Consider the following 57,671-nt stretch of genomic DNA (forward strand, 5'->3'; position numbering starts at 1 on the left):
GTTTGTATTTAAAACATGTAAAATGGGATGAATTAAGAGGTAAATTTTCAAACGAACAGCTCGATGAAATATGTATAAAGGCTATAAGAAAATCACCAATGGTCTTGCAATATATAGAAAATCAAACAGAGGAAATGTGTTTAATAGCAGTAAAAAAAGATGGATTAGCACTTAAGGATGTAGATAACCAAACAGAAAAAATATGCTTAGAAGCTATGAATGAAAATCCATTGTCTTTCTATTCAATAAGACGAAAAGAAGTTAAATTTACGAAAAAAAATTTACTTAAAATGTATATTAAGCTAATAAAGTATAAACTATTTTAAAATTTATATTAAATAGGAAGCAATATCTCATGAACTTTTTGGTTCATGAGATATTCTATTTTATAATGGTTTGTGATATAATAAAAGCAAGAAGAACTACAATCTATTTTAATCTGGAGTGAAGTTCTTTATAAGCCATAGTTTATTTTTTGGATTTAAATATAAATTTAAATTCAACTAAAAAGCCAGTCTTTGTGCGAGACTGGCTTTTTACTTTTTTGTAAGATTGATTAGAGTATTTAAATATATCTAATATTAAAAACTATTGTATAAAATAAAAATATTTATTATAAAGATAGTTTAAGCAAAAAATCTTCTTTTGTTATTTCATTGTTAATGTATTGTTTTCTTAGTTTTTGTGCAACTTTAGACCATTTCATAAATTCTTCCTTTGATTCTCCTATGTAATTTTCTTTTAATTCATCTCTTTTCATTTTTGCATATTTTGCATTATATATCCGTTCATACTCTTTTAAAGTAGGATTGTTGGATATTTTTAGTTTATATGTTTTTTTAATGCCGATTTGGTTACAAGTAAGATTATTTTCATAAATTCTATTACAGTAATAAGCATTATGTTTACTTTTAAGTATAAAAAATTCACCACATAGCTGACATTTTTTTATTTTCAATTCTAATTTGCACATCTCTGCAAACTCATAGAATAAAAATTCTTCTAACTCTTCTAAAATTAAATACTTTATTGGATTTACTTCTTCAAATTGTTTATATGTAAGAGGAGGATGTTTTGTTTTATAATTGGTATTGTTATAATTTATGTCATTTATCTTATATAAATCTGATTCACAATTTTTCACAAGAGTTAAAGAATGAGGTGTTTTAAAAGAAAAATTTTCATATTGAGGGTGTTTATCTAAAAATAGAATAAATCGTTCACTTTGTGTTAATTTCGTTAAAGATTCTGTGTTAAGACAAATCTCAGCACCTTCTTTAAAAATCTCTTGCAATCTAATTATTTCTTCTAAAGCTCTAAAAGCAAGATGTAGTTGGTTTAAAATATTCTTCTCACTTAGAAATACAAATTCTATTTTGCTAACTAAATAAGAATAAGCAATATCATGTTTATTTTTTATAAGTTCTGCTATATGGTATATAATATTGTGGAGATTATCATAATTATTTTCTATATCTTCAATAATTATTTTATTATTTATAAAGTATTGGTTTAGTTGATTTTTATATTCAGCTAAATCCATTAGTAAGAACTCTATTAAATCCTCTCCAGGATAATCTATTTTTTTATCTTTAATTTGCTTTGAATTAATATAGTGTATTTTGTTTTTATTGTCTATTATTACTTTTATATTAAACATGTCTTTTATTAATGCCAGAGATTAAAAGTTTTAGTAATAATCCCAGCTACTCCTTTTTCTTTATAATATATTATAATATCATAAAGAATTAAATTTTGTAAAATATGGGTTTTTTCGATTCCTTATTTTAAAATTCAACAAACAATGATATTATAATCCATAAGAATAAGTAAAAAATTTATGTACAACAATGAAGATATTAGAATTTATAAAGGGCCCTATATATCTTTTTTTGTTAAAAATGAGGGGGGTTATTTCTTATGTTTTATTATAATGTAAACGCTATCATAGAAAAATTAGAGCAGGATGTGTTTTTAAGATCAAATGAATTATCTCAAAGTGAATTTGACTTTCTCCAAAATTTTATAGATTTCTTTAATTCACATAATAAAAATGAATATATAGAAATAAGTGCTTCTAAATTTCTTAATATAAAAAGAGAGTTTGAAAATGATTATAAGGAACATTGTAAATTTATTAAAAATGGAAATGGCCTTAACAATATAAAAAAAATATTCGAAGATATAAGTTATAATTTATCAATGGGAGAAAATATACTTTTTAATTGGGAATAATCATTAATTCTTATAAATAAAATATAGTTGATAATTTCTATTGTAGGATAGGAAAATTAGTTTTTTAGTATTTTTAGTGTTTTTAAAAAAATAAACTTGACAAAAACTATTTTTTAGTATATTAATATAGGTTATTGTTCTGAGTAGTTATGAATATTCTGAAAATTATTTGTTTTATTTTTTATAAACAATATTAATGTTGAAATATTAGTAAAGAAGTGTTAAAATACTATTAATGGATAAAGATTTGTATTAATAACAAAGCAGAGATGGCTATAGTATTAATCAAATAATAAGATAATATGGGTAGAATAGCTGGAGGACATGTAAACTTATTTGAGTATACATGTGAAATTCAATGCGACAAATCTGATTATGCCATAAAATTAGACTCTGAATTGTTGTTAAAAAAAATATATTAATAAAATAGACTAATGAGTTACCTAAATTTAGGTAACTCATTTTTATATAAAGTTTTAGTTATAAATAGCATTTAAATGTATATAATAAAAAAAATTAAATATAAAGAGGTGAAATTGTAATAAAATGAATAAATTTAATAAATTAGGAGATTCTCTTTTAGACTGCAAAAGAGAACTGTTAAAGGATTACCCAGAGATAATAACTAATAGTTTAATATTTTTTGCTAAAGATATGTTAGAAAAACAAATTATAGACGAAGATGTATTTGAATTATTAAAAAACAAAAATATAAATTTTAATGATTTTAGGAATACAATCATTTTTAATAGTAATTGTATAAAAACACAAGAAGAATTATTGGAAGAATATGAAGCTATAATCCAAAAAATAAGTGAATTTTTAGATTTTGAGAGCTTGGACATAAAAGTATCTGAAGATATTGAAAAAGAGATAATCTCTTTGAGTAAAGCTTTTATAATTCCTATTTCTTTTATCAAAAATTATTTTGATATTGATTCAGAAGAAAGTTTTAGAGAAATTACAAAGCAACAAGGATTTATGCATAAATTTGCAGTATTAAGAATGCCTAAAATAATAGCACCTTTTATAAAAGAAGGAGAATTTTTTGATGTTATAAACTCAGATGTATTTTTTCAAAAAGAAGAAGAGTCCTATGGGATTTTTCTATCTTTCAATATAAAATTAGCAGGATTTGAAAATAATAAAATTTTAGAAGATACAATAGGGGAGATTTCAAACATATTAGAATCTGTCCAGGTTGCCTTTAAGAATGGATTATCCTGTTAAACAAAAAAGAAAACCTTAAGGTTTTCTTTTTATTTGATTTATTTCAAATCAATCTCAAGTCTCCTCTTAAAGAATCTATACTTTAAGATAAGCTTATTATTACTTATATTTATTATAGCAAATAAAAAATCCTTACTATAATAAGGAGGGATCTTATCAATATCATATTTTAGATCTAAAATATGCAATACAAATTTAGCATTAAAATAAAGACAACATGATAGTGCAATCCATATAGTATAGAATACTATTAACAAATACTTAATCTGTATATGAGAAGATCTTAGTATAACTAATATCAAAGGAGCCAAATTAACTATAAATAATAGTATTTTATATAACTGGGATTTAAAAAAGATATTGTCTTTGGTAGTAGTATTTTTTAACAAATATAATATTATTTTATCAGTAAATATTATATTCACTGAACTTATTAATATATATATAAAACAAATTAGAAATATAAATAACATAGTATTAAACACCTTTCTTTAGTAATATTCTATAAGTTATTCTATTTCCAAAAAAAAATCTTATAACAAATTTAAGGCTATATAAACAAAAAGAAAGAGGTATTTAATAAATACCTCTTTCCCCTTAAGATTTAAATTTTTTAAATTGACTTAGATTAAAAATAACTTTTCCTTCAATATCTTTTTGATCAATTAGACCAACTATGGAGCTTCTGCTGTCTATGCTATTATTTCTATTATCTCCCATAACAAAGATTTTATCTTTAGGTATTTTTATCTCTAAGTCGCTTGTTTGCATTTTTTCATTTATATAATTTTCTTCAATTAATTTATCATTTATATATAATTTATTATTTACTATTTTTAAAGTATCCCCTTCAACAGCGATAACTCTTTTTATTATATATTTGACGTTTAGATCACTTCTTTTAATTACAACCACATCTTTATATTTTGGGTCTTCTTTATTATAAGCTATTTTACTTATTATTAGTTTTTCTCTGTCATATAAAGTTTGGTCCATTGAATGTCCCATTACTGTAGTTAAACGAATAACAGAAGAAATTAATAAAAAAGCTATTACACTTAATATTGCTGTTACGATTATATCTTTAAAAGTAAACTTTTCATTTACTTGTTTTTTACTCATTTTCAGTCCTCCTAAATTAACTATAAATATAGCTAATTAATCTTATTTATATATATATATATGAATATATGAAATGTAATGATTGCATTTTATATAAAAAATGTAAATATATATTTAATTTATATAATAAAGTAATAAATATCAAAAGTCAATTAAAAACACTATATATAGTTTCGCATTTATAAATTAATCAATATATAGTAGGTTAAACTAATTTTTTAAAATTAAAGAAAGTCATTAGCTTATCTAAAAAAATAGTTTTTAAAACATCGACATTTGCTATGTTTTTATATTCTTCTTCTAATAATACTTTATATGTAATGATTTCTTCAGCTAATCTATTTATATTATTAGAATTTGAAACCATTTCTTTATGTATTTCATTTAGATACTTTTTTGTTCTTAATCTAATATCAACCATTTTTAAAATATTATCATTAGATAATAGTTGAGGGGATTGGGAAATAGAGTATAGATAAAGTTCATACTCTTTTAATTTATTAAGTTCTATTTTTTTTTCAGAAATACAGTTATTCATGTTTAATATATACTCATATTCTTTTTCTTTAATTGTTTTTAAATAAGGGTCCAAAGTCAATAAATTGTATTCTTTATTATTTTCTGTAAAGATAACATCTAAAAAATAAATTTTCTGATTTGTATTTATACTGAAGTAGATATTATCCTGGTTAATTTTATTATTAATTGTATCAATTATACTTTTTAAATAAAATTCCTGGAAAGTATTTAACTCTTCAGCATTAAAGATGTTTTCAAAAGTATTAAAAAAATAAGATAAGTCTTCAATGTCTAAAAATAAATCTTCAGTTAATAATTTATATTTATTTTCCTTACTATTATTAAAAAGATCCAGAATATGTTTAAATTTATTTATAATATCATTGGATATATCAATACCTTTATCTAAAGGTATTGACTTGTTTATATTTTTCATAGAATTTACAACTCCTTTATTATTAATATTTATTATTATATGATTTTATTTAATATAAATAACAAAAATTGAACGATTACGTTTTTTATAAAAAATTTTTTTGCTAAAAAAGTTGACACAAAAATAAAAAAATGATATATTTAGAATATAAAATTACAGAAAAAGGAAAAATGCCAAAGCTTCTCAAATAGGAGAGAACTATTAATAGTCAGTTCAAATCTGAGCTTTGGAACCATTATTAAGTAATTTTTATCAAACAAAGGTGAAGCACCTCATCTGAAATGATAAAATTAGTGGGGATAGAATATCCCTCAAAATTTATGAATGGTTGCTTATACAATAAAAACAGTTTTGCTATAAATTTGTTGATAATGTATTCCCCCTTTTAAAAAATATAATTGCAACCATTTTTAAAATTTTAAAACTGAGGTTTATTACTATTAAATATAGAGTAAATCTCAGTCATATTTTCGGGATATAGCCAAGTGGGAAGGCGGGGCATTTGGGATGCTCAGGTCATAGGTTCGAATCCTATTATTCCGACTAAAAAAGGAGGCATCAAATGAAAATTAGAGATATGTTAAAAAAAGATATAATAAATGAATTATATGAAATTAGTAAAAAAAATGAAAAAAGTAAACCTAAAAAAGATGTCTACAAAAACAGAAAAATAAAAAATTGATAAGTTGGAGAGTAGAGATTCTATTTATATAAGATAAAGGAACGAATTCTCTCTTACTGTTATAGAAGGAAGAGAAGTATCTTAAGCATAAATTCATATGAGGATACTGGGAGTATATTTTAGCTGGTGGGGGCTATTAAATTTAATTAGGAAGAAAGAGGTGATTCCACCAAAGTTTTAAAGGAATTATTGAAACACAAACTTCTACCGAATTGATTTTATATTTTCCTATTTTAGTATTAAAACACTAAGTAAAAAAAAGTAGAAAAGTCATACTTTTTAAATGGGTTTTTAAGACACATCTTGACTTCTCTGGATGTAAAAGGAAGAGAATAACAACTAAAAAATGCCCTATAGGATAAAAACTCCCCTTGGAGCTTAAAACAAAAGTAGATTAAAATATTCGTTTGGAGTTTTGGCGATTTATTGAGATTTGCTTGAGATAGATTGTTTGTTGTTTTTGCTATTTAATAAGGAACCTACTAAGCTTAATCATAGCTCAAATAAGTAGGACATTCTCATATAATTATATGAAACAAATATGTTATTGACGAGTGCGATAACGGTATAAGATAAATCTTGCTATTAGTTTAACTATATAGTGGGAGTATTGCTATTGGATAAGCCCTTTGGCCAAGGCACAATAGCATTATAGCAGGATAATGCAAATGGTAGCAAATTTGGCTCATTACCAAAAAGTTGAGGGTTCGAATCCCTCTCCTGCAATGAAGAAGATAGCTTCTTCTACCTATGTAAATTTAATAATGTAAATAAAAACTACAAATATTTCTCACAAAAATCCGAGTAGAAATGAATTACATCTTTAAAGTACATTAAATCCAAATATATTTGGAAAAGGAATAAATCCTTAATCGTGCAAAAAGAATATTAACAAAAAATATTTTTTACTGTAGGAGCTCCAAGAGAAAACTTGTAAAAAAACTTGCTATGGTAGAAGCTCGATACCATGTCTGGATTAACAGAATAACCAAATATAAAAATTAGTGTATGAAAGGGTGACTTATTTTTGGATAGAATACTTACTATAGTCGTTAGGTTTTTGATGAAAAGACTTAGCTCATATAATAAAAATGAGGAAGATAAAAAAGTTTTGCTTGAAATTAATGATTCCATATATCTAACCAGTGTTGATGATATAAAGAGTCAGAATACTGAAGAATATTTTCCAATAAAAACAAGCTCTCTAAGTGTAGCAGAGTCTATATTAAGTGAGATCATTCTTAAAGAAGCGATAAATGTAGAGCTTCCAATAGTACACAGATGTACAATTTGTAGTAATGTTATATATGGAGATAAAGTAAACAAAGGTATATATGGAGATATATGTGAAAAATGTAATGAAAGCTTTAATAATATATAAAATTTTATATGGCAGGTTGAAGGTGTCTATTTATAACTTTCCTTTTGGAATACTTAAGGGTTCGAGTCCCTTGGAAATTTTACTACTAAAAGCTTTTAACCAGGGGAGTTGTATATATAAGGGTTCAAATCCCTTGCTTGCCATCAATAGGAGGTAAATTTAATGAAATTAAATTTAAATGAATTAAGATTACTTATAAGCGATAAAGAAAATGATTTATATAATAAGCGAAGAGAACTTTTAGATAATAGTATTGTAATTGAACATTCTACATTTGTTCAAGGGAGAAATGAGTTAACTCAAATGACTCCAAAATATTCATTCGATGAAGAGCTGAGTAACTTTGATAAAATGACAGAGAATATTATTAAATATAGAAATTTACTGCAAAATACTAATAATAAAACAAAAATAAGTGATGAAGATACTATATCAAGTGCCTTAACAAAAATAAGAGAATATAGAAACTATTTAAATGTTCTTGATAAATTATCTTCATTGGATAAAGAGAAAAAACATAGAAAAGTAGATACTCAATATGCATCTTCTTTTTATATGGAAATAAAGACTTTAAATTTTGATAGAGATGTTATGATAGAGAAGAAAAATGAATTAAGAAAAAAAATTAATACACTTGAGTCTTTAATAAGTAAGATGAATAGTGATACCTATTTAGAAATTTAATAGCTATATCACATTAATAATTAATTATTGATGTTTTATATATAAAAATAATCTATCTTGTTTTTATTATTTGTGTAATTTACTGCTTTTGAATTCAGAGTATATAAAGACTCTAACCAAATAAAAAACATAAATTACATTTTACACATTACAAGTAACTATTTATTAAATTATAACTATTAACAATTTACAAATTAAATTTAATGCCAGTTAAAAAGAACAATGAAAGTTCATAAAATATATAAATTTATTAAAAACGATGATAGATTATTTATAAAAGAAGGGGAATTTCCCCTTCTTTTATTTTTATGTAAAAACAATCCATTTAAGTATTATAAGAATTGCTCCTAAAATCTAATATATATTATTAGAAAAAGTATTTATATATAAAATATAAAAAAGGGGACGATAAACTATGGATTTAGAAAAATATAAAAATGGGGATTCTATTAAGGTAACTGGTATCTGTGGAAATAATATTTTTTTTATTGAAGATACTTCCTTTGGGATTTACAATTTTGAAACGAATGACGATGTTAAGGTAACAATAAAAGGTACCTTTAATAAAAAATTAGTAGAAGGACAGACTTATGAGTTAAAAGGTACAATAGTTCTATATAAAAGAGAGAAACAGATAAAAGTAAATGAATTTAGAGTATGCAAGCCAAATACAAAGAAAGGGATAATAGCCTATCTTAAAACATTATATGGGTTAAAAAGTAGAGCAGAAAATATATATAATATATTTGGAGATGAATCCATACAAGTATTGCTTAATAATCCATTAGAAGTAGTTAATAAAGTTAGAGGGATTGGAAAGAAGTCAGTTTTAAAATGGCAAAAAGAATTAAAAGAAATTGAAGATAATCAATATATATTTATTGAATTATTAAACTATGGAATAAATTATAAAAATGCAAGAAAGTTACATGAAAAATATAAAGATGAAATACTTAAGTTAATAGAAGAGAATCCATATATGCTAATAAAAGAAATAAGAGGGTATGGCTTTTTAAAATGCGATAAAATTGCATTAGATTTAGGAGTAGAATTAGATAATATTAATAGATTAAAAGCTGGAGTAAAATTTTTACTACAAGAAGCTTTACTTAGTGGACACTGTTATCTTCCTCTTGAATTAATAATTGAAGATGCAATTAACTTGCTAAATCTTTCTTTAAGTTATAAAGAAATGTGTTCTTGTAGTAAAAGTTCTTCTGATGAGATTGTTAAGTTCGACAAAACATATAAATTAGACAAAGATCTATTGGCTGAAAAAATTTGTTTATATGAGAAAAATAAGAAGACAAAAAACAACTATATCTTATTTAGCATCAAGGAAAAGCTGATTTTAGAAGCAATTGAAGAATTAATAAATGAAAATGAAATAATAAATGAGGATGATTGCATTTATTTAAAGTATCTATACTTATCTGAAAAATTGCTTGCTGAAAGGTTAAAGTTGTTTACTAATTATAACCAAGTATATAAAAAAATTGAAGTAGAGAAAGTTCTTGATGAAGTATGTTCTGAAAAAGGATATATATTAGAAACTAAACAAAGAGAGGCGTGTATAGAATTTAATTTATATGATAATGGGCTATTTGTATTAAATGGACCTGCTGGGACAGGAAAGACATTTACTCTTAATTTAATCTTAGAAGTAGCAAAGCGACTAAGTAAAAGAAAATTAAAAATAGAAGCTGTTGCACCAACAGGAAAGGCTTCTAAAGTGGTTAGAAACGCTACTTACATGGATTGTTCAACAATTCATAGATCTCTTGGATACGTGCCTTATACGGGCTTTACCATGAATGAGTTTAATCAATTTAATAAAGACATAATTGTTTGTGATGAAGGGACTATGATAGATGTTGAATTAGGATGGAATTTTATAAAAGCCATAAAAACTACTTCTAAGTTAATTATTATGGGGGATGTACACCAATTACCTTCAGTTGGACCTGGTACAGTACTAAAAGATATTATAGAGAGCCAGATTGTAAAAGTAATAACTTTAGATGTTTTAAAGAGACAAGACTTATTATCTGGAATAGCTAAAAATGCAAATGGAGTTGTTGAATCAAAAATGGTTTGTCCAAATGAAGATGATAAAGATTTTTATGTTTTAGAAAGAGATTCAGTAAGAAAAGTAAGATTAGCTGTAATTAGTAGCATAAGAAGACTCATAGATAAATATGGGCTTGAAGAAATACAAGTTCTTCTACCTCAAAGGACAGGTTCATTGGGGACTAATGTGTTTAATTATATAATACAAAAAGAGTTTAACCCATATGCTAATTCTGAAAAAAAGATTTTAAAAACAAAGTTTGAAGCTCAAATTGCAGAAGTTGGGGCATCTGAAGAAGTAAGTCTTTTTATTGCAAAGAATGATAAAGTAATACATGTTAAAAATAATTATAATATGGCTCTATATGAATTAAAAGATGGTTCTTTTAAGAAAATTAACAATACAGATGTTACAAATGGAGAATGTGGAGTAGTTTATGATATTGTCCCTTTAGAAAAAGGTGGTTTAAGAGTAATCGTAAAATATGATGAATTTTTTGCATTTTACGATGATGGTGTAGATGAATTAGAACTATCTTATGCAATTACAATACACAAAAGCCAAGGTAGTGCATGGAGAGCAATATTACTTCCAATTGTACCACAGCATATTTATATGTTATACAATAATCTAATTTATACAGGGATGACAAGAGCAAGAGATTTTTTAGCAATGATAGGAAGCATAAAAACAATACAACAGGGAATAAAAAGAGATATTGCAATTAAGAGAAATACAAAATTGAAGGAGAGAATGTTAGTAGCATAAGGAGGGAAAAATGGATTTATTTGGGGAGAGATTTAAAGGGCTAAGAAAGGAAATGGGTTTAACACAGGAAGAGCTTGTAGAAAGATTTAATAAATTAAATAATACACGTTTTAATAAATCGACGATATCGCAGTATGAAAATAATAAAAGAAAACCCGAACTGCCAATATTATATAAATGGGCAAATTTCTATGGAGTTTCTTTAGATTTTATTCTTGGAAGAAGCGAGATTAAATCACTTGAGCTTGAAGAAGACATGAAGGCTATTAAAATAGCTTATGAAAAAATGTCTCTTAAAGATAGAACAAAAATGATGTTCCTGTTAAAAGAAATATTTGATATAAATTTAAAATAATTATTTTAAAGAGCATATTTTTAATAGAATATGCTCTTTACGTTTTATATAATCAATAAATATGATATAATTAAGTTATAAATATAAAAAAGGAGCAGGTATATTGAATTTATTAATTGGAATATATGTAATTCAATTAAGTTTAGTTTTCTTATTTTTACAAAGAGTTTTTATACAAGAAAAAACCAGGGATAAAAATAATTCATTAAACATTCTAAAACAAAATCAGGAAGAATTAGGTTTTGTAAATCAAAGTGAATTTTTTACATTAGAAGATTATTTATTTATTTTTATACCTATATTTGGCTTACTTATAATGTTTATTCAATCAGATGTCTATAAGATTTATCAAGAAAACTTTGAGTCAATAACCCACCTCTAAAGAGGTAGGCTTGAAGTTATCTACAAGTCATATTGACCAGATTAAGTTTTAAACTACATTATTAAGGTCATAACACCTACAAATGCTTCTCCAGTTTGTAGCTTCTGTTGCATATTATTAAACAGTTTGTGGGTACAAACAGTGTAATATGCTATCAAGCCTTAATAATATTATCGAGGAGAGCAGTTTCTAACTGTGTTACCTATGAAGTTATGTAAATTAACTTCTGATGTAGTAGTCTCTACTGGAGGAGTAACTAAGCATAATAGAGTAAAAGCTAACTTGCCTAAAACTCATTACTATGATGCTTTGTGTGTTAAGGAAACGCCTAAAATCAAAATACACAAAGGGTTGAAGGAGTTATATATAAAATCAATAGGAAGAGGTACAAGAAGCAGAACATTATTAAATAAATATGGTTTTCCAAGAGCATATTTACCAAGACAAAAACAGTTCTTTGGCTATCAATCAGGAGATATGGTAAAAGCTAATATACCAAAAGGAAAATATATAGGTCAATATGTATCAAATGTAAGTTGTAGAAGCACAGGTACCTTTGCAATCTATTCAAAGAAACATGGCAAACAGATAGATGTAAACCATAAATATTTAAAACTAATACAAAAGGGCGATGGTTATAGATATGAGTTGAAGACTCTTGCTTAACACAAAGAGGGCAAATTCCTCACATCACTAAAGTAGCGTGTTCCCTTTTGCCTTTTTTATGGAAGTATTATAACTACTTATTATATAGTCTAAAAGCTATAGTAGAAAATGAAAAATATGAAAATGAATTTAATATTATTGAGGTAATTTTGTCTAATGACAAAAGTCCTTATTTTAAAATAGTTGCAGAAAATATGATTATATTTGGCTCACTCATAAATGAATTCAATAGTATAAAGAGCTATATTGAAGATGAACAAGAAATTATTGATATAAGAGATGAAATAAAATTATCTCTGATTGATTTTTTAAAGTTTATTGACTTTATAGTCAATGATTCTAAGAAAGAGATAGGATTATATTGGCTAAATAAAGTTTAGAAAGGGAAAATATATAATGAGTATATTAATAGATGAAATAATTGAAATGTATATGATTCAAGCAGTCTCAGGAGTCTTTTTATTCTTAATAAGTTTTTTTATAAAAAAAAATAAGTATAAAAATAAGTCCTTGAATTTTATAGAACAAAGTGACAATCCTATAAAATTTTTGTCTTCTGTAGCAGGTCTCATAGTATTACTTATACCTATTTTTGGATTAATAGTTTTTATATCTGGGATGAAGGAAATATTCTATAATCTAATAAGAGGAAATATTGAGAAAGAACATTCTCAATATTTATTAGATGTCATCAGAGTTATGTTTGATAAAGAATATGATATTAAGAGCCAATATAACAAAGAGTTTAGGCTTACAGAAAATATTTTATCTGATAGTGAAAGTCCTCATCATGAAATAGTTGTAAAATATGCAATTGCTTTTGAGTCATTGGCACATGAATATAATAATATGAAAGAATATATTGAAGATGAAGAAGAAATTATTGATATAAGAGATGAAATAAAATTATCTCTGATTGATTTTTTAAAGCTTATTGACTCTATAGTTAATGATTCTGAGAAAGAGAAAAGATTAAAAGAAAAGGAGATGTTATTAGAAAACATTAAAAGATATAGGAATATATTGACTAAATAAAATTTAGAAAGGAAAAATATATAATGAGTATATTAATAGATTTAATTATTGCTATATGTAAGATCCAAGCAGTTACAGGGGGGTTACTATTCTTGATAGCTTTTGTTCTTAAAAAAATTAAGTATAAAAATAAGTCCTTAAATTTTATAGAACAAAGAGATAATCCTATAAATTTTTTGTCTTCTGTATCAGGTCTCATAGTATTACTTATACCTATTTTGGGGTTCATAGTTTTTTTGTTTGGGGTGATGGAAATATTCTCTCTAATAAGCGGGGACTTTGAGAAAGAACATTCTCGATATTTATTAGATGTCATTAGAGTTATGTTTAATAAAGAATATGATATTAAGAGCCAATATAACAAAGAGTTTAGGCTTACAGAAAATATTTTATCTGATAGTGAAAGCCCTCATCATGAAATAGTTGTAAAATATGCAATTGCTTTTGAGTCATTGGCACATGAATATAATAACATAAAAGAATATATTGAAGATGAAAAAGCGATTAGAGATATGAGAGATGAAATGAAATTGGCCTTAATTAATTTATTGAAGACAGTTTATTCTATAGTTAATGACCCCAAAAGAGAAGTAGCATTGAAAGAAAAAGATATATTATTAGAAAATATGAAAAAATATAATAATATATTATCTAAGTGAAAAATGAACAAAACAATGCAAATAAAATATAGAATTTGTTATTTAAATTAAACTTAATAGTAGTTTGGATATGTTATATAAGGAGGATATTATGAAGGAAATAATTAGAACTATATATGATGAACATTCGGAAAAAAGTAAGTTTGAAAAAGCAAAGAAAATAAATATAGAAAATTATGAACATGATTTTCTGTATGATATTAAAACTGAACGATATTTTGAGGAAATAGATATTTTAAAAGAATATTATGAAAATGAAGAAATGGACTTGCCTAATTATGTTTATGGTTGTATACCAATAAAGTTTAAATTAAATATGTATGAAATAGTAAAAGATGAGTTGGAGGATAATCATTATGAGGATGCTATTAATCATGTAGATAAGGATAGCTTAAAATCTTTACAAGAGGTGGTTGACAAATGGACTGAATCACAAGGAATAGTTAGCTATGTACAAGATGATGATACCATAATATTATTAAATGAATAAGAAAAAGAATGAAGTGAGTTAATAAAAATTTGAAGTTATATATAATAACAAGTTAACATTATGATTTATTCAATTATAGGCGAAATACTTCATCTTCAACGTAAGTAGGGTGGAGTATTTCAAAGTTGTTAAATCTAAAAAGAGTCAAAATTTAAAATGATAAAGTTATATTTTTATATACATAAAGTATAAGATAGATTAGAAAATATAACTTTATTTTAATGGGAGGATTTCTTTTATGGAAAGTATAGCTAAAGTATGTTTATTTAAACATATTGATATGGATGGGGAAAGTTCAGAGATTGTTTTAGAGTTAAATAATATTAATGTTTTAAAATCAGTTGGATGTGATTATAGTAATGTAGATAAGCTTGTATTAGATTTTATTAATAAAAAAGAATATTTAAATTTTGATATGACTTATATAGTTGATATAAGTGTATCAAATGAAGTTGCTAAAAAGATAGATGAAGTTGTAAAAGAAGGAGCAAAGTTTAAACTTATAGATCATCATAAGACGGCTTTAGATTTAAATAAGTATTTTTGGGCAAAAGTAATACTATTTGATAGAAAAGGAAAACCCACTTGTGGCACAAAGCTTCTTTTTGAAGATGTATTTGGACCTTCAGATTTATATTTTAAAGAACTAAGATATTTTGTTGAATTAGTTCAGGAGTGGGATACTTTTTCATGGACAAAAACTAACAATCTTGAAGCTGTAAGACTAAATGATTTGTTTGAAGAAATGGGATCTATTGATTTTATAAAATCAATTATCGAAAAGATAACTAATAATAAGGAATTGTTTAGTGAAGAAGAAAATATTAAGATAGATTTAAAAACAAAAAGTAGAATAGATTATTTTGATGAAATTGGAGCGAAGTTAGTACAACGAAAAATGAATTTGTTAAAAGATGAAAAACAACAAGAGTTTAATGTTGGGATAGTAAGTGTTGATGATAGGAGAGAAATAAGTCTTTTAGGTCATTTCTTATATACTAAATTTGACAAGTTAGATTTTATAGCTATATTGAATAAATTAAATAATAATGTTAGCTTAAGAACGAATAAAAATATTGATTTAAGTGAAATAGCTAAACTAAACTTTAATGGAGGAGGGCATCCTTCTTCCGCTGGGTGTGATTTGGATATCTTCATGGATAAACTGAATATAAGCTTTAGAAAAGGAAGGGAGGACGTTTCTGTAACAGTATTTGCACCTTTTGATTGTATAAATAATTGTGAGTTTTGTACATCAAAAAAAGAATACAAAAAAGGTTTACCAAACATTGAAAATATTAAAAAGTCTATAAGCATGTTAAATAAAAAAGGATTTAAAAGCTTTGTTTTTACAGGAGGAGAACCTTTTGCAGATTTAGAGATATTAAAAGATTTAATTAATTTAATAGATAAAGATAAAATTGTTTATATAAACACCACTCTACCAAAACATAAAATATTAGATACCATTAACTATATTAATACAGAAAATAGAATTAAAGGAATAAGTTTAAGTAGGCATGATGGAGTAATTTTAGATGATTTAGCAGAAGATTATTATCTAAATGATATAAAGAAAGATATAAGAATAAATAGTGTTTTAACTAATAGTACAAACATAACAAATATTATAGAAAGATTTAGTCGTTTTAAAAATGTCCTTATAAATTTTAGAGCTGATTATAGATATATGGCAGATTCTAATTTAAAAATCTTGGATGGGATAGGTCTTGATTTATTTAACAATAGTTGTTATAAAATGATTTATTCTGGAGGAAGTGATATTTGTCAAGATTTTGAATTTATTAGACTAACAGATGGGCTTAAAGTACGATACCATAAAGGGCTTGAATCTTCTTCTTTTGAGGTAGGAAATACTATAATATACTATGACTTAATAATTAAACCCAATGGGGAAGTATATTATGATTGGGATGACAAAGATCTTGGGATAAAAAGCTTATTAAGATAATTATTTACTTTTTAATAAAAAAACGTTCTGAAAATAATCAGAACGTTTTTTAAATTAAGATAATAAATAACTATTAGTATCTGTTTTAAAATATTTATAATAATGAGATAAACAATAATCTTCAACGCTATTTTCAGAATTATCTTCAGCTTTATACAATCTCTTAGGTAGAAGAAAGTTTATAAATAAAGTGTGCCTTAGTTCATGTATAATGGTTGTCCATAAGCAATCATTTATTTCTTCTTTTAGATTTATATTGCCTTCTTTTAGTACAATACTTCTAATTAATTTGAAATTTATGATGCATAATCCATTCTCTACCCATGTTATTCCAAGGTGTTTTTCTAAATCTATGACTTCAAGGGAATACTGATCTCCAGTAAAGTCATATAGCTCCTCTAAATCTTTTTCATTTTCAATTATCCATAATCCGTTAAAAGTAATAAAGGTGTTAATATCTATATCTTTCAAAATCTTATTTATTAAATTATTTTTGTTTATACTATATTTAATAGGGATATATTTACTTATATATATATTATTTCTCAGCTTTTCTTCAGAAAAGTGTTCTAAAAAATTTAATGTTATCTCTTTTTTATAATCATAAATATTGATAAATTCATTACATTCATATAACTTATCAAGCTCCCCCTTGTTAATTAATCTATTTACCTTTTTTAATATCTCTTTTTTACTCATTTTGTATTCCAATTTTATCCTCTCCATTCATTTTAATTTATTAAAAAAAAGCTTTTAAATAAAATATCTATTATATATATGCAAATAAAGAATATTTTATATTATAAATTTTATATACTATATAAAATCACAATAAGGAGAATAAATATATGAGAAAGAGAGTAATTATATTTTTTATATTAAGTATTATTATTGGTGTGGCTGTAGGATGTATAGTAAAGGATTATACAGGTAATAAGTCTAATAAAAGTGTAAAGGTAGTAGAAGATAATTTATCTAAACAATTTCAAAAAGTATTAAACAGTGAAATCAAAAAGGTTAAAGATGAATATGAAGTAAAATTAAATGAAGAAAGAAAGAAAGATAAGAGTGATAGTTCATCAGTTGTTTTTAATAAACAGATGATTAAATTAAGACAATTGGTTAGTAAATATTATAAAAATAATGATAAGGAAGCTTTATATTTAGCAGTAGATGGAACTGGGAATATAAATAAATTGTCACTAACCTATAATAAAGAGCACAATATTTGTATCGAAGATAATAAGCAAGATATCGAAAATACTTATAGTATAGAGCATACTCAAAAAATAGATATAAATAATGAAAATAATATATCTGATTCAATTACTTTTAAAATATTAAATAGAGGTGAAGATACATTTAATATTAATAACCACCAGTTGTTTATTGACTATATTCAAATTTTGATGAATAAAGATTTAAGCAATAAAGATAAAAGTGCTTTAAATGTACAAGTCAATATGAATTTATCAGAATTATCTTCTGTAGAAGATTTAAACACATATTTATATAATAAAGATTCTTTGAAGATAAATAATTTTATATTTTCAGTTAAAAAAATAGAAGATAAAGAATTTGATTTAAAAGGAATTGAGTATTCTATAAATTCTAATACAGAAAAATAATAAATAAATTTTATATAAACAATAAAAATGTACAAATTTTATTGGAATTATATTATAATATAGATATATAAATATTATAAAGAGGTGATAATGTTTGAAAGAAATCTACAAAGTTGGTGATGTAGTTGACTATAATTACATTAAAGATAATAGTGTTAAAGCTATTGTAAAAAAAATAGAAGAAGAAGGAGTATTAATTGAAATATTAATATGTAATAAGAAGTCAGAGAAAATATTACAAGAGGATAGAATAGTTTCTTACAAAGAGATAACTCCAGTAAAAAAGAGTATATAGCTTAGTATTAGAAATTATCTAAGAAGAAAGTAGGATCGTATGAAAAAGAATAAAAAGGTAAGATTATTGATTGCTTTTTTAGTAGGACTAATTATTGCTGTGATAGTATTCTTTATTCAAAAAGATAATATAAAGTCACTTTTAGATATAAAGGAAATATCATATAAAAAGTTTGAACAGATGGTAGAGAAAAAAGAAGTAAAAGAGATTTCTTTAGATATAATTGATGGGAAATATGTTAGAGTTAAAGATAAAAAAGATAATTCTTACATAACTTTAAATCCTAAATATAATAACTTTAAAAAAGAGATGTTAGAAAAGAATATATATGTTAAAGAGAGAAAAGTAATTAAGCTTAAATTATCAACAATAGTTTTAATTTTATTTTTAGTATTAATGTTTAAAAGTAGTTCATTATTAAAAAATAAATTTGATACTATTGCTGAAACACCTGAAGTTAAGTTTAAGGATGTAGCTGGACTTGATGGGGCAAAAGAAGATTTAAAGTTATTGGTAGATTTTATGAAAAAGCCTAAAGAATTTACTTCTAAAGGAGCTATTTTACCAAAAGGGGCTATACTTTATGGTACTCCAGGCACAGGGAAGACTTTAATTGCTAAGGCTGTGGCTGGAGAAGCAGGAGTACCCTTTTTTTCTATAAATGGTTCTGACTTTATAGAATTATATGTTGGGTTAGGAGCAAAAAGAGTTAGAGAATTATTTGAAGAAGCTAAGAAAAAGGCTCCAGCTATACTATTTATTGATGAGATTGATTCAATAGGTGGAAAAAGAGGATGCTCAGGAGAAAACAGTGAACAAAGACAAACCATAAATGCTTTGTTAGCTGAAATAGATGGGTTTGATGGCTCTGAGGGAGTTTTTATATTATGTGCAACTAATAGGATAGAAGATTTAGATGGAGCTCTTATAAGACCAGGACGATTTGATAAGCATATAAGTATACCTCTTCCTGAAACGTCTGAAGACCGTTTAAATATAATTAAAATGTATTTAAATAAAAAAGATAGAAAGTATTCAAATGATTTAGACTTAAAAAGTATAGCTAATGAGACAATCGGATTTAGTCCAGCAGATATTAGTTCTCTAATAAATGAATCTATTTTAATTTCTATACAATTAAAAAAAGATAAGATTGATAAAGAGTGTTTAGATAAAGCGTTATACAAGATGCTTTTAAAAGGACATGAAAAAAAGAACAGGTCTAACAATTTAGATGAACTTAAATTAATATCACACCATGAAGCTGGCCATGCATTAGTTGCTAAATTAATGGGATTAGAAGTAAATAAAGTGACTATTATACCATCTACTTCTGGAGCTGGAGGAGCTACATTCATAACTCCTAAAAAAATAAATCTACATTCTAAAAAAGAAATTGTTGAAATGATAAAAGTTGATTATGCTGGTAGAATAGCAGAAATTTTGTTATTTAATGATGAAGAATGTGTAACAACAGGATGTACATCTGATATAAAAAATGCAACCCAAAGGATTTATGGGATGATTGCAGAATTTGGAATGAGTGATACTTATGGCATGATAAATCTAAATTGTTTAAAAATTAAAAGTGATATAGTATTGGAAGCTGTTAAAAAAGAAGCATTAAGAATAAAAGAAGAAACAACAACATTGTTGTCTAATAACAAGTACTTATTAGAAAAAATAGCAGATACACTTTTTGAAAAAGAAACAATTTCTGGAGAAGAGCTTGAATCTATATTAAAAGAAAACTCTGATTATATAAAAATGTAGCCCATGTTTAAACATGGGCTATTTATTTATAAAGTTATACTGAGTATAAGTTAGGATATTCTTTTAAATCTTTCTTAATGCTATCTGTTAATTGTAAGAAAGAGCTCTCTTTAGAGAAAATGAGAGGTTTAGTCCTTCTTTGTGAAGATAATTGGTTAATATTATAGAAAGCTTCTATTAGTTCATTACTTAATGTGTAATCATTTTCTGATAAGCATATAGATGCAAGTAACAACCATTCTTCAAATAGAGAAGAAATAATTTTTTCATTCATGCAATCTTCAAAATTCATACTATATGCTAATTTTAATACTTCTATTGTATTTTTATCTTTGTATAAAAGTCTATTGCTTGATGACATAAGATATAATATTATTTTTCTATTATTTGAAATATAAGTATTTAAATTAAAAAAAATATTTAAGATGTCTTTTTCTAAATATATTAATCCAAATTCTTTTAGAATAAATGTGATTATACAATTCTTTTTAGTTAAAAATTTTGATAATTTGTCTAATTTTCTAAGTTCAGTTAAATATACATTATATGTTTTACCCATTTTAAATATTGAAGAATTTATTTCTAAGGCTTCTTTTAATATGAGAATAGAATTAAAATTTTCTTCTTTTATGTTTTTATAGTCTCTTATAACTAAAACTTTAATAATAGATAAAATTAGTAGCATTATTAATACCAAAGGGACTTGGATTATCAAAATAAATATAGAAAAAAACGACAATGGCATAAAGAAAAATAAGCATATATATAATAAGATTAAAATAGGAGTTACTCTCTTAAAATATTTTTTCAATAATTCTGTTTTATATTCTTTTAATAATTCTTTGATTGTATTCCTGTAATATATAAACAATTTATACCTCCTTTAGTATATTTATAATAAATCGCTTGTTATAGACTCTGTTAATTTAAGAAAATAACTATCTTCATTTTGAGTTTTGGAATCTTTTCTATTTAAACTTACTGATAAATTTTCAATATTATCAAATGCTTTTATTAAATCATTACTTAACTTAAAATTATTTTTTGAGAGGTAATCTAATGAAATTAATAGCCATTCATCGAGTAAATCTGGTATCATACCTACAAGCTCTTCTGAATGTGATATTGCATACGCTCTTTTAAAAATATCTCTTGTATCATTATCATATAAGTTTGTATTATCTGACATACAATATAATATAAGACTTCTTAATGTTAAAAGAAAATCTTCTAATTTAAAATAATTACCTAATAACGGAGGTTCCAGCCTTATAACATAAGCATCATGTAAAATTAATGTTATTATTTTGTATTTTCCTTCAAGGAATTGTGTGAATTTACTCATTTTATTTATCTCATCATTCCTAAGTTTATATAAATAAGGCTCAATGTTAAAGAGTTTTTGACCATTTTTCATAATATCATTAAATACTAAAATTTTATAAAAGAATTTATCGTCTATTTCTTTATATTTTTTTTCCTTAAGAATTTTAAGTGTGGAAAATATAATATTCAATTGGGTTAAAGGTAAAGTAATTGATACACTTATTATTATACTTATTATCATATTAAGATTTAACATTTCGTAAAGCATATTAAATATACCAAAACCAATTGAAAGAAGAGCAATATAAATGCAAATAGAGAGTTCTTTTACCCCAGCCACATATGGCTCGAACCGATATTCTTTTAATAGTTTTTTTATAACTTTTATTTTCATATAAATTATTTCCTTTCGTTATTATTTAATATAATTATATATTTTTTATTGACTATAAACAATAAAAATTGTAAAAATAGTAAAATATAAATACTAATCACATCGCTATAGTTCAAAATATGTTAAATTCTTGAGCTTTAAAGTTATAAACATATATAAAAATGTGTAATATATTTGGTAAACAAAAAGTTTTTAAAGATAAAAAACAATTTAGGGGGAACATGATATGAATAAGGTTAAAGAAGAAATAATGTATTTAAGGGAAGAAATAATTAAGCATGATTTATCATATGCAAAAGGTAATCCTGTAATATCAGATACCGAATATGATAAGTTGTATTTAAAATTAGTTGAATTAGAAGAAAAACATCCAGAATATAGTGATGAAAATTCACCAACAAAAAGAATAATCGACATAAAAGTAGAAGGATTAGAAAGAGTAGATCATACTATACCAATGTTGTCTCAAAAGAAAATAAACGACTTAGATGAATTAGATAAGTTTATAAAACAAATGGATGATGAACTTATAGTTGAAGATAAGTTAGATGGATTGACAATTGTATTAAAATATAAAGATGGCTTTCTTTATGAAGGAGTAACAAGAGGAGATGGGATTGTTGGAGATAATATTACCCATGTGATTCTCAATACTCCTAATGTGCCTAAAGTCATACAATTCAAAGGTTATTTAGAAGTGAGATGTGAAGGAATTATCCCAAATGAAGAATTTGAAAGGGTAAATAGTCTTTTAGGAGAAGAAGATAAATACAAATCTTCAAGGAATTTAGCTTCAGGGACAGTTAGAAGTTTAAATGGAGGAGTAGCTAAAGAAAGAGGACTTAAACTAATAGCATTTGATCTTGTTAAGGCAAACAATACTTATTTTGAAAAAGATTATGAACAGTTAGAATTTCTGAAAGAATTGGGATTTGATGTTGTCAATTATGAATTATTTAAAAAAACTGAAGAAGATCTGTTGAAATTAAAAGATTATGTTTCTAATTTTAATAAAAATGTAAGAACTTTCTTATCTTATAAGGTTGATGGTTTAGTTATTAAAGCAAACTCCTTAGTATTAAGAGAACGATTGGGTAATACAAATAAATATCCAAGATGGAGTAGTGCTTTTAAATTCGAGAATGAAGAAGCTATAACTAAACTAAAAGATTGTGTAATTGAAATTGGCAAGAGTGGACAATTAACACCAGTAGCCATCTTTGAGCCAGTACAAATAGATGGTATAACAATATCAAAAGCTACATTGTCTAATTTTAAAAATGTCAAAGATAAAGATATTAAAATAGGTGATAGAGTAGTAGTAGCAAGAGCTAATGATGTTATCCCTAAAATAGAACGTTCTATTAAAGAAGATAGGACTGGAGAAGAAAAAGAAATAGAAATCCCTAAACTTTGCCCTGTTTGTAATGAACCAATAGTAAAAGAAAATGTTCATTATTTTTGTGTAAATGATGATTGTCCAGCACAAATAGAAGGGAAAATAATTCATTTTGTAAGTAAAAAAAGCTTAGATATAGATGGATTAGGAGAAGAATCTATAAAATTATTCTTAGATAATGGTTTAATATCTTCAATAATAGATATATTTTATTTAAAAGATAAGAAGGATAATTTATTGAAACTTGATAAATATGCTGATAAAAAAGTTAATAACTTATTAGAAAATATAGAAGCTTCCAAACAGGCTTCTTTATCTAAAATATTACATGGACTTTCAATTAAATTAATTGGAGGAAGAGCTTCAAAAGAATTAGCTGATAAATTCATAAGTATGGAAAATATATTAAATATATCCAAAAATGTGGAAGAATTTAAGCAAAGTATATTGTCTATAAACAATTTTGGAGAAGAAATGTCAAATAATTTAGTATTATTTTTTAAGGATGAAAGAAATATAGAATTAATAAATAAATTAATGGAGGTAGGATTTAAAATGGAAGAACAAATAGTTAAAGTCAATGAAGAGGAAAATATGTTAACAGGTAAAACAGTAGTTATAACAGGTAAATTTACTAATTTTACAAGAGAAGAATTGACGGAAAAAATTGAGAATAAATTTGGAGGTAAATGCTCTAAATCTGTGTCTAAAAAAACAGATTTCTTGATTTATGGAGATAAAGCAGGGAGTAAGTATAATAAAGCATTAGAATTAGGTGTAAAACTAATTACAGAAAAGGAACTTCTTGATATAATATAAATAAGAATTAATAAAAACAATATTTAAATTTAAATATTGTTTTTTTATTAAGGAAGAAGGTGTTATTAGTGGTAAAATCAATAAATTACTATGAAACAGAAAATAAAAAGCGTATTTATGTTAAGATAGTTGACCGAAAAACAGATGCCTATTTTGATGTTATAAAAAATGAGTGGGCTCCTAAAAAAATAAAAGAAATAGAAGAAGAGGTATTTAAGTTTGCTGGCGTTGACAACATAGATGAATTTAAGAAAATAAAGAATAACATTTATACTTCAAAAGATAAAGACCAAGTTTTTATAAGTAAATTTAATAAGATTAAAAATTATACAATGACTGATAAATATTTTAAGGAAATAAAAGAAATCATTAAAGAAATTGATAATAGTAAAATAGAAAAAGAAATTATTAATATTGAGAAAAATAGAAAAGAGTACTTAAAAGAAAGAATCTATAAGACACTATCATATATGAATAAAAACAATAGAAAAGAGAAATATGAGGATATAAGTACAGATATAATTAAATTAGAGAAACTTAACTATAATACTAAAGATATAAAACAAGAGCTTGAAGATAAATATAGTAAGTTAACAGTACAATACTATATAGGCAAATTTGAATATAATCTTAACTGTATAAGGGAGTATAAAAGAATAAGTGATAATAAAATTAAACTATGTAAATCTTCAATTAAAAAATTGAACGAGCTTGGAGAAAATACAAGTGCTTTAGAAAATAAATTAGAAGAAACTATAAATGAGAAAAAAGAACAAATAGAAATTGAAAGATTGAAAAGTATTGAGAAACTAAGAAAAAATACAATATATCTAAGTTATTTAAAGGATGGAACTTTTAGATTAGAGAACAAGGATTATACTAACTACGATGAAATTAAAAAATTAATAAAGGAATTAGAAATAGGAGAATTTGATGGGTTACATTCAATTATAGTTAATATTAAAAAATTAGATGATAATGAAATTAACTATGAAATAGTCAATAAAAAGGTTACAAAAATACCAACTCTTACTGAACTAAAGGAGATGCCTTCTGTATTTCGTTTAAGAGGTTGTACTTTTAAAGAAAATGCAAATAAAGGTTGTTATGTAGCAGTTTGCGATGAACTTGGTACAGTTATTTATTTTCTAACAAGTATTGAGAAGGTTAATAAATCTGGGACGATGATAACTTACGACTTTCCTCATTTCGAATTTGAAAGTGATTCTTATTATGCCGTAAGATATGGAAAACTATATGATATAAGAAAGAGAGTCTACAAATTTGTTAATGAAAGATGGTATGAAGTAAGTTATACTTATAATGTAGAATATAAATAATTGGAGGAGTATATATGGCAGTTTCTGATATGAAAAGAATAGCAGTAGGAGAAAAATTTCCAGGTGAACTACATGGTGGGATAGGTATTACTCTTGGAGAAGCTGGATTTACAGCTATATTTAAATTAAAGGATTTGGATAAAGAAGAAATATTAAACTTCCACACAGGTGATTTAAGAATAGATATATCTTTTTTAGAAAAAATAATATTCTTTGTATTTGATAATCCAAAAGGCATAGGAAGTGCAGATATTCCTTTTACAGTGCATTTGGCAGATGTTAAAGAGTTGCAAGAAATTAAAGAAAATGAAGGTTATAGAATGGACCTTATATTAGTAGAAGGTAAGAATAATATTGTAAAAGGCCTTAGAATGATTAGTTTTAACAATAGAACCTCTAAATATATAAAAAAATATATAGATGCACAATTATTAGAAACAGATTTTAATAAAGAAAATTATAAGGAAAAAATAATTACTTTACAAAAAAAATATAAATTTAAAGATATTAAAGGGATGTCAAGAGCATATACCAGTTTTAAAAGATAATATAATAAAGATGGTTATATAACCATCTTTATTATATTTGTATGCTATTTATTTCTTCTAATAATTCTCTTTTACTTAATTGCATATAGATATCTGTAGTCGAAAGAGAATGTCCAAGGAGTTGTTTTATTGCAGAATAGCTAACTCCTTTTTTATCTAAATTTTTAGTAAACAAATGCCTAAAAGCATGAGGATAAACTGAATCTTCATTTATATTGGTCAATAAAGCATACTTCTTTAATATTCTAAAAACTTCGCTTCTTGATAAAGCTCCTCTTTGACCAGAAAATAAAAATTGAGTATTATCAACTCTTTCATTATCAACATATTCTTGAAATACATTATTAAGTACCGAAGGGATGAGGATTTTTCTATATTTACTACCTTTACCTTTTATCATGATTTCATCTTTTTGTATTGATTTTACTTTAAATTGCAGTAGTTCGCTAACTCTTGCTCCAGTATAAAATAAACCTAACATTATAGCCTTAGCTCTTAAATCATTTACTTCTATCGATTTATTTAGCATTAAACGAACATCCTCATTTGTAAGCATATCATCAATGAATGTTTGGTTTTGAATCTTAGCAACTGGAACATGTATATCTATATTTTTAAATCTTAGATAAGCATTCAAAGAGTTTATTTTTCTGTTTACAGTTTTAATCGAGTAATCTTCAATTATTTCATTTTTGTATCTTTTTAATAATGTTTTGTCTATATCTTCATTCTTATATATATTTAAAAACTGTTTTATATCTAATGTATAGTTATACTTAGTGTTTTTAGATAATTTTTGTATGCTTTTTTCAAATTCAAATAATTCATTCTCAATATTCATCTCTCTAAATACACCCCATTATTATATTTTCATCTGCGTTCTATCCTAAGACAATGTGTTTCATAGTCTTCTTCTTTTCCCTTATTTTTAGTATATTTTTGAACAACTCCATATAATTTTAATTTATCTCCTGTTTTTAATATTCCTAAATTCTTAAAGGTATTAGTTATTTTAAACCATTGATGCCCTATGTAATATTTTTCCCCTTTATGTTCGATTATTATATTTTTCAGTAATATTCTATAGCTTCTTTTGTCCTTAATATATCTTGTAGCACTGTCATTGTAGACAAGGCCATACTTTTCAAACTTGGCAATTGCATTTACTTTTAATCCTAAAAATTGCTTAAGATCTTTTCTTATATTTGAACACCACCATTTTATAATATTTCTTATTTTATTAATTATATCAAAAAACATATATATTTTAAATTATTTTTTTACAATTTAATATTTTATATAAAATATTAAATTGTAAAAAAATACAGATATCTATTTTTATAAATAACTTATTGTTTATATAAAATTTTTTGTGTTTTATTTTAAATAAACATATATATATGTTATAAATATTTGTATTTAATATATAATATAATATTAAAACCTAAATTCTGAAAAATTATATTTACGAAATTTTCCTTTAGTTGAGAACTCACAACATAGTTTATACTATGTTGTGAGTTCTTGTTTTTTTGAAGCTTTATTTTAGCCTTAGAGATAGCTTGGAAATATTCGCAATGTATTTATATAGATTAAGGTTAATATCTCTTAAAAACGATTTTAAGGCTTAAAATGAGGGAATCAGCGAAAATAGTAAGGAATATAACGATATTAAAAATAAGCCCTATTCTATACTTGAAAAATTTATAAAATATATATTGATTCTATATAATGTAGTATATTTTTATGAATAGGAGGTATTTTATAACATGAATAATATAAAAAAATCTCTTTTGGTAATATTGAATATGATTTTAATATTATCAAATGTATATATTCCAATAAACGCTTTAGAAAGAGATGTAAATGTAAATGTAGCTCAAGACCCAGATATTGATATAGTTTTAGTTGCTGGGAAAACAGGGACTTCTTTAGGTTCTTTTGAATCAGATATAAAGAATTCTTTAAAATCGAAAGGAGTTAATATAAACAAGGTTAATGTTCAAGCGATACAGTCGAGTCAGATTACTGCTGAAAGTAATTTTACTTGGCAAAAATATGACCATGGTAAAGGATCTGTTTCTAACAACGATGTTATTTTTAATGGATATACTGAGGAAGGATATTCAGATTTTTGGTTTTGTAACAATACTAAGATAGGAGAAAAAACTTTCACTTTTACATTAAATGAAAGTCAAGTAAAATACCACTCTTTCATGGGTGGAGGATTTTTATTTGGAATGAAAGATTATGGAGATGGAACTTTTGAAGGATATACTTTGCTTATAGATTCAGGGACTATGAGTATAAAGAAAATTCCAAGAGTATCTAAAACAACATTTAGTAATACTAATGGGAATTTTGCATATGAAAATCCAAGTGGTTTAGGCACATCTTCTGTGGCTAAGATGTCAACTCAGACACATGATATTAAAATGGTTTTAGTTGATAACTCTGTTAAGGTCTATGAGAATAATACACTTAAACTTGATTATACATTAAGTACATCTACACCTGGAGAGGGATTTGGTATAATAGCAGATCACAATTCTCATAATTGTAGTGAGACTTCTACATTTAGACTTAGTAATTTAGTTATGAGAACAGAAACAAGTAAAGAGTTTAATGAGGTTTTAAGAGGTCCTGAATGGAGAGATAACTCTGTTAAATTTATAGTTAATGTTGAAGATAAAGAAAGACCAGATTTTAATTCTTCAACTGCATTAGGAGAAATTGTTTCAAGGATGTTAAATGAAGATATATATTTAGTAAATTTAGGTACTACCAACTCAAAAGGGCAAATTGATAAGTTAATAGCATCTAATAATAACAATGGAATATTTATAAATAACGCAAATTATAGTAGTAGTATAGATAAAACTGCTCAATACATATTAGATCAACTAAATATATTAACTAAGCCTTCTCCATATGTACTAATTAATACACCATTTAAATATTCTATCACACCAGAAGAGTTAAAAACAAATACAATTAGTGAAAATTTCCCTGATGGAGCATGGAAAATAGACCACGATTACACTTATTTTGATAATTCAATGGGGAAGTCATCTATATCTGGACTTTACATGAATAATTTTAATTTGAAACTTGATAAACCTGGTAAATTGGATATTTCATTTGAAGATAAAAACGTTATACCTGCAAGCTTATATGTTCATAGGAAACCAATAGCTAATTTTGGATTCAGTTTATCTTCGAATGGGTCTGGATATAACATTAATTATACAGAAGCTTCCTATGATGAAGATGGCATAACAAAGTCGGACAGAGGGGTTAAAGAAAAAGAGTGGAAATATAAAACAACTACAGGTAGTAGTTGGATAAATGGTAGACCAGCTACTATAAATCAAAACACAGACTATATTGTACAATTGAGAGTTAAAGATTATCAAGATGTATGGAGTACCCCTGATGTTAAGTATATAACAACCAGCAATGAAGCAGTTAAGCCAATAGCTTCATTTAATTCTCCTAAAACAATAACTAAATATGAAACTTTAGATGTAGTAGACACCTCATATGATCCATATGCACGTTCAATTTCTCAATATGAATGGGAAATCTTTAATAGTAAAGGAACATCTATATATAAAAGTAGTGTTCCAAATAAGAATTTAGGTAGCTATGGAGTTGGTACGTATATATATTCCTTAAAGGTAAAAAATTCTCAGAATGTATGGTCTCCAGTATTTAAGAGAGCTATAAATGTTGTGGCTGATACTAATGCTCCTGATATATTTGCTGATATTGTAAACCATCAAGGGACACCTGATGAAATAGACGTGAACTTGAGTTTTACAGATTTAGGAGGAAGTGGATTTAATAGCTATAGGTATAAAATCTCTAATAATAAAACATCTGAGGAAAATTGGTCTGATTGGAAACAGGAATCGAAAGCTTCTATAAAAATAGATAAGTATGGAGACAATTATCTTTATGTAGAAGCCAAAGATAATGATGGTAATATAGCGAAGAGAACGTTTGGTCGATATACTAAAACTGATATAACAGCACCAAATATAAATGCAGATATAGAATCTCATCAAGGGACACCTGATGAAATAGCTGTAAATTTAAACTTTACAGATTTAGGGGGAAGTGGATTCAATAGTTATAGATATCAAGTATCTCAAAGTACAGATATAGACAACACTAAATGGTCTGACTGGATAAATAGAAATATTGCTAAGGTGAGTATTAATACTTATGGAGTAAACTATATCCATGTAGAAGCTAAAGACAATGATGGGAATACATCTAAGAAGACTTTTGGGCCTTACAAAATAACTGATGAAACTGCTCCAGAGATAGAAGCTGATATAAAAAATCATAGTGGAACTCCTGATGTTATAAAAGTGAATTTAAGTTTTAGTGATTTAGGAGGTAGTAGATTTAATAGCTATAGATACCAAATGTCTCAAAATACAGATGTAGACAGTAATAACTGGTCTGACTGGATAAATGGAGAGAGTGGAGTTATTGAAATAAGTAAATATGGCAATAATTATATTCATGTTGAGGCTAAAGACAATGATAATAATATATCTAAAAAGACATTTGGTTCATACAATATAACTGACATAACTCCACCTAAAATAGAATCAGATTTGGAAAATGACGCAGGAAGTCCTACTTCAATCAATGTTAAATTTAAATTCTCTGATGATGAAGGAAGTGGCTTTAATAGCTATAGATATAAAATAGTAACTAATGTTAAAGAAGATAAAGTTTGGTCAGAGTGGATTTCTAAAGATAATGATGTAATTAAAATAGAAAGCTATGGAGTTAATTATATTTATATAGAAGCAAAAGATAATGACAACAATATAACTCAAAAAATGTTTGGTCCATACAATCGAACAGATAATATTGCCCCTGAGATAAAAGCTGATATAGAAAATAAAGACTGGACAAGAAGTGAAATAGATGTAAATTTAAGCTTTAGTGATTTAGGTGGTAGTGGTTTTGATAGTTATAGATATCAAATTTCAAGTAATGAAAAAGAAATTGGGCCAAAGTGGTCGGAATGGATTAACAAAACAAATGATTTAATTAAAATAAGTAGCTATGGTAAAAACTATATCCATATAGAGGTGAAAGATAATGATGGTAATTTAACTAAGAAAACTTTTGGTCCTTATAATAGAGAAGCCCCACAATCTAATGGCCATGAGACTAAAATGGACGATTTATCAGGAGAGGATAGATTTGAAACAGCTATTAAGATAAGCCAAAAAGGTTGGGATTCTTCATATTACTTGGTTCTTGTAAATTCTAATTCTATTGTAGATGCCATGACATCAAGTCCATTAGCTTCATCTAAAAAATCTCCTATATTATTGACAGATAAAGAATTTATATCTGAAGATACTAAAAATGAGATTAAGAGATTGGGAGTTGAAAAAGTATATTTAATTGGTGGTGAAAATGTAATAGATAAAAGTGTGGAAGAGCAACTAACAAGCATGAATATTGAAATAGAGAGAATAGCTGGGGTGGATAGATTTGAAACCAGCTTAAAGATAGCAAAACAAGTAAAAGGGAATAGTATTAGTAAAGATGTGTTTGTTGTTAATGGAGAAAACGGACTTGCTGATGCTGTAAGTGTTGGAGCTATAGCTTCTCAAAGTAAATCTCCAATAATACTTTCAAATGGAGAATCTATTCCTATAGGAATAGATGTAGTTGAAAAATCAAATAAAGCATATTTTGTTGGTGGAGGTAGTACTATATCAGATAAATTAATCTCAGAAATACCAAATTCTATAAGGTTAGCTGGTGAAAATAGAAATGATACAAACTCAGAAGTAATAAATTTCTTTTACAAAGATGATATGTTAAATGGTATATATATAGTAAAAAATGGATCTGATAATGAAGAAAATTTAGTTGATGCATTAGCAGTTAGTGTTTTAGGAGCAAAGACTAAATCTCCAGTAATGTTAGTCGGCAACACTTTAGATGAAAAACAGATTGATTTATTTAACAATAAACATTTTGAACAAGTTGTTAAAGTAGGTGGGAGTGGGAATGAATCCTCTTTTAGCGAGATAGAAGATATAATTATTTCAAAAAGATAAAAACAAATAATGCTTACTTATAGTAATAATAAATTATTTATATACTTAAGAGACTGGGACGTAAACCTGGTATATATTCAACTTGGAAAGATTGTTTAAAGCAAGTAAATAAATATTCAGGTTCTTTATTTAAATCTTTTAATACACTTGAAGAAGCTCAAAATTTTATTGGAAAAAAAATTAATGTTAAAAGCAGTATGGAGAATAGCAATAAAAAACAGACTAAAATATGTACTATTTGCGAGAGACCTTATTTCGGGAGGACTCAATCTTGCCCAACTTGTTTAAAAAAACTAAAAGAATTAAAAGATATTATGGATCCAAATGGAAATTATAGTAAGATATCTATAAATAAAGTTTTATTTATAAAAGAAAGATATTCACCAGAGGATGTATTTAGCTTTATAGAAGAAAATAAAAATCTTTGGAGGAAACTTCCTTCAAGAAATGAAAGATTGAAGGTCAAAAGAGCAGTAAGAGAGTACCATAGGAGTACAGAATATTTAGAGTCTAAATATATGAAATGGGAAGGTGAAATACCATTATATATAAAGACACTTTTAGATAATTATCCATCGAAAAAATTGCTAACTCTAAGTGGAGATAAGCTAAATCCTAATATACATTATGTTTGTTTAAAGTGTGGAGAAGAGCAAGTACAAACATATAGAGATTTTAAATTAAATAAAAGTCATAATTGTAAAAATTCAAAATCAAGTGGAGAACTACTTGTTGAAGATTATTTGAAAAGTTTTACAAAGATAAAAACTCAACGTAATACTTTAAGATGTATAAACCCTATAACAGGAAGGCAACTTCCATATGATGTAGAGATAGTTGGTTCAAAATTATTAATTGAAATACAAGGAGAACAACACTTAAAGTATATAGAATATTTTCATGGATCTATTGAAAATTTTAAGTATCAACAACAAAAAGATAGTTATAAAAAGGAATATGCAGAGAAGAAGGGATATAAATTGCTGTACATTTATTATGATGATTTTAAAAATGATAGATTTAAGCATAAAATTAAATCTGAGTTAGATGCATGTAAATAATTTTATATCCTTAGATAAATAGCTATACATAAAATTTGAATTTATTCATGTATAGCTATTTATAATGTTCAAAATCATTATAAAGGAAGTGGATTTGTGTGTAAGCCAAGGTTATTTATATTAATATTTTCTGTAATTTTTCTCTTTAATGTGTTAGAACCAGAAGCTTTGCCAAGAATTGAAGTTTTTAATTATAAAAATAGTTATGATATGTCTTACTTAATATCAAAACAAAAACATAGCACAACTTTTATCTTATTTAATAAAGAAAAATTAAGTGATGGTTTAAGTGCAAGTGCTTTAGCAGGGAGTACTGAGGCATCTATATTATTTACAAATAAAGATTTTTTACCAAAAGAAACTAAAGATGCTTTAATAAATGCAAAAAAAGTATATTTGTTAGGTGGATATAGTTCAGTAAACTTAGAAACAGAAAAAGTTATAAAAAAACAGAATATAGAAGTAATAAGATTAAGTGGGAAAGATAGATTTGATACAAGTTATAAAGTTGCTAATGAAATTTCAAAACATAAAGATATAAATAAGATATTTTTAGCTAATGGTTTAAAAGGAGAAGCAGATGTTATAAGTATATCTCCTGTAGCTTATAGAGATGGAGCTCCCATAATATTAACAAATGGGATGGACACTAAATATAATATAAGTGGTAAAAAAGTTTATGTAATAGGTGGATATACTATAATGGATAAATCTTTTGATAAAGATGAATCTATAAGAATAAGTGGAGAAGATAGATTTAGCACAAATAATAAAATAATAAATAGTTTTTATAATGTAAATCCAGATAAGATATATTTATGTGATGGAGATAAGTATTTAAATGCTTTATTAGGAGCAACAATACCAGGAGGTAATCCTGTTAAATTAATAAATAATAAATCTCCAGAGCTTTTATATGGAGGCTCTACAAAGCCAATATTACTTGGAGAATTATCTAATATAAATAGTTCTAAAGTTAAACTAATAAGTGATCTTGTTGATGTTAGATTATCCAATAAAAAAGAGATTGATCAAAACGAGCTAAATAACATGGTTAAGGAGATTTTATCTATAGATATCAAATTACTTACCTCATTAAAAGTTAATAATAAAAAAATAATTATAACTGATATGAATGTTACAGACATAGAAGAATTTAAATCTTTAAAAGGGAAGAAAGTACCTACATATAAAAACACTACATATGAACAACTTGCAGGTCTTTCAAGCAATAAGGTTGCAGTAGCCGTATTAGGGAAAGCAAATATGTCAAGCAGTAAAAGTGTTATATTACATGAAACAGCTCATCTAATAGATTCTATGCTTGGAGATATCTCTAAATCCGATAAATTTAAAAATATCTGTAAAAATGAAGCTAAAAATATGTACCAAATTGATTACGTTACTGGAAATAGCATAGAGTATTTTGCAGAATCGCTCATGAATTATTATCTGCCTGAAGAGAATATAAAAATAAAAAATAATATTCCTGATACTTATTATTTTATAGAAAAAGAAGTTACAAAGAGTAAATAATTAATCTAAACTAAGAATAAAATAGGTCGTTTTTTTACGATATATTAAAATATCATATGTGGGACATCTATGATATAATAGTTATAGCAAGGAATACTTATTTGAAAAATTAAAGAGTGGCGTTTCCATAAAAATTAACCTTCATTCTCATATGAGGGGAGGTGAAATTTATGATAAATCTAATGATGAATATTATGGCAGGTTTAATATCTTGCTGGATATATGACAAATTAAAAAGCCACTCGAATCCTACTAAGAGTGGCTGGGAACTTAATATTAAGTTCCGTAAAAGTTCCAAATAAACTTATTTAATTTTGGAAACATCACTTGAAGTTTGATTGAGTAAAATATGTTTCCTTGCTATTATTATACCATATATAATAGAATTTTAAACAAAAACATGAACCTTATTTATTAAAATTATGTTTATTTTTTATAGAAGTAAATATGTGAATAGAGTATAGCTTTTTAAGTTACATATTGTTCTATATCTTAACTATTCTTTAAATGTATGTTTAAGGATTAGTTGGAAATAAAATACAAAAACACAATTTGAAATGTGCTTTGTATCAAATTACTATTGTTATTTGGATTTAATCTCAGGATCATTAATTTGAACATTAAAAATTTCTTCTAAAGAATCACTTAAACTTTGCAATGAACCGTCATGTATTTGGCTTAAAAACTCCCTTGTTGCATATTTTAAATAAGCTTCTTTATTCACAATAACCTCATAGTATGTTAATCTGCTAATTCTTTCTGCTTTTAAAAAGTGCTTTTTTACTAATCTTGATAAAATTGTTAATGTTGTTGTCGGTTTCCATTTAAATTTTTGTTCCATTTCTTCAATTATTTCTTTTGATGTGACTATATCATTTTTTTCCCAAATAAATTTCATTACTCTAAATTCTGCTTTTGGTATTTTTTTTATAAACATATAAACATTCCTTTCATAGAATATAGTTTACTAACATTTATATACTTTAAAATTATAAAATATATGTTATAAGTATATATTAACACAGAATAAAATAAAGATGCCCTAAAATTAAGAGCATCTTTATTTTTATTCTATAAGTTTTCGATATTCAATTATTTCTTTTAAAAGTTTAATTACTGCTTTTTGTTCCTTTATTGTTAGACCATCAATTAAATCATATGCCTCTGCTGATAAAGTCTCAGTATCAGTTTCATTTTTTATAATATTTTCAAATAGTATTTCTAAGGGCATCTCTAATGCAGTAGCAATTTTAAAAATTGAACGAAGGGAAGCTTTACTTTCTCCTCTTTCAATTTGTCCAAGGTAGGCATAGAATAATCCTGCTTTTTTAGCTAATGCTTCTTGACTATATCCTGCTCTTTTCCTATAATTTCTTATTCTTTTTCCAATTATAACATATATCTGGTCATCTAACATTTTCATCATTCCTTATTATATTAGTATATATTGTCTTATTTATCTTAATAATATGTTATAGATGTCAAAAATATACGTATATACAATAGGAATACATTTATTATATGTTATAAACATGAAATAAATTATTTGGTGATTAATCCATATTTCTAATCGTCTTCCCAATCTTGAACCCATTTTTCAAGTGAGTTCAGTTTTTTATCTGTCAGCTCCTCTTCGCATAAAGATACTAAGAGGTATTTTACAAAACTACAACTTTTTAAATTATGTATTCTTTTTGAAATAGCTTCAAAATATTTCTCTTTTTTAACTGTAATTGTATAATAAATATGTTTATTTGTTTCTTGGGCGTATAGGAAATTTTTATTTGATAGTTTTGACAAAGTTTTTAATGTTGTTTTTTCTGGCCAGTCATATTTATCTTTCATGTACAAAATAATTTCATCAGATCTTACTTTTTCACTTGAATGCCAAATAAATCTCATTACTTTTAACTCTGATTTTGATAGTTTTTTTAAATACATAACCCTCACTCCAATTTTTAATATAATTAAAGATTACTTAATTAAAGATTACAGTAATAATTTTACATTATCAAATCCAATTATTACCATTTGGATTTATGTATTTATTTTTTATACACAAATAAAAAACTACCCTATAAAGAGTAGTTTTTTAAGTCATAAATCTCGACCAAAAAATTTATGACAATTGCATGGATAATTTTTTACTACTATATTATACCATGTTTTATTTGATTAAAACATACTTATCTTAAATATTATCTAATGTTCTATCTGGTTTTTTTATTCTTTTATAGTATATAGAACTTATACATTCATTAAATTTTTCTAATGAACATATTTCTATATCTGGATATTCCCAACAACCAATTGTTAGTATCCCATAATTCATTTTTTCATCCTCTTCCTCTGTAGTATCTTTATTTAGCCAATATTCTTTATAAAGATCAAGTTCATCTTGAGTTAATTGTAGTTCCTGACATTCTCCACAGTAACAATTTAAACAGTACACTATTTCAATTATTTTATTAGAAATTAAAAAATCTATTGTCTTTTTACCAACATTAAAAGAAAAGTCTCTGAAAGTAGCATGTTTAGCAATAAATCTATCTAATTCAACTTTCTCTTCTTGAGATAAAAAATCTATATCTTTTATCTCAGAAAAATAATGTACATCGTTTATTTGAGGATACTCAATACTCTTTTTTATTTGCATAATTTCTTTAACCTTATTTAATACATTTTTATTTTTAATTGAATTATAAATGTTTTTAATTTCTTTATAATCATAACTATTTAAATCTTTTAGGTCCAATTGTTCCTCCATATTTCTTAACAACTCATAAGTTCTATTTAATTCATTCTTTTTTTCTTTATATTCATTATCTAACTTCATATAATCTTTTATTTTCATAGTATCCTCCCGACTAAATGCCTACTTATATCCTTTATTTTTAAACTTGAACTGTAATTTTTACAGTATTATCTTAGAAAGTTTTCTATATTGACAGTTGAATATATTCCATTTTGAGGGATGTATCCTTCTACTTCCCCCCATTCTTTAAGTATATCAACAACCTCATGGAATTTTTTTATTCTCTCTTTTATGTCTTCTTGATTTTTTTTATGTTTTAAATAATTATCTTTATTTTGTTTATCTTCAAGTTTAAACTTCTCTTCCCATTCATTTCTGTTAACCTTATGCCATGCCCCTTGCAAAAACCACCATTTAAATAATTGTGCTTTATTAAAATTAGTAGTACATGCACACTCGGCTAATTCATACCATTTATAATTACCCTCATCAAGTAATTTAAAATATTTTCTCATTTTCTTATATCTATTTTCAGGTTTAAAATCTTGTAATAAAGATTGATTATACCAGCTCATATCAATTTCAATACCTTTTAAGTTAGATGTTGGTACATAAATATTAAATCCTTGCATTTCAAATGATATTTTATTTAAGTCTAATTTAAAATTTTCTCCATGTGGAAATGTAGCTTCAGCTATGTTTAAAGAGATATTTTTATCTCTAAAAAGAGTTTGGCATAATTCATGCCACTTTTCTTCTGTAACTGGCTTTATTTTTAAGTTTTCTATCATTTCAATTTGTTTTTTTAAGTTTTCTATTTTATTCCTAAGATCATTTAATATACAATGCTTTTCTTCACATATACTACATCTTCCATACTCATTTAATTCTTTATATAATAAACATTCATTACACATATCTAATTCCATTTAAAATCACCCCCTGTACACCTAAAAATATATATCTATAGCAGATTTTTTTAAATAAAGTATATCAAATATTTTTTTTAACAACTTTTCTTCAGCTCCATATTCTCTAAGTAGAACAAAGATAGTTAAAGCATCATTATAATTGAGTTTATTTACCCTCTCAACGACCTCGTTATAATCCAAATTAACACAAACTTGTATTAATTCATATTTAATTTTTTCTAACTTAATTTTCGCCTCTTCATAAATCTTATAATCCCTTAAAAAATTGTTTAAATCATTCATATTTCATCCCCCAATAAATTAATACTTTACCATTCTTGAAAAAGTTTGCAGTTTTTTATACTACATTTTTTCTTAGATTTAGCACCATATATAGCACAAACTTCTTTTGTTTTACCAAATATATCTTTGCGTTCTTTCTTATCATTACATTTTTCTTTTAAACTATAAAATTTATCCTCTTTCATATTTTTCATCAAAATATTGAGTTTATTTTCATCCATTTTATTTCACCTCTATAATCAGTTCCAACGAGGGACAGATATATTTTCATTACTAAGTTCTATATAAAGCTCTCCAGCTTCTCTTATTAGCTTACATAGTGCTATATAAGCTTTACTATTTTCAACATCTTTAAATTTAGAATCATCCAATTGATTATAATATATTTCTGCATTATCTAATCTTTTAAGTATGCTTTTATATTTATTAACTTTTTCTTTTTGAATCTTATTCATTTTTTCCCCCTCCTTTATTATTTAAAAAGCTATATATAATAAAAATATTAATTACTACCACAAATAAAATTGATATAAAATCAAATAAATATATAATTATATTTATAAATTTTAGATGAGATAATAGTAATAATAAATATAAGAATAAAGTAAAAATTGTCATTATTACAAAAGCAAAAATAATAGTACTTATTACTACAGTAATTATATTTAAAACAATAATATTCTTATCTCTCCCATATCTCATATACATATTTTTTTACTCATAAAAAGATATTCCTATCCCTTTATGAGTAAATTCCTTTCATATAAAAAATATTTCCTTAAAAAAAGTTTTTAACTTTTTCTTCAGTTATTAAATACTTTGACTCATTGTCACTTGATGCATAAAACATAAGTTCTGTCATGAAAGGACTTAAAAAAGTCTTTAGACCTCTTGCTCCTAACATAAGTACATTTTCTTCAATGGCCAAATTGGCTATTAAGCTTAGAGCGTCTTCTGTAAATTCCAGCTCTTTGTTTTGAAGTTTAAATAATTTATTGTAATCTCCTATTAAGCCTTGGTCTGATTTTAGTATTAATTTTACTTTTTCAAGATCAAGGGTTTCCAAGTTACATATTACTGGGAATCTTCCTAAGAATTCAGGTATCATACCAAAGTTATATAAATCATCTATATTTATATTTTTTCTAACTTCATCTTTAGCTAAAGAAATTTCATTTAAATTTGATTTAAATCCAATTGTTTTTTTATGTAGTCTTTCTTTTATAATATCTTCTATCCCAACAAATGCCCCTCCACATATGAATAAGATATTAGTTGTATCTATCTCTACATAATTTTTAGTTACATTGTCTTGGATTTTACAAATTGTTCCTTCTATTAACTTTAAAAGAGCTTGCTGGACACCCTCTTTTCCAACTTGATTTTTATATGTAATATTGTTTTTTGCCAATTTATCAATTTCATCTAAAAATACAATTCCATATTTTGTTTTATTTAGATTTTTATTAGATTTATTGTATAAAGAAGCTATTATACTTTCTACATCCTTACCTATGTACCCAGCTTCTGTTAATGTGTTTGCGTCAGCTACAACAAATGGGACATCCAAAAAATTAGCTAATGTTTTAGCAATTAAAGTTTTCCCTGTACCAGAAGCTCCTGTTAGTAATATATTGTTCTTTTCAACATTAACATTATTTATAATACTTAAGTAATGATTATAAATTGTTGTTGCTATCATTTTCTTAGCCTTATCTTGGCCAATAATAAATTTATTCATATACTCTATAATGTCTATTGGTTTTTTTATATTTTTTCTTAAATTTTCTATTACATCTTCTTTTTTCTCTGTTTTCTCTTTACAACTCAAACAAATAAAATCACCTGATTTTGTTTCTTCCATTTCATTTTCATCTTTTCTATTTCCACACCAATTGCACATTTTTTTCATACCGTCCCCTCCTATATTTACTTATCTTAAATTTTTCCTGTTTAATTAATATATCTTTATATAACCATTTGTTATTTAATAATTAATTATAGTGATTAATTTAAATAATTATAATCAATATTTTCATAAAAATATTGATTATAAAAAATATTTATTCTATTTTAAGATTCTTGGAAAATGCAATTACAGAAATATATACTATAAAATAAAAAGATAAAAATTGAAGTGTATATTCCAAAAGTATAATTGCTTTACCAATTAAAAATAAGTTTAATAGTGTAAAAATTATTAATAATACAGAGACACAAACTTCTATAACAACAGCATCATTATGTTTTAAAAGAGGCTCCCCATCTCTTTTTATTATGGTTTTACTTATTTTTATTAAAATATAAGCAGTCATATATAAATTTATGAATGTTCCAATAGAGGGGATTATACTTAAACAACTAACTACTATCATGTATGGGATACTGAGACCTCCTAATTTATAAAAATTAACTGATTGTAATATTGGGACAAAACTTAACCAAGCATATTTTAAATCTGCTTTTTTACTTAATTGAAAAATCGAAAATGATACTAAAAGATATAAAAGAAACATAATAAAAATAACACTAAAATCTCCTGAAAATATGCTTATTAAAAAACCATATAATACATTTAATACTCCTATTCCAAAACTGCTTATTGCCCTAATTATAAAAAGGGATTGCAGAGGTATTAAATTTAGCAAAATAAATTCCATTCATATAACTCCTTTTTAAATATTTATAATTAAATTTTAGCATAAATATTTTATATAAACAACAAAAACACCTTGTTATATATATAATAAAGTGTTTTTGTATTAATTATAAAAATAAAATTTTTAAATGGCTTTTCTTAATCTACTTTTTTTATAAAAACCATCCATTATTAGCATAAACTTAACTGTATATAAATCCTCTTCATGAAAATAATATGCATATCTATCATTCTTGTTTAAGGTAATTGCATAAACATCAACTAAATTTTCCTCCATTAATTTATTAAGAGAATTATAACCTATTTCCAATAATTCTAAAGCTTCTTTTGTGTTATAATAATTTCCACAGTTTATTTCTTTCTTAGTTTTATTCATTATTTTCATATTATTTCTCCTTTTATATTAAATTTATTCCTACTGGGCATTTAATAAATACATATACTCTTTTTTAAACCTGGAGCTATCAAACTTATCATTTGATATAAATTCATTTCCATTTTTGATATAGTAAATTCCGCCAAAAGCATTCAACTTATTCCTTTTGTTACTTTTGATAGAAAAAGTAAACATCTCTAATTTTTCTTTTAGATTAATTATTTTTACTTTTCTTTCAGCATATTCCATATCAATGTTAGATACTAATTCTACATACTTATTCCATATTTCTTCTCCATCAACACCATCTATTATAGTTGGTATAAAAATTTCAAAACTATTAATATCAATTAACTTCATGTGTTTGTTAATATCTTTATTTCTTATCATTTTTAAATCTTTATAAAAAAAATCTATCTCTGAACACAGCCAGTTTCCTTTTGTTAAGTTTATTTTGTTAAAAACTTTATTATATAAATACGAAAAATCTTTATTTGAAAGACACTTAAGATAATCATCTTTATTTCTATCTATATTCATTACTAATCTATAGTCATTTTTATACACAATATTGGCCATATCTAAATTAAATAAAAAAGCTTTACATCCATCTTTAAGACAAGACCTGTTTATTCTTCCAATAAATTGTTCATCTAAATCGGGGAAAGACGTATCTTTGGCTCCTAAATCCATATCTATATCAACTCCTGCTTCAATTACCTGTGTAGTTATTAAAAGTATGTTTGATTTAAGTTCTTTATTGTCTTTCTTTAGATGATTTATTATTGATTGTTTTTTTATTTTATTGTCGTCTCCATCAAGTTCAAAAACTGTATAGTTATCGAGTTTATTACTTACATATATATAAAATTCTTGAGCTGTCTTTTTGGTTATAAATTCTATTAAAAACTTAGCATGTTCTTTTTTTTCTTTATTCCAAACGCTCACTTCTTCCTTTATTAAATCAAGAAGTTTTTTAAAGTCTACAGTTTCATTAAGAAGCTTATTTTCTATAGATACTCTATCTTTAAATAGCTTATTATTGTAATATATTTTAGGATTTTCAATCAAATTTATAAATTTCTTATTTCCAAAATCCATCAATTCTTCTAAGTTAGGCAGAGTTGCAGACATTATTATTAACTTAAAATCCATTATCTCTGAAAATTTATATAAAAGCTCTACTATTTCTTTCCAAATCAAATTTTTATAGTTTTGTATCTCGTCTAAAATTATAACACTGTCAAACAAAGAAAAAAGACCCATTGATTGCTCTCTTCCACATCCAAAAAATAGATTAAATAATGTTATGTTTGAAGTTAAAATACTTTCATAGTTTAAAATTTGCCTATCTAATAATACCTTATTATAATCTATTTTTTTATCAGCACTTTTAATTGGCAAAGGTGAAATAGAGTTAATTATCTGGGTATTTAATTTTCCTTTAAAAATACCATTTAGAACATCTTCTGTCTGTTCAGCTAATGTATTTACAGGAAATACATAAAACAGCTTAGACCCGTCTTTAATTAGCTTTAAAGCACATGATAAACTATTTATCGTTTTGCCTGAGCCTGTAGGACTTTCTATGTTAAATATTCTTTCATTGTTGTTTTTATCTAAATTTTTATTACATTCAATAAGGATGCTTGAACGCAACTCATTTATCTTTGGTAAATTATTTTCTTCAAAATATTTATCATTTGTTCTATAAGACTCTATCCCTTTATATATAGGATTTTTATAAAAAATTTCTTTTATATTATCTTTATTTTCAATACCATTAATTTTGAAATTATTTATATCTTTTTTAGAATGAAAGCTATGAGTGGCTATAAAATCGCAACTAATTAATAAAGAGTTTAAAATCTTATTCCATATATATACACTTGCTTCATTAAATTTTATCTTCTTTATATTTGTAAATACTTTTAAGATTTTCCCATAGTTTATATTTAATTTTCTATTGTAAAAATATAAATAATTAGCCATTTGCGTATTATTAATTTCTCTTTCTAATTTATCAAAATAGTTTTCAAGGTTATCCTGATTTGAATGGTGCCTACTTATTATATTTGCATTTATTAACATTAAATAATATAAAACAGTCTTTTCTTTAACTGATATGTTTTTTAGTTCTTCTATTTTCTCTTGCATTAAATCAATATAAATAATAGAAGATAGATAACTATGATTTGAATTGACTATTTTATTTAAACATAAAATAGATTTTTCTTCTTCAGATAAAAAATCAAAATTGTTTTTCATTTTCTCACTTTGATATTTAGGATTAATTTTCCCTATATCATGTAAATAAACTGAATATATGAACATACTCTCTATTAAATTAATAGCTTCTTTTGATAAGTAAAAATCTGACTTATTTAATTGAAATTTTAAATTTGTATATGTTTTTCTTAATTTATTTAATATATTGTATTTATTATCTATTTGGAAAAATATACTTCTGGTTCTATCTAAATGCAATAATATGTTTTCATTTTCTTTATCGTCTCTATGAGAATATAAATATACATTATTTTTTATAATTTCTTCCAGTTCCATTTATAAAAACCTCTCTTTTTATTGTTTATAAAAAATAAACTTTTTAAAAAATAAGAAGCTTTAAGCTTCTTAATATACTTTATTAATTTTTTCAAACTCTATATAATCTTTTCCTTTCCTTGCAACGCATCTTATATCCCCTAAAATAATGATTTCTTCACCTTCTTTGATTTGTTTTAATTGTTCGTTATTTTCAATCACTAATTTTTCTTCTTTGCTAAAGTTTCCTATATATTTAAACATGTTATAACTCCTATCTAAAAATAAATTTTATTTTAAACTAATTATATCTCACCTCAATTATATTACACCTACCTAAATAATATAATCTCTTTTTATTGATTTCTTCATATTTTTAATTATTAAAAATTCCGCTCCTTACTATAATAGCAATATATTAAAAATGGATTATTTATATAAGGGGTGTTTTTATGTACTTTGATGAATTTTATGAGGTAAAGAATGTATTATTAAAGGAGCATTTAGAAAATCTTGATCAGCAAGACATAGCACCATTGTCTCAAGTCTTTAAAATTTGCCTAACTCACCATGCTAATAAAAGAATGATTGAGAGATATATAGATTGGTATGAGATAGAAGATTTATTAAAAACTAAATCCAATAAAATACTTGATACATCTATTGGCGAAGAATTTATAGTATTAAATGAGAATAAAGAATTAGCAATAGTTTGCGTTTTAGAAAAAATAGAAAAAAAAATATTCAATAATTATAAAAACAGTTATCAAAAAGATGATTTATATTTTCAATTCTAAAACTAAAGAAATCAAAACAGAGCATTTAGAGGTTAAATTTTCTAATAGGAACAGTACATATTAAATAAAAAAGCTTAGTGATAGGGGACACTAAGCTTTTTATATTTAATCAGAACTCTATATAAAATATAAAACTTTATCTCCACAATAAAATAAATCTTCTTTGCTTTTTAAAACATCTATATTTGAAAATGTTAATGATTTAATGCTATATTGGTTCAACATAAAATCTGTACCATCAATTTTTCTATCATCTATGCTTATTGGCATAGAATCTTTGAATAAATACAATTTTTCATTCAATAAAATTTCATCTTCATCTAAAACAACATTATCTGAAATAAAAAAACTATCAATCTTACTTAACTCTTTTGAAAATTCTCCATTTAATATCTCTACTTCATTTAAATCTGCAAACAAATGGTTTCTTCCTAAAAATGGGTAAAAAACAGCACTTCTATTAAGAATATATTTTTTAATTTTATTATAATATTCTCCATCACCTAATATATATATATCCCATGAAGGGTTTATTAATATCTCATAGTTAATTAAATAAGTTGCTCCAACATTAGGGCTAATTTTATTTGAAAATCCAGATGTATCTGCTACAACATCTACACATTTATTAAAATTTAATCTCTTTGGTACAATAGCTATCTTCAAATCTTTTAGTAACTTATAAAATTTTGGCAATTCCTTTTTTCTTTTATAACCTGTGTTATCTATACCTATTATAGCTCCTAACATACCCAACAGTGTTACCTTGTGTATATGAGGATATGTCTGAATAATAGAAGATGAGTTATATGTTGGTTTAGAAAAAGAAGCTCCTTGCCCTTTTAAATTAAATTTTAAGACTTCCTTCATAATTAATTTTTCTCCATAAAATCTATTTTTATTGTGCTAAGTATATTGTTAATACTGGTTCTACTTTTTAAAGAATCTATAGGGAATTTTAATATTGTATCTGTAGGATTATAATAAATTTCTATGTCTTCAATGTCTTCATCAATTGAAAGTAAGTCTTGAGCTAATAGGGTGATATCTATAACATTCCTTTTTTCATCTTTATAAAAAGATACCTTATTAGATATATTTCCAAGATAAGCAACAGAATCTTCTTTCAGTTTTATAAAAATCGCAAATTCATTATAACATCCTTTTTTAGAAACCGAATTTAAACTATTTGCACAATTTAAAGAAGCTTCTTTAAACAAATTATAATTATTTTCATTAAAACACTCAAGTTCAGGGTCTAATTCCATCATTTCTTTATTAACAAGTGGATTAATTATAAAATCATAGAAGTAGTGCCCCTCTGTTAAATAAGCTCTTGAACCTAATGTTGTTTGTCTATTTTCTATTTCCTCATTTGTTTCCTTATTAATTTTACCTTTTGGATTTTGAAAAGGAGACAACATCCTTTCTCTTACAACTTCCGAATCCTCATATTTATTTACACCTGTACCAAATTGTATTGTTCCATAATAATTCCTATTAAACCCTTTTACTGCAAATACTCCTCCAAAGCAAGACACATCTATATATTTAAATAACTCTCTTTGTATCTCTATTTCGCTTAATTTATTAATATTCTCTACTTTTTGTTCAAGCCTTTTTTCTAAACTTCTTGGTACTAAACCTTTATTTTTTTTATCTACTACATAAGACCTCATATAAAACACATCTATCCCTTTTGTATTCCAGTAGTTTCTAAATAAGTATTTAATACTAAAGGGACTTGCAGTAAATTCTTCTCCATGTCGTACTGGATTTCCAGTCATATCTGCATTTATATTTGCATTATTTAACCCTATTCCTATCATCCCAAAAACTCTATTTTTCATATATATATTATGTTATATAAAAGAAGCAGTATATTACCCCTTTTATATAACTCTCCTTCCTTTTTAATTATTTAATCCTATACCTTAGCTATATCCAGTAATTTTTTAAGATATAGAGTACTCTTTTTCTAATTTATCAATTGTTATTTATAGGTTAGTTAACATTTTATATAATTTATGTTCTCCCCAAATAATCCAGAGTGAAAATAATATTTATAAATCCCTTTTATTTTTATATTTTGACTTTCTTTATATAAAAGTAACTTACTATATAATCTATTAGCAAAATTGTTCCCTAAAGGGATATTGTGTAAATAAGTTTCATATCCATCAATCATTTTTTCTTTTAATTGATTTGAGTCTCTTAAAGACAATATGTTTTGTATATAATCATTTGTTTTTGAAGAAAATGTACCTGTCGTATTTATCCAATATAATAGTTGGGCACTTACAAAGAAAAATTCTTCATCGCTTTCAATTTCATATTCATATTCTTTACCTTTTTTAGCACTTATTAGTTTATCCCAGATTTTCTTTAAATTACTTGGCATTTCTTTATATCCTCCTTCTTTATACAAAGTCATTAAAATACTAATCATAAAATCAATCTTTTTTCTAATTCTTTCTAAAGAGGATTTGTTTAAGTCTTTTTCATTTTTAATTCCTTCCAAATACATATAAAAAACTATTTTTTCAATTTCTTTATTGATTGAAATATCTTTATCCTCTATAAAGTAATATGTCAGTAAATCTTTATTTGATATAATAGATTGGGCTAAATCTAAATTGCCTAATCTGTTAATAAAGTCATTATAATTATCTTTTTTAAGAGATAAAGCTTTTTCTAATGTCATATTATTTACTCCATTTTTTATTTGCAAAGCTTCATCTATTTTTTTTAATAAATTTTTTCTATCTATATTTAAATTAATTATATTTTCATTAGAAAACATAGATTGCAGTATTATAGATTCTTCAAAATCTAAACACTTATTACTATAGTCTGCTTTCATTTCAATACTTACTATTTCATTAGATTTATCATTTGCATTATTACCAATCTCTAACTCTAATTCAAGATCATTAAAAACTTTATCATTATTAAGAAGTTCATTTATAGAACTATTTTTTATTTTTAATAAAGACAATAGCAACATGCTATCTTCCAATGTCAATCTAAATAAAAAGTCATTATAAGGATTATTCGATAAGGTTGGTTTACCCTTGTTTAAATTTATACTAAAATGTGGTATCCCATATATCTGACCATCTACAACAACCTTGGTATCCTCTGAGATAAAACATTTTTTAGATACATAAGAATTATATGCTTCTTTATATAACTCTAAATCTTCATCTAAAAAAATAAATATTTTATCAGGAGTCTTACTATTAAAAGTTCCACAATCCTCCTCTATAGTATCAAAACATGCTTCAAAATGTGTGATAGTTTCTTCTATATTTAAACTATTATTATAATCTTCTTTCATCTTTTTAAAATGGCTATATAAAAAATCGCTAAATAATAAATTATTAAAAGTTTCTATTTTAAAAATTAAAGCATAAGGCGTGACTGAATGTATTTTTTTTCCAAGGCCTCTTTCTTGATTCAGACACTTATTTGCATTAATCATTCTTTCATAAAATATTCGTTGTTTAAAAAAAGGATATTCTTCATTTAATTGAAAATTTTTCTCATCATCGTTTATAAAAGATACAATACTACCATCTTTTTTTATCTTATAATAACAACCTTTTGGGACAATAGCATGTTTTATTAAAATATCATCCCCATAAGCTTCCTTTAGCTTCTTTAGTCTATTAATAACCTCTTGCATAAGTAAAAATTTACTACTCAGTACATAATTCAATACATTTTTATGAGTAGACTCTCCTTTCTCTATATTCTTATCTATACACAAAACCCAAATGCAAGGCTATTTTTTTCTAAAAGACCAACACCCAATATAACAAAAGCCATCTCTTGGGATAATTCATCTGGTTTAATTTTTATCTTATATTTATTACCTATCACTAATGCATTTTTATAATTAAAACCAATAGAACTTCTATTTAAAAGTTCTACATTTTCAACGAAGTCATGAGGTTTTATATTATCATAATTTAACATATTATATTTTCTACAAGTGTTTCTTAGTATTCTTTCTTTTACTAAGTTTAAATCCATGGTACTCATATCTAATGTTATGTTATTTTTAATTTTAATAATCGCAGGAGTAATTGTGGTTAAATATCTAATGTCTTTATCTTTTTCTTTAAAATCATACCTCTTACCTAATACTGTAAAATATGGGTTCATTATAGTTCCTAATGAGTTAAAAAAAATATTTACTATATTTAAGTCCATAAATCTTATTTTTAATGTATATGCTTTATCTTTTTTATAAATTTTATCTTCTTCTATTGGAGTTAAAAAAGAATAATTATAAAGCTTGATCTTATTTTTATGATGATATTGTTTTGATTCTTTTGATCTTAAAAATTGATAATTCATGCCCTTACTTAGATATTCTGGAAGATTCACATACAATACGTCTTTTTCTAATTTTAGGAACAATTCTATTTCTAAATATCTCATTACTTCTCCTTCTTATTATTTTAATTTTATATTTTTATTATATGATTTTCGTTGAATATAGTCAACAGAAATTATACAATTCGTTGAATATAAAAAATATTTTCAATTCATTTTTATAATATTCATATTATTTAGTTCATCAAAACGGTATAATATAAGTTTATTATTGCTATTAAAAAATAAGACATACAAGTCAGTTACCAAAATCACTTTATAATTTTCTCCATTATCTTCTTGAGTTTTTATTACATATATGTCTCCTATAGAATATCCATCTTTTTTAAATAAAATATCAAATTCACCTGTATTAAACTTATTATCATAGATCTTTACTTTTTTATTGTTTTGAGTTAAAAAAACCATATCCATTAAATCTTTATATTCTTTTTTTTGCTTTCCCATATTTACACATAATACTTTGTCATTAGTAAGTTTTCTCTTTAACATGTAAACGTTTTTAGAGACTGAATTAAATGAATTATCACATATAGAATTAGCTTCTATAGCTATATATCCAAAGACTTCATCTGAATGGAATAAATTTATCATTTTATTTTTTGCCACTGAATACACCTCTTTAATAATTTTAATAGTATAAAAAATAGAATATTATCTATACATTTTAGACAATATCCTATTATGATTTAATTTATTTAATTTTGAACAAAATATTGTATTCTTCCAATTACAGTTTCACTACTTTCAATATTGTCAACTGGTGTTATTTCTACTTTTACACCATTAGAATAATATTTGCCTTTAGATAATACTCTCAAAACAATACCTTCCACCAAGACATCTTTTGTTTTAGCTCCTTGATCCTCTTTTTTTATGATTAAAACTCTATCTCCTACACTTACAAAACCAGGATACTTTGTGAAATTTGATCTATCTTCGAAATAATTTTTAGGCAATAATAATTTTATTGAAATATCTTATATCTCAATAATACCTCCTTTCTATTTTTTATAATAAGTATACCATTTACGTTGTTTATAATCAATAAAATGTAATTAATTTTATTATATATTAATCCATACTACACATCCTTTTTTATGTTTATATTTAATACCACCTTTGTATTTAATAGGATTATGTAATTCCCATGCAAATATCTTTTTATATTTTATCTGTTCCCTTGAATATGGAACTTTGTGTTTATTTTTTAATTCTATATATTCTTCATCAGTTATTTCATAACTACTTACAATATCTACAGTCCCACATATAAGTCCTGTTCCACTTTTTATAATCCCTATAGTCCCTCTGACATTAGTATTCCTACTTCTTAATTCTAAAGTCTTTTCTCCACTTAAAATTAAATCAGCCCATTTTTCTTTTACTATTAAGCATTTCATATTACTACTCTCACTTTCTTTTAAAATTAAATGTATCTTTTATTAAATTAGAAATTTGTTATATTAAGTACTTTCACTATATATAATAACAAAATATAAAAAATGGTCACAGTATATTGTGTATTTCTAAAAAGGTAAAAATTTAGAGGGGATAAAGAAGATTTAATAAAATGTTTTAAAAGACTTTTATTAAGTCTTCTTTATTTTTATCCTTATTATATATTTGTACTTATATACAATTAATTAAAAATATAAGACATGTACTTATAGAGATTGCTGGTCCAAGAGGGAAATTATCTTTTAATTTTGCTTTTTTCAAAACAACTAAAAAAACAGACATTATTACTCCTAAAAAAACAGGATATACTAATAACTTAAAAATACTACTTGTATTAAAAAATAACCCTAAAGCTCCCATAAGCTTTATATCTCCTCCGCCTACCCCATTTGTAATAATTGCTATTACTAAATATATGGAGAATAAACTAAAACTGGAACCTAAATTATTTAAAATAAACATATTATGGTTAATGTAATTTTTATTTATAACTATTAGAACTAATCCATATATAAAAATTATAAATATAAGTTTATCTGGTATTTCTTTTACTTTTAAATCTATATATGAGATACTAATCAGCACTGGGATAATACAACTATACAAAATGGCATCTATTTTAAAATCTGCTACTCCAATAAAACTATAAACCAGTAATATAGATAAAATAAATACTACCTTAAATGAACAATTGTACTTTTTAAGTTCGTCAAAAGACACTTTAAAAAATAATAAAAAAAACACCCCTATAAAAAATAACAAGATTTAAATTCTCATCTCCAATCAATAGTATATTATTTATTATTATATAACAAAGCTTTTATATTTTATATATAAAATATTTGTCCATATTTTTTAATTTTAATTAAATATCTTATTATCAAAAAAAATGTACTACTAATATAATATAAATTTTTTTAAACCGTATAATATATTGTTTTAATAAAATAGTTTTTTAAAAAAAATTTTAATATACAAAGGAGAATGGGATTATGTCAAAGAATATATATGAAATAATGGATGAAATAAAAAGTCTTAGAACAAGTTTTATTAATAGAAAAAGTTCTCTTTCTAAAGAACTTGGTGTATTAAGTAAAAGAATAAATCAAATAGAAAAAATGATTGAGTTTAATAAAGATAAACTAAATAGTGAAAGAAAAGCAGAGTTGATTGATGAACTTTATATTTTGTTTGTAAAAAAAAGAAAAGTTAAAAGAGAGTTTAACGTCGCTATTAGAGTCGATGAAGATAATAAATTTTCATATAACATGCTTGGTTTTACTTTAAAGGGATATGATGATCTGTTAGAGAAATTAAAAATGATAGAGAAGAATAGATTGATGGATATAAGCCAATATGGAGTCTATGAAATAGATGTAGCGAATTATACACATGAGGACATCGAAAATAAAATTAAATATCTTAAACCAAAATACGACATGGTATTTTACAGTGAAGATGAATTAGTTATATATTATTATAATAGATGTGTTCCTATTTAAACTATATAGAATAACCCTTTTTTAAAGGGTTATTTTATATAGTGCAAAAAATCTATTTACTTTAAACAACTAATGTATTAAAATCTTATAAAAAATAAAAAGGAGGTAGTCTTTAGTTAATAAAAACATAGATAAATATAGTTGTTTATAGTAAATTATAGTCAAAAGGTGATTTGAAAAATCAAGTGGAGTTTCTTAGACAATATGCAAATGCTAAAGAGATATTATAGTTGTAAATAATGAAAGTCTTTCACCACAAGAAGAATTAGTTCAAGATATAATATCAATACTTCATATTTTTAGTTGTCACATATATGGATTAAGAAAATACAAGAAAAAGATTAGAGAGGATGAAGAAGTTGAAAAGAGCATACAAAATAGAAATTAATCCTACTACTGAACAAATTTCTAAAATACATCAAACGATTGGTGTTAGTAGATTTATATATAACTTCTATATTGCTCACAATAAAGAAATTTATGAAAGAGAAGGAAAATTTATCAGTGGAATTGATTTTTCTAAATGGTTAAATAATGAATATATTCCTAATAACCAAGATATGAAATGGATTAAAGATGTATCTTCTAAGGCTACAAAACAAGCTATTATGAATGGAGATAAAGCTTTTAAAGATTTCTTTAAAAAAACTAAAGGATTTCCTAAGTTCAAGAAAAAGAAAAATCAAGATGTTAAAGCTTATTTTCCAAAGAATAATAAAACTGATTGGACTATTGAAAGGCATAGGGTCAAAATACCTACTCTTGGTTGGGTAAGACTAAAAGAATTTGGATATATACCAACAAATTCAATAGTTAAAAGTGGTACAGTAAGTCAAAAATCTGATAGATACTATGTATCTATATTAGTTGAGGAAGATGATATTCAAGTATCTAAATGTACTAATGAAGGAATAGGTATTGACTTAGGAATTAAAGATTTTGCAATATGTTCAGATGGAAGTAAATTTAAAAATATAAACAAGACTTCAACTGTCAAAAAAGTTGAAAAGAAACTAAAAAGAGAGCAAAGAAAACTTTCAAGGAAATATGAAGGTTTTAAATTAAGAAATAAAAATATAAAGGAAGGAGTAGCTACTCGTCAAAATATTCAAAAGCAAGTAGTCAAAGTACAAAAACTTCATCAAAGATTGACTAATATAAGAACTGATTATATTAATAAAACATTATTTCAGGTAATAGAGCAAAAACCAAGCTATATAACTATTGAAGATTTAAATGTTAGTGGAATGATGAAGAATAAGCATTTATCAAAGGCTATATCAAGTCAAAAGTTTTTTGAATTTAGAACTAAACTAACCGCTAAGTGTAAACAAAATAATATAGAACTTAGAGTAGTTGATAGATGGTATCCATCATCAAAGACTTGTAGCCAATGTGGAGAGGTTAATAAAGGTTTAAAACTTAAAGATAGAGTGTACAAATGTGAATGTGGATTATCTATTGATAGAGATTTAAATGCAAGTATTAATCTTAAAAATGCTAAAAAATATAAGATAGCTTAAAAGCACTTATATATGTACGGAGGGCTAACTTCGGAATTTAAGCCTTTGGAGAACTATACCAAATCGTAGTAGCTTAGGCAAGGCGAGGTCCAGTGAAGAAGGAAAAATCTCGATATGGATATATTTGACCATATTTTGAGTAGCAGGCTTATATCTATATTAAAATATAAAATAGTTTTATTTATATTGACCTTTTCAGTTTTATTTTCTTGTATTGAAAGAAATGCTTTTGCTGTTACTCCAAATTTAGATTATGAACAACAAAGAATTAAATTGAATAAAGATATTACAAGTTCAGAAAATAAACTCAGCGAGATAGATAATACAATTAAAAACATTAAAAATTCTATAAAAACAAATACAGGAAATTTAAATATAGTGAAATCTAAATATAAAGTAAAAAAAGATATAAATACCTATAAGTTTAAAAACTTAAGTAAAGACAACTTAGATATATTAGAGCTTGTATTAAAGAGTAATTCTTTAAGTGAGCTAATGAATAATTTAGACATAATGACCAAACTATTTGTGGTTAATAATAAATCTTTAAATGACTTAAACGAAAAAGAAAAACAACTAATTGAACTCCAAGAGTTAAACTTAACAAAATTAGAAAACGCTAATAAAGATAAAAAAGATGAAGAAGAAAAATTAAAATCATTGAAAACCGAACTTTTAAAATTAAAAGAAATAATAGAGAGAAAGCCCAATGAAAAGATTTCTTTTAATCCAGAAAATTTGTTAGAAAAAAGCAATGTTTCTATTGAAGATTTATATAGAGCATTAGAAGGAACAGCTCTTTATGAATTGGCTCCAATATACGTTGAAGCAGAAAATATCTATGGAGTAAATGCTATCTTTTTAGCTTCACTTACAGCTCAAGAAAGTGCCTGGGGAACAAGTCAAAGAGCAATCAATGATAACAATCTAACAGGATTTGGAGTATATTCTCCATCAAGTAATGGAATAAATTCAAATACAAAGAGAGACAATATATTAAAAACAGCTAAAACCTTAAAAGAGAAATATCTTACTGTTGGTGGTGTTTATTATAATGGATTATCCATACATGGTGTAAATACTATGTATTGTATGCTACCATTTGGAGGTCCAGATTATAATTGGAGCAGTAGCATCACTAAAATTGGTAATTTACTAATAGACAAAATGCAATAATAAAAGAACTGCTAAAAGCAGTTCTTTTTATATTAAATATTTCCACTAAGTAAATATGCACAACCAAAAACTACAACTAACATTAAAAAACAACTTAATTTAAATATAATAGTAATATTTTTTCTTTTCTCCATCAATTCCCTCCTTTCTATTTTTTATAAAAAATTTTTATTTCATTTTTATTGACAAATAAAGGAATATAATTATATTATTATAGTAAATAATCTATTATAATTCAAGTCTGAAATTAGATTAGTATTATTTTTTCATTCAAATAAATTCAATAACAGGTGCTTCTCTAAAGCATATAATTATATGCTTTAAGGAGATTCATATATAAAAAGAGGGTGCGTTTTATGTTCTTAAAGGAAATTATAAATAATGTAAATTTTTTAAAAGGAAATGCAGAAGCTACAATTTCGTCGAATGTTTTAGAGTTTATAATAAGTGCATTATTTATTATAGTAGTTATTTCTCTATTGCTTAGATTAATTAGCTTTATTATATCAATACTTAAAATAGCTTTTTATTTTGTTAATAAAAATGTTAAAATCCTAATAAAAAAAGTTAAAACAAATAACTTCAACAATATTAGTTTTAATAAAGAATCTTCTAATGTAATATATTTTAATAATTATAAAAAATAACTATAAGGCTGTCTTTAATTTTCAATAGAGACAGCCTTATTAATTATCTTATTGGACATGCTCCAGAAGTACAAGCACTTTCATATATATCTTGTTCTTCAAATGAATCTGATTCTAACAACCTTAAATAATCATTATTTATAGGTTTTATATCTTTTAATCTTTTATAGTATTCTTCTTCACTTATTTTTTCAAATGGCATAAGAGGATAAGTTTCTTCTGCTAATGGTAAGAAAGTTATTCCAACTATAGAATTAAAATTCTCATAAACCCATTTTGATACAATCTCCCATTCTTCTTCTCTAACATGTACTGTAATGCTTGTATTGTGGTCTGTCCAATTTTCCATAGTTAACTTATATAATTCCAATTGTTCTAAAGCACTTACATTGTATTTAGTCTTACCTGCATAAGATTTTACTGGTATCTCTATCACCTTTATATTAGAACTTCCTATTTCATTAAAGATAGGAAATGAATTATATTCCTCTATAGCTTTATATAATGGGTCAGAGCTTGAGATTCTAACTCTTCTAACATAATATGGGGAATGAGAGAAATGGATTCCTGAACTGACTCCTGGTAAAGTCGAGATAGATCCTTCTGGTTTAATTGTTGTCATTAGATTGGGAGCTTCTATCCCTAACACTTTAGAATATCTTTTACCTTCATCATGGACAACATCTCTAAGAGTATTTAAAATTTCACCTAATTCTTTATAAGTCATATTAGTTAGATTAAACATGTCCATTATACCTGTAAGAGATACTCCTATTACTCTGTCTGACTTCATTACTTCATCCCATTCTTTAAGTTCTGCATCAATCAAAGTCATTCTTAAAGCAATTCGAACGGATAGCCTTAAAACCGATTTTAAAGCTTCTATGTCTAATTTATTGCTACTAATAAAGTTCACTAAGTTTGTAGTTGTTAAATTACAACAACTCTTTGATTTTAATAAGATTTCTCCACAAGGATTACAACCCTCAAAGTCACTTTTTCTTTTTAATGCATTCTCTCCATTTAGAAATCCTGGTTCTCCATTATTTTTTATAGACTCCATTATCTCCTTGATTTTGTCTATAGATGGCTTTTTTTGAAATAAAATTGAATTATTACTCATTCTTCTATGGCCAATACTCTCATCAATTAGAAAGTTCCCATTTTTGTCTATAGAATATATATCTTTCTTTGCATTTATTAAATCAACATCATCTGAGTCACATAATATAATAAGAGAACTTCTTCTAACTCCTCCACAAACAACATTTTCAGAGATTATAGTAGCTATATCCAAACAATTTACAGTAGAAAGTTTCTTTATACCTAAAGTAATGTTATTTATTTTTTTAAACATCACTAACAAAGATTCATGGCCTGAAGCTCTTCCTCCAAATCTTTTTAATGGTTCTCCTGCATCTCTTACATAAGAATAATTTATTATAATTTTCCTGATATCTTTATATGTATCTTCTGATATTATTTTGAAGTAATACCTTAAAGCCTCCACCCATCCTTCTTTAGAGTCTCCGACTTTAAGTTCTATAGTATCTGTATTAATAATATTTATAACAGTATTTTCTATTTCATCATATGGATTTTTTTCATTTTCTCCATTTAAGAAATTAAGATATCTCTTTTTTAATTCTTTTTTTCTAAAATTAGGGTCATGTATGTGTTCTACCTCTACTGCTTTAATGTTA

Annotated in this window: 59 protein-coding genes, 2 tRNA genes and 2 pseudogenes (1 of these 63 running past the window's edge); 33 read left to right on the forward strand and 30 right to left on the reverse strand. The window is 24.7% G+C overall.

Annotation, left to right across the window (positions count from 1 at the left end):
* On the forward strand, nt 1-326 hold a 326-nt coding region (locus tag IC214_RS00005; RefSeq protein WP_227845350.1), incomplete at its 5' end, for a DUF4116 domain-containing protein.
* A gap of 287 nt (nt 327-613) precedes the next feature.
* On the opposite strand, the gene IC214_RS00010 is transcribed toward IC214_RS00005, so the two are convergent.
* Nucleotides 614-1,660: a DUF6076 domain-containing protein gene (locus IC214_RS00010; RefSeq protein ID WP_227825183.1), complete on the reverse strand. Its 1,047-nt coding sequence runs from the start codon at nt 1,658-1,660 to the stop codon at nt 614-616.
* Between the two features lie 260 nt (nt 1,661-1,920).
* On the opposite strand from IC214_RS00010, the gene IC214_RS00015 reads away from it, so the two are divergent.
* Entirely contained in the window at nt 1,921-2,235 is a 315-nt protein-coding gene (locus IC214_RS00015; RefSeq protein ID WP_227825184.1) for a hypothetical protein, read from the forward strand.
* Between the two features lie 546 nt (nt 2,236-2,781).
* The gene (locus IC214_RS00020) at nt 2,782-3,465 is read left to right on the forward strand and encodes a hypothetical protein (RefSeq protein WP_227825185.1); all 684 of its coding nucleotides are present in this window, start codon (nt 2,782-2,784) and stop codon (nt 3,463-3,465) included.
* A gap of 597 nt (nt 3,466-4,062) precedes the next feature.
* Here the strand turns inward: IC214_RS00020 and lepB are convergent.
* Nucleotides 4,063-4,587 carry a signal peptidase I gene (gene lepB, locus IC214_RS00025; protein WP_227825186.1) on the reverse strand — a complete coding sequence of 175 codons (525 nt, stop codon included), beginning with the start codon at nt 4,585-4,587 and terminating at the stop codon, nt 4,063-4,065.
* 205 nt (nt 4,588-4,792) lie between these two features.
* Entirely contained in the window at nt 4,793-5,542 is a 750-nt protein-coding gene (locus tag IC214_RS00030) for a hypothetical protein (protein ID WP_227825187.1), read from the reverse strand.
* Nucleotides 5,543-6,013: 471 nt separating this feature from the next.
* Here IC214_RS00030 and IC214_RS00035 point away from each other — a divergent pair.
* The 13 genes from IC214_RS00035 to IC214_RS00095 all read left to right on the forward strand — a co-directional run bounded on the left by IC214_RS00035 (nt 6,014) and on the right by IC214_RS00095 (nt 16,687).
* Nucleotides 6,014-6,085, forward strand: a tRNA-Pro gene (locus IC214_RS00035).
* 792 nt (nt 6,086-6,877) lie between these two features.
* Nucleotides 6,878-6,950 (forward strand) — tRNA-Met (locus IC214_RS00040).
* Between the two features lie 301 nt (nt 6,951-7,251).
* Complete coding sequence (locus tag IC214_RS00045) at nt 7,252-7,605, forward strand: hypothetical protein (RefSeq protein WP_227825188.1); 354 nt, start codon at nt 7,252-7,254, stop codon at nt 7,603-7,605.
* 162 nt (nt 7,606-7,767) lie between these two features.
* Nucleotides 7,768-8,289 carry a hypothetical protein gene (locus IC214_RS00050; protein WP_227825189.1) on the forward strand — a complete coding sequence of 174 codons (522 nt, stop codon included), beginning with the start codon at nt 7,768-7,770 and terminating at the stop codon, nt 8,287-8,289.
* Nucleotides 8,290-8,704: 415 nt separating this feature from the next.
* A complete protein-coding gene (locus IC214_RS00055; RefSeq protein ID WP_227825190.1) occupies nt 8,705-11,128 on the forward strand; it encodes a helix-hairpin-helix domain-containing protein in 2,424 nt (807 codons plus the stop codon).
* 10 nt (nt 11,129-11,138) lie between these two features.
* Nucleotides 11,139-11,483, forward strand: coding sequence for a helix-turn-helix domain-containing protein (locus IC214_RS00060; protein WP_227825191.1), 345 nt, complete (start codon nt 11,139-11,141; stop codon nt 11,481-11,483).
* Nucleotides 11,484-11,586: 103 nt separating this feature from the next.
* Nucleotides 11,587-11,865 (forward strand): hypothetical protein, encoded by a 279-nt coding sequence (locus IC214_RS00065; protein ID WP_227825192.1) that lies wholly within the window; start codon nt 11,587-11,589, stop codon nt 11,863-11,865.
* A 204-nt stretch (nt 11,866-12,069) separates the two neighbouring features.
* Entirely contained in the window at nt 12,070-12,531 is a 462-nt protein-coding gene (locus IC214_RS00070; protein ID WP_227845349.1) for a hypothetical protein, read from the forward strand.
* Nucleotides 12,532-12,578: 47 nt separating this feature from the next.
* A complete protein-coding gene (locus tag IC214_RS00075; RefSeq protein WP_227825194.1) occupies nt 12,579-12,911 on the forward strand; it encodes a hypothetical protein in 333 nt (110 codons plus the stop codon).
* Between the two features lie 16 nt (nt 12,912-12,927).
* On the forward strand, nt 12,928-13,566 hold the full coding sequence (locus IC214_RS00080) for a hypothetical protein (protein ID WP_227845348.1): 639 nt from the start codon (nt 12,928-12,930) through the stop codon (nt 13,564-13,566).
* Nucleotides 13,567-13,589: 23 nt separating this feature from the next.
* A complete protein-coding gene (locus tag IC214_RS00085; RefSeq protein ID WP_227845347.1) occupies nt 13,590-14,225 on the forward strand; it encodes a hypothetical protein in 636 nt (211 codons plus the stop codon).
* A 91-nt stretch (nt 14,226-14,316) separates the two neighbouring features.
* The gene (locus IC214_RS00090) at nt 14,317-14,715 is read left to right on the forward strand and encodes a hypothetical protein (RefSeq protein ID WP_227825196.1); all 399 of its coding nucleotides are present in this window, start codon (nt 14,317-14,319) and stop codon (nt 14,713-14,715) included.
* Between the two features lie 238 nt (nt 14,716-14,953).
* Entirely contained in the window at nt 14,954-16,687 is a 1,734-nt protein-coding gene (locus IC214_RS00095) for a radical SAM protein (RefSeq protein WP_227825197.1), read from the forward strand.
* 54 nt (nt 16,688-16,741) lie between these two features.
* On the opposite strand, the gene IC214_RS00100 is transcribed toward IC214_RS00095, so the two are convergent.
* Nucleotides 16,742-17,398 carry a hypothetical protein gene (locus tag IC214_RS00100; protein WP_227825198.1) on the reverse strand — a complete coding sequence of 219 codons (657 nt, stop codon included), beginning with the start codon at nt 17,396-17,398 and terminating at the stop codon, nt 16,742-16,744.
* Between the two features lie 137 nt (nt 17,399-17,535).
* Here IC214_RS00100 and IC214_RS00105 point away from each other — a divergent pair, with 137 nt between their 5' ends.
* From IC214_RS00105 to IC214_RS00115, 3 genes are all read left to right on the forward strand, one after another.
* Entirely contained in the window at nt 17,536-18,315 is a 780-nt protein-coding gene (locus IC214_RS00105; RefSeq protein WP_227825199.1) for a hypothetical protein, read from the forward strand.
* Between the two features lie 94 nt (nt 18,316-18,409).
* Nucleotides 18,410-18,610, forward strand: coding sequence for a hypothetical protein (locus tag IC214_RS00110; RefSeq protein ID WP_227825200.1), 201 nt, complete (start codon nt 18,410-18,412; stop codon nt 18,608-18,610).
* Nucleotides 18,611-18,649: 39 nt separating this feature from the next.
* On the forward strand, nt 18,650-20,383 hold the full coding sequence (locus IC214_RS00115) for an ATP-dependent metallopeptidase FtsH/Yme1/Tma family protein (RefSeq protein WP_227825201.1): 1,734 nt from the start codon (nt 18,650-18,652) through the stop codon (nt 20,381-20,383).
* A gap of 34 nt (nt 20,384-20,417) precedes the next feature.
* Here the strand turns inward: IC214_RS00115 and IC214_RS00120 are convergent, their stop codons facing one another.
* Both IC214_RS00120 and IC214_RS00125 read right to left on the reverse strand, forming a co-directional pair.
* Entirely contained in the window at nt 20,418-21,254 is an 837-nt protein-coding gene (locus IC214_RS00120; protein WP_227825202.1) for a hypothetical protein, read from the reverse strand.
* Nucleotides 21,255-21,275: 21 nt separating this feature from the next.
* Nucleotides 21,276-22,103: a hypothetical protein gene (locus IC214_RS00125; RefSeq protein ID WP_227825203.1), complete on the reverse strand. Its 828-nt coding sequence runs from the start codon at nt 22,101-22,103 to the stop codon at nt 21,276-21,278.
* A 226-nt stretch (nt 22,104-22,329) separates the two neighbouring features.
* Here IC214_RS00125 and ligA point away from each other — a divergent pair, with 226 nt between their 5' ends.
* The 3 genes from ligA (at nt 22,330) to IC214_RS00140 (ending at nt 26,209) form a co-directional block, all read left to right on the forward strand.
* A complete protein-coding gene (gene ligA / locus IC214_RS00130) occupies nt 22,330-24,321 on the forward strand; it encodes an NAD-dependent DNA ligase LigA (RefSeq protein WP_227825204.1) in 1,992 nt (663 codons plus the stop codon).
* Nucleotides 24,322-24,389: 68 nt separating this feature from the next.
* On the forward strand, nt 24,390-25,661 hold the full coding sequence (locus tag IC214_RS00135) for a hypothetical protein (protein ID WP_227825205.1): 1,272 nt from the start codon (nt 24,390-24,392) through the stop codon (nt 25,659-25,661).
* Between the two features lie 14 nt (nt 25,662-25,675).
* The gene (locus tag IC214_RS00140; protein ID WP_227825206.1) at nt 25,676-26,209 is read left to right on the forward strand and encodes a hypothetical protein; all 534 of its coding nucleotides are present in this window, start codon (nt 25,676-25,678) and stop codon (nt 26,207-26,209) included.
* A gap of 31 nt (nt 26,210-26,240) precedes the next feature.
* Here IC214_RS00140 and IC214_RS00145 read toward each other — a convergent pair whose 3' ends face one another.
* Together IC214_RS00145 and IC214_RS00150 are read right to left on the reverse strand one after the other, a co-directional pair.
* Nucleotides 26,241-27,050 (reverse strand): tyrosine-type recombinase/integrase, encoded by an 810-nt coding sequence (locus tag IC214_RS00145; protein WP_227825207.1) that lies wholly within the window; start codon nt 27,048-27,050, stop codon nt 26,241-26,243.
* A 29-nt stretch (nt 27,051-27,079) separates the two neighbouring features.
* Complete coding sequence (locus IC214_RS00150) at nt 27,080-27,469, reverse strand: hypothetical protein (protein ID WP_227825208.1); 390 nt, start codon at nt 27,467-27,469, stop codon at nt 27,080-27,082.
* Between the two features lie 509 nt (nt 27,470-27,978).
* Here IC214_RS00150 and IC214_RS00155 point away from each other — a divergent pair.
* The 5 genes and pseudogenes from IC214_RS00155 to IC214_RS20760 all read left to right on the forward strand — a co-directional run bounded on the left by IC214_RS00155 (nt 27,979) and on the right by IC214_RS20760 (nt 35,212).
* Nucleotides 27,979-32,313 carry a cell wall-binding repeat-containing protein gene (locus IC214_RS00155; RefSeq protein WP_227825209.1) on the forward strand — a complete coding sequence of 1,445 codons (4,335 nt, stop codon included), beginning with the start codon at nt 27,979-27,981 and terminating at the stop codon, nt 32,311-32,313.
* A gap of 53 nt (nt 32,314-32,366) precedes the next feature.
* Nucleotides 32,367-32,468, forward strand: a pseudogene (locus IC214_RS21035) (RNase H1/viroplasmin domain-containing protein); the annotation flags it as partial.
* A 42-nt stretch (nt 32,469-32,510) separates the two neighbouring features.
* Nucleotides 32,511-33,374 (forward strand): hypothetical protein, encoded by an 864-nt coding sequence (locus IC214_RS00165; RefSeq protein WP_227825210.1) that lies wholly within the window; start codon nt 32,511-32,513, stop codon nt 33,372-33,374.
* A 96-nt stretch (nt 33,375-33,470) separates the two neighbouring features.
* On the forward strand, nt 33,471-34,910 hold the full coding sequence (locus tag IC214_RS00170) for a cell wall-binding repeat-containing protein (RefSeq protein ID WP_227825211.1): 1,440 nt from the start codon (nt 33,471-33,473) through the stop codon (nt 34,908-34,910).
* 170 nt (nt 34,911-35,080) lie between these two features.
* Nucleotides 35,081-35,212 carry a hypothetical protein gene (locus IC214_RS20760; RefSeq protein WP_255613091.1) on the forward strand — a complete coding sequence of 44 codons (132 nt, stop codon included), beginning with the start codon at nt 35,081-35,083 and terminating at the stop codon, nt 35,210-35,212.
* A gap of 281 nt (nt 35,213-35,493) precedes the next feature.
* On the opposite strand, the gene IC214_RS00175 is transcribed toward IC214_RS20760, so the two are convergent.
* From IC214_RS00175 to IC214_RS00235, 13 genes are all read right to left on the reverse strand, one after another.
* Nucleotides 35,494-35,847, reverse strand: a complete 354-nt coding sequence (locus tag IC214_RS00175) for a BlaI/MecI/CopY family transcriptional regulator (protein ID WP_227825212.1) — start codon at nt 35,845-35,847, stop codon at nt 35,494-35,496.
* Nucleotides 35,848-35,976: 129 nt separating this feature from the next.
* A complete protein-coding gene (locus tag IC214_RS00180) occupies nt 35,977-36,327 on the reverse strand; it encodes a helix-turn-helix domain-containing protein (RefSeq protein ID WP_227825213.1) in 351 nt (116 codons plus the stop codon).
* A gap of 149 nt (nt 36,328-36,476) precedes the next feature.
* Entirely contained in the window at nt 36,477-36,851 is a 375-nt protein-coding gene (locus IC214_RS00185; protein ID WP_227825214.1) for a BlaI/MecI/CopY family transcriptional regulator, read from the reverse strand.
* 250 nt (nt 36,852-37,101) lie between these two features.
* Nucleotides 37,102-37,764 (reverse strand): hypothetical protein, encoded by a 663-nt coding sequence (locus IC214_RS00190; RefSeq protein ID WP_227825215.1) that lies wholly within the window; start codon nt 37,762-37,764, stop codon nt 37,102-37,104.
* Between the two features lie 68 nt (nt 37,765-37,832).
* Nucleotides 37,833-38,594: a hypothetical protein gene (locus IC214_RS00195; protein WP_227825216.1), complete on the reverse strand. Its 762-nt coding sequence runs from the start codon at nt 38,592-38,594 to the stop codon at nt 37,833-37,835.
* A 21-nt stretch (nt 38,595-38,615) separates the two neighbouring features.
* Nucleotides 38,616-38,879 (reverse strand): hypothetical protein, encoded by a 264-nt coding sequence (locus IC214_RS00200; protein WP_227825217.1) that lies wholly within the window; start codon nt 38,877-38,879, stop codon nt 38,616-38,618.
* A gap of 26 nt (nt 38,880-38,905) precedes the next feature.
* Nucleotides 38,906-39,100: a hypothetical protein gene (locus tag IC214_RS00205; RefSeq protein ID WP_227825218.1), complete on the reverse strand. Its 195-nt coding sequence runs from the start codon at nt 39,098-39,100 to the stop codon at nt 38,906-38,908.
* A gap of 18 nt (nt 39,101-39,118) precedes the next feature.
* Nucleotides 39,119-39,334 (reverse strand): hypothetical protein, encoded by a 216-nt coding sequence (locus IC214_RS00210; protein WP_227825219.1) that lies wholly within the window; start codon nt 39,332-39,334, stop codon nt 39,119-39,121.
* Between the two features lie 323 nt (nt 39,335-39,657).
* Nucleotides 39,658-40,791, reverse strand: a complete 1,134-nt coding sequence (gene clpX / locus IC214_RS00215) for an ATP-dependent Clp protease ATP-binding subunit ClpX (protein WP_227825220.1) — start codon at nt 40,789-40,791, stop codon at nt 39,658-39,660.
* A gap of 151 nt (nt 40,792-40,942) precedes the next feature.
* The gene (locus IC214_RS00220) at nt 40,943-41,539 is read right to left on the reverse strand and encodes a hypothetical protein (protein WP_227825221.1); all 597 of its coding nucleotides are present in this window, start codon (nt 41,537-41,539) and stop codon (nt 40,943-40,945) included.
* Nucleotides 41,540-41,662: 123 nt separating this feature from the next.
* On the reverse strand, nt 41,663-41,923 hold the full coding sequence (locus IC214_RS00225) for a hypothetical protein (protein ID WP_227825222.1): 261 nt from the start codon (nt 41,921-41,923) through the stop codon (nt 41,663-41,665).
* A 30-nt stretch (nt 41,924-41,953) separates the two neighbouring features.
* A complete protein-coding gene (gene cas3, locus IC214_RS00230) occupies nt 41,954-44,479 on the reverse strand; it encodes a CRISPR-associated helicase Cas3' (RefSeq protein WP_227825223.1) in 2,526 nt (841 codons plus the stop codon).
* Nucleotides 44,480-44,548: 69 nt separating this feature from the next.
* Nucleotides 44,549-44,722, reverse strand: coding sequence for a hypothetical protein (locus IC214_RS00235; protein WP_227825224.1), 174 nt, complete (start codon nt 44,720-44,722; stop codon nt 44,549-44,551).
* Nucleotides 44,723-44,910: 188 nt separating this feature from the next.
* Here IC214_RS00235 and IC214_RS00240 point away from each other — a divergent pair, with 188 nt between their 5' ends.
* Nucleotides 44,911-45,255: a hypothetical protein gene (locus tag IC214_RS00240; protein WP_227825225.1), complete on the forward strand. Its 345-nt coding sequence runs from the start codon at nt 44,911-44,913 to the stop codon at nt 45,253-45,255.
* 117 nt (nt 45,256-45,372) lie between these two features.
* Here IC214_RS00240 and cas5b read toward each other — a convergent pair whose 3' ends face one another.
* The 8 genes from cas5b to IC214_RS00280 all read right to left on the reverse strand — a co-directional run bounded on the left by cas5b (nt 45,373) and on the right by IC214_RS00280 (nt 51,840).
* The gene (cas5b, locus tag IC214_RS00245; RefSeq protein WP_227825226.1) at nt 45,373-46,125 is read right to left on the reverse strand and encodes a type I-B CRISPR-associated protein Cas5b; all 753 of its coding nucleotides are present in this window, start codon (nt 46,123-46,125) and stop codon (nt 45,373-45,375) included.
* A 2-nt stretch (nt 46,126-46,127) separates the two neighbouring features.
* Entirely contained in the window at nt 46,128-47,105 is a 978-nt protein-coding gene (locus IC214_RS00250; protein WP_227825227.1) for a type I CRISPR-associated protein Cas7, read from the reverse strand.
* A 158-nt stretch (nt 47,106-47,263) separates the two neighbouring features.
* Nucleotides 47,264-48,943, reverse strand: coding sequence for a hypothetical protein (locus IC214_RS00255; RefSeq protein ID WP_227825228.1), 1,680 nt, complete (start codon nt 48,941-48,943; stop codon nt 47,264-47,266).
* Nucleotides 48,944-49,017: 74 nt separating this feature from the next.
* Nucleotides 49,018-49,704: a CRISPR-associated protein Cas6 gene (locus tag IC214_RS00260; RefSeq protein WP_227825229.1), complete on the reverse strand. Its 687-nt coding sequence runs from the start codon at nt 49,702-49,704 to the stop codon at nt 49,018-49,020.
* 102 nt (nt 49,705-49,806) lie between these two features.
* Complete coding sequence (locus IC214_RS00265; RefSeq protein ID WP_227825230.1) at nt 49,807-50,268, reverse strand: hypothetical protein; 462 nt, start codon at nt 50,266-50,268, stop codon at nt 49,807-49,809.
* 89 nt (nt 50,269-50,357) lie between these two features.
* Nucleotides 50,358-50,618, reverse strand: coding sequence for a YwbE family protein (locus tag IC214_RS00270; protein ID WP_227845341.1), 261 nt, complete (start codon nt 50,616-50,618; stop codon nt 50,358-50,360).
* 108 nt (nt 50,619-50,726) lie between these two features.
* Nucleotides 50,727-51,062 carry an ASCH domain-containing protein gene (locus tag IC214_RS00275; RefSeq protein ID WP_227825231.1) on the reverse strand — a complete coding sequence of 112 codons (336 nt, stop codon included), beginning with the start codon at nt 51,060-51,062 and terminating at the stop codon, nt 50,727-50,729.
* 229 nt (nt 51,063-51,291) lie between these two features.
* On the reverse strand, nt 51,292-51,840 hold the full coding sequence (locus IC214_RS00280) for an A24 family peptidase (RefSeq protein ID WP_227866127.1): 549 nt from the start codon (nt 51,838-51,840) through the stop codon (nt 51,292-51,294).
* 272 nt (nt 51,841-52,112) lie between these two features.
* Between IC214_RS00280 and IC214_RS00285 the strand changes: the two genes are divergently transcribed.
* From IC214_RS00285 to IC214_RS00305, 5 genes and pseudogenes are all read left to right on the forward strand, one after another.
* Entirely contained in the window at nt 52,113-52,622 is a 510-nt protein-coding gene (locus IC214_RS00285) for a hypothetical protein (protein WP_227825233.1), read from the forward strand.
* Nucleotides 52,623-52,842: 220 nt separating this feature from the next.
* Nucleotides 52,843-53,010, forward strand: a pseudogene (locus tag IC214_RS00290) (IS607 family transposase); the annotation flags it as partial.
* Complete coding sequence (locus tag IC214_RS00295; protein ID WP_227825234.1) at nt 52,982-54,145, forward strand: RNA-guided endonuclease InsQ/TnpB family protein; 1,164 nt, start codon at nt 52,982-52,984, stop codon at nt 54,143-54,145. The pseudogene IC214_RS00290 and the gene IC214_RS00295, both read left to right, overlap by 29 nt.
* Nucleotides 54,146-54,259: 114 nt before the next feature.
* Nucleotides 54,260-55,321: a coiled-coil domain-containing protein gene (locus IC214_RS00300; protein WP_227825235.1), complete on the forward strand. Its 1,062-nt coding sequence runs from the start codon at nt 54,260-54,262 to the stop codon at nt 55,319-55,321.
* A 356-nt stretch (nt 55,322-55,677) separates the two neighbouring features.
* Nucleotides 55,678-55,968 (forward strand): hypothetical protein, encoded by a 291-nt coding sequence (locus IC214_RS00305; RefSeq protein ID WP_227825236.1) that lies wholly within the window; start codon nt 55,678-55,680, stop codon nt 55,966-55,968.
* 43 nt (nt 55,969-56,011) lie between these two features.
* On the opposite strand, the gene nrdJ is transcribed toward IC214_RS00305, so the two are convergent.
* A protein-coding gene (gene nrdJ, locus IC214_RS00310) for a ribonucleoside-triphosphate reductase, adenosylcobalamin-dependent (protein WP_227825237.1) crosses the window boundary here: on the reverse strand, nt 56,012-57,671 show its 3' portion. Its footprint extends 461 nt past the window's final position; 1,660 of the gene's 2,121 nt are visible here — the last part of the coding sequence; its start codon lies beyond the right edge, outside the window — the gene reads right to left on this strand; its stop codon occupies nt 56,012-56,014.

This window comes from Clostridioides sp. ES-S-0190-01, from assembly GCF_020658275.1.
Taxonomy (GTDB): domain Bacteria; phylum Bacillota; class Clostridia; order Peptostreptococcales; family Peptostreptococcaceae; genus Clostridioides.

What these genes read in the sequence shown, in the direction of transcription:
- IC214_RS00010 (WP_227825183.1), bottom strand. Translation starts at nt 1,660, where the DNA reads ATGTTTAATATAAAAGTAATAATAGACAATAAAAACAAAATACACTAT.
- IC214_RS00015 (WP_227825184.1), top strand. Translation starts at nt 1,921, where the DNA reads ATGTTTTATTATAATGTAAACGCTATCATAGAAAAATTAGAGCAGGAT.
- IC214_RS00020 (WP_227825185.1), top strand. Translation starts at nt 2,782, where the DNA reads ATGAATAAATTTAATAAATTAGGAGATTCTCTTTTAGACTGCAAAAGA.
- lepB (WP_227825186.1), bottom strand. Translation starts at nt 4,587, where the DNA reads ATGAGTAAAAAACAAGTAAATGAAAAGTTTACTTTTAAAGATATAATC.
- IC214_RS00030 (WP_227825187.1), bottom strand. Translation starts at nt 5,542, where the DNA reads ATGAAAAATATAAACAAGTCAATACCTTTAGATAAAGGTATTGATATA.
- IC214_RS00050 (WP_227825189.1), top strand. Translation starts at nt 7,768, where the DNA reads ATGAAATTAAATTTAAATGAATTAAGATTACTTATAAGCGATAAAGAA.
- IC214_RS00055 (WP_227825190.1), top strand. Translation starts at nt 8,705, where the DNA reads ATGGATTTAGAAAAATATAAAAATGGGGATTCTATTAAGGTAACTGGT.
- IC214_RS00060 (WP_227825191.1), top strand. Translation starts at nt 11,139, where the DNA reads ATGGATTTATTTGGGGAGAGATTTAAAGGGCTAAGAAAGGAAATGGGT.
- IC214_RS00070 (WP_227845349.1), top strand. Translation starts at nt 12,070, where the DNA reads ATGAAGTTATGTAAATTAACTTCTGATGTAGTAGTCTCTACTGGAGGA.
- IC214_RS00080 (WP_227845348.1), top strand. Translation starts at nt 12,928, where the DNA reads ATGAGTATATTAATAGATGAAATAATTGAAATGTATATGATTCAAGCA.
- IC214_RS00085 (WP_227845347.1), top strand. Translation starts at nt 13,590, where the DNA reads ATGAGTATATTAATAGATTTAATTATTGCTATATGTAAGATCCAAGCA.
- IC214_RS00090 (WP_227825196.1), top strand. Translation starts at nt 14,317, where the DNA reads ATGAAGGAAATAATTAGAACTATATATGATGAACATTCGGAAAAAAGT.
- IC214_RS00095 (WP_227825197.1), top strand. Translation starts at nt 14,954, where the DNA reads ATGGAAAGTATAGCTAAAGTATGTTTATTTAAACATATTGATATGGAT.
- IC214_RS00105 (WP_227825199.1), top strand. Translation starts at nt 17,536, where the DNA reads ATGAGAAAGAGAGTAATTATATTTTTTATATTAAGTATTATTATTGGT.
- IC214_RS00115 (WP_227825201.1), top strand. Translation starts at nt 18,650, where the DNA reads ATGAAAAAGAATAAAAAGGTAAGATTATTGATTGCTTTTTTAGTAGGA.
- IC214_RS00125 (WP_227825203.1), bottom strand. Translation starts at nt 22,103, where the DNA reads ATGAAAATAAAAGTTATAAAAAAACTATTAAAAGAATATCGGTTCGAG.
- ligA (WP_227825204.1), top strand. Translation starts at nt 22,330, where the DNA reads ATGAATAAGGTTAAAGAAGAAATAATGTATTTAAGGGAAGAAATAATT.
- IC214_RS00140 (WP_227825206.1), top strand. Translation starts at nt 25,676, where the DNA reads ATGGCAGTTTCTGATATGAAAAGAATAGCAGTAGGAGAAAAATTTCCA.
- IC214_RS00145 (WP_227825207.1), bottom strand. Translation starts at nt 27,050, where the DNA reads ATGAATATTGAGAATGAATTATTTGAATTTGAAAAAAGCATACAAAAA.
- IC214_RS00150 (WP_227825208.1), bottom strand. Translation starts at nt 27,469, where the DNA reads ATGTTTTTTGATATAATTAATAAAATAAGAAATATTATAAAATGGTGG.
- IC214_RS00155 (WP_227825209.1), top strand. Translation starts at nt 27,979, where the DNA reads ATGAATAATATAAAAAAATCTCTTTTGGTAATATTGAATATGATTTTA.
- IC214_RS00165 (WP_227825210.1), top strand. Translation starts at nt 32,511, where the DNA reads ATGGAGAATAGCAATAAAAAACAGACTAAAATATGTACTATTTGCGAG.
- IC214_RS20760 (WP_255613091.1), top strand. Translation starts at nt 35,081, where the DNA reads ATGATAAATCTAATGATGAATATTATGGCAGGTTTAATATCTTGCTGG.
- IC214_RS00175 (WP_227825212.1), bottom strand. Translation starts at nt 35,847, where the DNA reads ATGTTTATAAAAAAAATACCAAAAGCAGAATTTAGAGTAATGAAATTT.
- IC214_RS00180 (WP_227825213.1), bottom strand. Translation starts at nt 36,327, where the DNA reads ATGTTAGATGACCAGATATATGTTATAATTGGAAAAAGAATAAGAAAT.
- IC214_RS00185 (WP_227825214.1), bottom strand. Translation starts at nt 36,851, where the DNA reads ATGTATTTAAAAAAACTATCAAAATCAGAGTTAAAAGTAATGAGATTT.
- IC214_RS00190 (WP_227825215.1), bottom strand. Translation starts at nt 37,764, where the DNA reads ATGAAAATAAAAGATTATATGAAGTTAGATAATGAATATAAAGAAAAA.
- IC214_RS00195 (WP_227825216.1), bottom strand. Translation starts at nt 38,594, where the DNA reads ATGGAATTAGATATGTGTAATGAATGTTTATTATATAAAGAATTAAAT.
- IC214_RS00200 (WP_227825217.1), bottom strand. Translation starts at nt 38,879, where the DNA reads ATGAATGATTTAAACAATTTTTTAAGGGATTATAAGATTTATGAAGAG.
- IC214_RS00205 (WP_227825218.1), bottom strand. Translation starts at nt 39,100, where the DNA reads ATGGATGAAAATAAACTCAATATTTTGATGAAAAATATGAAAGAGGAT.
- IC214_RS00210 (WP_227825219.1), bottom strand. Translation starts at nt 39,334, where the DNA reads ATGAATAAGATTCAAAAAGAAAAAGTTAATAAATATAAAAGCATACTT.
- clpX (WP_227825220.1), bottom strand. Translation starts at nt 40,791, where the DNA reads ATGAAAAAAATGTGCAATTGGTGTGGAAATAGAAAAGATGAAAATGAA.
- IC214_RS00220 (WP_227825221.1), bottom strand. Translation starts at nt 41,539, where the DNA reads ATGGAATTTATTTTGCTAAATTTAATACCTCTGCAATCCCTTTTTATA.
- IC214_RS00225 (WP_227825222.1), bottom strand. Translation starts at nt 41,923, where the DNA reads ATGAAAATAATGAATAAAACTAAGAAAGAAATAAACTGTGGAAATTAT.
- cas3 (WP_227825223.1), bottom strand. Translation starts at nt 44,479, where the DNA reads ATGGAACTGGAAGAAATTATAAAAAATAATGTATATTTATATTCTCAT.
- IC214_RS00235 (WP_227825224.1), bottom strand. Translation starts at nt 44,722, where the DNA reads ATGTTTAAATATATAGGAAACTTTAGCAAAGAAGAAAAATTAGTGATT.
- IC214_RS00240 (WP_227825225.1), top strand. Translation starts at nt 44,911, where the DNA reads ATGTACTTTGATGAATTTTATGAGGTAAAGAATGTATTATTAAAGGAG.
- cas5b (WP_227825226.1), bottom strand. Translation starts at nt 46,125, where the DNA reads ATGAAGGAAGTCTTAAAATTTAATTTAAAAGGGCAAGGAGCTTCTTTT.
- IC214_RS00250 (WP_227825227.1), bottom strand. Translation starts at nt 47,105, where the DNA reads ATGAAAAATAGAGTTTTTGGGATGATAGGAATAGGGTTAAATAATGCA.
- IC214_RS00255 (WP_227825228.1), bottom strand. Translation starts at nt 48,943, where the DNA reads ATGCAAGAGGTTATTAATAGACTAAAGAAGCTAAAGGAAGCTTATGGG.
- IC214_RS00260 (WP_227825229.1), bottom strand. Translation starts at nt 49,704, where the DNA reads ATGAGATATTTAGAAATAGAATTGTTCCTAAAATTAGAAAAAGACGTA.
- IC214_RS00275 (WP_227825231.1), bottom strand. Translation starts at nt 51,062, where the DNA reads ATGAAATGCTTAATAGTAAAAGAAAAATGGGCTGATTTAATTTTAAGT.
- IC214_RS00285 (WP_227825233.1), top strand. Translation starts at nt 52,113, where the DNA reads ATGTCAAAGAATATATATGAAATAATGGATGAAATAAAAAGTCTTAGA.
- IC214_RS00300 (WP_227825235.1), top strand. Translation starts at nt 54,260, where the DNA reads ATGGATATATTTGACCATATTTTGAGTAGCAGGCTTATATCTATATTA.
- IC214_RS00305 (WP_227825236.1), top strand. Translation starts at nt 55,678, where the DNA reads ATGTTCTTAAAGGAAATTATAAATAATGTAAATTTTTTAAAAGGAAAT.